56 protein-coding genes (1 of these 56 only partly in view) are annotated in these 56,042 nt (G+C 75.2%); 30 read left to right on the top strand and 26 right to left on the bottom strand.

Going from position 1 to position 56,042, the window contains the following annotated elements:
- The 4 genes in view from PHK61_RS22725 to PHK61_RS22710 are tightly spaced (at most 46 nt apart) and all read left to right on the top strand, a layout consistent with a single transcriptional unit that may run on beyond the window.
- A protein-coding gene (locus tag PHK61_RS22725) for a 2Fe-2S iron-sulfur cluster-binding protein (RefSeq protein WP_274283288.1) crosses the window boundary here: on the top strand, window positions 1-1,921 show its 3' portion. Its footprint begins 836 nt before the window's first position; the window shows 1,921 of its 2,757 coding nt (coding positions 837-2,757); the start codon falls outside the window, past its left edge; its stop codon occupies window positions 1,919-1,921.
- A 4-nt stretch (window positions 1,922-1,925) separates the two neighbouring features.
- A complete protein-coding gene (locus PHK61_RS22720) occupies window positions 1,926-2,519 on the top strand; it encodes a sarcosine oxidase subunit gamma (RefSeq protein WP_274283287.1) in 594 nt (197 codons plus the stop codon).
- Window positions 2,520-2,544: 25 nt separating this feature from the next.
- Window positions 2,545-5,013, top strand: coding sequence for a GcvT family protein (locus tag PHK61_RS22715; RefSeq protein WP_274283286.1), 2,469 nt, complete (start codon window positions 2,545-2,547; stop codon window positions 5,011-5,013).
- Between the two features lie 46 nt (window positions 5,014-5,059).
- Window positions 5,060-5,569: a hypothetical protein gene (locus PHK61_RS22710; protein WP_274283285.1), complete on the top strand. Its 510-nt coding sequence runs from the start codon at window positions 5,060-5,062 to the stop codon at window positions 5,567-5,569.
- Between the two features lie 54 nt (window positions 5,570-5,623).
- On the opposite strand, the gene PHK61_RS22705 is transcribed toward PHK61_RS22710, so the two are convergent.
- A complete protein-coding gene (locus tag PHK61_RS22705; protein ID WP_274283284.1) occupies window positions 5,624-6,292 on the bottom strand; it encodes a GntR family transcriptional regulator in 669 nt (222 codons plus the stop codon).
- A 103-nt stretch (window positions 6,293-6,395) separates the two neighbouring features.
- Here PHK61_RS22705 and PHK61_RS22700 point away from each other — a divergent pair, with 103 nt between their 5' ends.
- Together PHK61_RS22700 and purU are read left to right on the top strand one after the other, a co-directional pair.
- Window positions 6,396-7,760 (top strand): L-serine ammonia-lyase, encoded by a 1,365-nt coding sequence (locus PHK61_RS22700; protein WP_274283283.1) that lies wholly within the window; start codon window positions 6,396-6,398, stop codon window positions 7,758-7,760.
- A 13-nt stretch (window positions 7,761-7,773) separates the two neighbouring features.
- Window positions 7,774-8,622, top strand: coding sequence for a formyltetrahydrofolate deformylase (purU, locus tag PHK61_RS22695; protein ID WP_274283282.1), 849 nt, complete (start codon window positions 7,774-7,776; stop codon window positions 8,620-8,622).
- A 114-nt stretch (window positions 8,623-8,736) separates the two neighbouring features.
- Here the strand turns inward: purU and PHK61_RS22690 are convergent, their stop codons facing one another.
- From PHK61_RS22690 to PHK61_RS22680, 3 genes are read right to left on the bottom strand one after another with little or no spacing between them, the layout of a single operon-like run.
- On the bottom strand, window positions 8,737-9,507 hold the full coding sequence (locus PHK61_RS22690) for an IclR family transcriptional regulator (RefSeq protein ID WP_274283281.1): 771 nt from the start codon (window positions 9,505-9,507) through the stop codon (window positions 8,737-8,739).
- 10 nt (window positions 9,508-9,517) lie between these two features.
- Entirely contained in the window at window positions 9,518-9,709 is a 192-nt protein-coding gene (locus PHK61_RS22685; protein WP_274283280.1) for a hypothetical protein, read from the bottom strand.
- Between the two features lie 27 nt (window positions 9,710-9,736).
- Window positions 9,737-10,882 (bottom strand): aromatic ring-hydroxylating oxygenase subunit alpha, encoded by a 1,146-nt coding sequence (locus tag PHK61_RS22680; RefSeq protein ID WP_274283279.1) that lies wholly within the window; start codon window positions 10,880-10,882, stop codon window positions 9,737-9,739.
- A gap of 378 nt (window positions 10,883-11,260) precedes the next feature.
- Between PHK61_RS22680 and PHK61_RS22675 the strand changes: the two genes are divergently transcribed.
- Window positions 11,261-12,466 carry an NAD(P)/FAD-dependent oxidoreductase gene (locus PHK61_RS22675; RefSeq protein ID WP_274283278.1) on the top strand — a complete coding sequence of 402 codons (1,206 nt, stop codon included), beginning with the start codon at window positions 11,261-11,263 and terminating at the stop codon, window positions 12,464-12,466.
- Window positions 12,467-12,473: 7 nt separating this feature from the next.
- Here PHK61_RS22675 and PHK61_RS22670 read toward each other — a convergent pair whose 3' ends face one another.
- Window positions 12,474-13,850, bottom strand: coding sequence for an MFS transporter (locus PHK61_RS22670; protein WP_420791433.1), 1,377 nt, complete (start codon window positions 13,848-13,850; stop codon window positions 12,474-12,476).
- A gap of 302 nt (window positions 13,851-14,152) precedes the next feature.
- Here PHK61_RS22670 and PHK61_RS22665 point away from each other — a divergent pair, with 302 nt between their 5' ends.
- Complete coding sequence (locus PHK61_RS22665; protein ID WP_274283276.1) at window positions 14,153-14,488, top strand: bifunctional 3-phenylpropionate/cinnamic acid dioxygenase ferredoxin subunit; 336 nt, start codon at window positions 14,153-14,155, stop codon at window positions 14,486-14,488.
- 164 nt (window positions 14,489-14,652) lie between these two features.
- On the opposite strand, the gene PHK61_RS22660 is transcribed toward PHK61_RS22665, so the two are convergent.
- Both PHK61_RS22660 and PHK61_RS22655 read right to left on the bottom strand, forming a co-directional pair.
- Window positions 14,653-16,023, bottom strand: a complete 1,371-nt coding sequence (locus PHK61_RS22660; protein WP_274283275.1) for an MFS transporter — start codon at window positions 16,021-16,023, stop codon at window positions 14,653-14,655.
- The gene (locus PHK61_RS22655; RefSeq protein ID WP_274283274.1) at window positions 16,020-16,958 is read right to left on the bottom strand and encodes an amidohydrolase family protein; all 939 of its coding nucleotides are present in this window, start codon (window positions 16,956-16,958) and stop codon (window positions 16,020-16,022) included. The genes PHK61_RS22660 and PHK61_RS22655 overlap by 4 nt, the downstream gene beginning before the upstream one ends.
- A 115-nt stretch (window positions 16,959-17,073) precedes the next feature.
- Here PHK61_RS22655 and PHK61_RS22650 point away from each other — a divergent pair, with 115 nt between their 5' ends.
- The 6 genes from PHK61_RS22650 (at window position 17,074) to PHK61_RS22625 (ending at window position 22,523) form a co-directional block, all read left to right on the top strand.
- A complete protein-coding gene (locus tag PHK61_RS22650; RefSeq protein WP_274283273.1) occupies window positions 17,074-17,736 on the top strand; it encodes a GntR family transcriptional regulator in 663 nt (220 codons plus the stop codon).
- A 74-nt stretch (window positions 17,737-17,810) separates the two neighbouring features.
- Window positions 17,811-18,506 carry a 4-carboxy-4-hydroxy-2-oxoadipate aldolase/oxaloacetate decarboxylase gene (locus tag PHK61_RS22645; RefSeq protein WP_274283272.1) on the top strand — a complete coding sequence of 232 codons (696 nt, stop codon included), beginning with the start codon at window positions 17,811-17,813 and terminating at the stop codon, window positions 18,504-18,506.
- Window positions 18,503-19,594, top strand: a complete 1,092-nt coding sequence (locus tag PHK61_RS22640; protein WP_274283271.1) for a 4-oxalomesaconate tautomerase — start codon at window positions 18,503-18,505, stop codon at window positions 19,592-19,594. Before PHK61_RS22645 ends, PHK61_RS22640 begins: the two co-directional genes overlap by 4 nt.
- Window positions 19,591-20,352: an NAD(P)-dependent oxidoreductase gene (locus tag PHK61_RS22635; RefSeq protein WP_274283270.1), complete on the top strand. Its 762-nt coding sequence runs from the start codon at window positions 19,591-19,593 to the stop codon at window positions 20,350-20,352. Before PHK61_RS22640 ends, PHK61_RS22635 begins: the two co-directional genes overlap by 4 nt.
- The gene (locus tag PHK61_RS22630; RefSeq protein WP_274283269.1) at window positions 20,349-21,368 is read left to right on the top strand and encodes an amidohydrolase family protein; all 1,020 of its coding nucleotides are present in this window, start codon (window positions 20,349-20,351) and stop codon (window positions 21,366-21,368) included. The genes PHK61_RS22635 and PHK61_RS22630 overlap by 4 nt, the downstream gene beginning before the upstream one ends.
- 60 nt (window positions 21,369-21,428) lie before the next feature.
- Window positions 21,429-22,523 carry a winged helix DNA-binding domain-containing protein gene (locus PHK61_RS22625; protein WP_274283268.1) on the top strand — a complete coding sequence of 365 codons (1,095 nt, stop codon included), beginning with the start codon at window positions 21,429-21,431 and terminating at the stop codon, window positions 22,521-22,523.
- Here PHK61_RS22625 and PHK61_RS22620 read toward each other — a convergent pair.
- Entirely contained in the window at window positions 22,512-23,495 is a 984-nt protein-coding gene (locus PHK61_RS22620; RefSeq protein WP_274283267.1) for a hypothetical protein, read from the bottom strand. The two genes, PHK61_RS22625 and PHK61_RS22620, sit on opposite strands and share 12 nt — an antisense overlap.
- Window positions 23,496-23,687: 192 nt before the next feature.
- On the opposite strand from PHK61_RS22620, the gene PHK61_RS22615 reads away from it, so the two are divergent.
- Complete coding sequence (locus PHK61_RS22615) at window positions 23,688-25,181, top strand: ferredoxin reductase family protein (protein WP_274283266.1); 1,494 nt, start codon at window positions 23,688-23,690, stop codon at window positions 25,179-25,181.
- Here PHK61_RS22615 and PHK61_RS22610 read toward each other — a convergent pair.
- A complete protein-coding gene (locus PHK61_RS22610) occupies window positions 25,171-25,866 on the bottom strand; it encodes a hypothetical protein (protein WP_274283265.1) in 696 nt (231 codons plus the stop codon). The genes PHK61_RS22615 and PHK61_RS22610 overlap by 11 nt on opposite strands.
- Window positions 25,867-25,896: 30 nt before the next feature.
- The gene (locus PHK61_RS22605; protein ID WP_274283264.1) at window positions 25,897-26,076 is read right to left on the bottom strand and encodes a hypothetical protein; all 180 of its coding nucleotides are present in this window, start codon (window positions 26,074-26,076) and stop codon (window positions 25,897-25,899) included.
- Between the two features lie 360 nt (window positions 26,077-26,436).
- Between PHK61_RS22605 and PHK61_RS22600 the strand changes: the two genes are divergently transcribed.
- The gene (locus PHK61_RS22600) at window positions 26,437-26,727 is read left to right on the top strand and encodes a DUF3040 domain-containing protein (protein ID WP_274283263.1); all 291 of its coding nucleotides are present in this window, start codon (window positions 26,437-26,439) and stop codon (window positions 26,725-26,727) included.
- Between the two features lie 4 nt (window positions 26,728-26,731).
- On the opposite strand, the gene PHK61_RS22595 is transcribed toward PHK61_RS22600, so the two are convergent.
- Entirely contained in the window at window positions 26,732-27,424 is a 693-nt protein-coding gene (locus tag PHK61_RS22595) for an IclR family transcriptional regulator (RefSeq protein WP_274283262.1), read from the bottom strand.
- Between the two features lie 43 nt (window positions 27,425-27,467).
- Between PHK61_RS22595 and leuC the strand changes: the two genes are divergently transcribed.
- The gene (gene leuC / locus PHK61_RS22590; protein WP_274283261.1) at window positions 27,468-28,907 is read left to right on the top strand and encodes a 3-isopropylmalate dehydratase large subunit; all 1,440 of its coding nucleotides are present in this window, start codon (window positions 27,468-27,470) and stop codon (window positions 28,905-28,907) included.
- A gap of 11 nt (window positions 28,908-28,918) precedes the next feature.
- Window positions 28,919-29,506 (top strand): 3-isopropylmalate dehydratase small subunit, encoded by a 588-nt coding sequence (gene leuD / locus PHK61_RS22585; RefSeq protein WP_274283260.1) that lies wholly within the window; start codon window positions 28,919-28,921, stop codon window positions 29,504-29,506.
- A 4-nt stretch (window positions 29,507-29,510) separates the two neighbouring features.
- On the opposite strand, the gene PHK61_RS22580 is transcribed toward leuD, so the two are convergent.
- Entirely contained in the window at window positions 29,511-30,224 is a 714-nt protein-coding gene (locus PHK61_RS22580) for an SDR family oxidoreductase (RefSeq protein ID WP_274283259.1), read from the bottom strand.
- 97 nt (window positions 30,225-30,321) lie between these two features.
- On the opposite strand from PHK61_RS22580, the gene PHK61_RS22575 reads away from it, so the two are divergent.
- Together PHK61_RS22575 and PHK61_RS22570 are read left to right on the top strand one after the other, a co-directional pair.
- Window positions 30,322-31,149, top strand: coding sequence for a LysR family transcriptional regulator (locus PHK61_RS22575; protein WP_274283258.1), 828 nt, complete (start codon window positions 30,322-30,324; stop codon window positions 31,147-31,149).
- 23 nt (window positions 31,150-31,172) lie between these two features.
- The gene (locus PHK61_RS22570; RefSeq protein WP_274283257.1) at window positions 31,173-31,307 is read left to right on the top strand and encodes an SIP domain-containing protein; all 135 of its coding nucleotides are present in this window, start codon (window positions 31,173-31,175) and stop codon (window positions 31,305-31,307) included.
- A gap of 46 nt (window positions 31,308-31,353) precedes the next feature.
- Here the strand turns inward: PHK61_RS22570 and glxA are convergent, their stop codons facing one another.
- From glxA to PHK61_RS22555, 3 genes are all read right to left on the bottom strand, one after another.
- Window positions 31,354-33,306: a radical copper oxidase GlxA gene (gene glxA / locus PHK61_RS22565; protein WP_274283256.1), complete on the bottom strand. Its 1,953-nt coding sequence runs from the start codon at window positions 33,304-33,306 to the stop codon at window positions 31,354-31,356.
- Between the two features lie 178 nt (window positions 33,307-33,484).
- The gene (locus tag PHK61_RS22560; RefSeq protein WP_274283255.1) at window positions 33,485-34,408 is read right to left on the bottom strand and encodes an NUDIX hydrolase; all 924 of its coding nucleotides are present in this window, start codon (window positions 34,406-34,408) and stop codon (window positions 33,485-33,487) included.
- A 108-nt stretch (window positions 34,409-34,516) separates the two neighbouring features.
- Complete coding sequence (locus tag PHK61_RS22555; RefSeq protein ID WP_420791430.1) at window positions 34,517-36,823, bottom strand: RNA degradosome polyphosphate kinase; 2,307 nt, start codon at window positions 36,821-36,823, stop codon at window positions 34,517-34,519.
- A gap of 244 nt (window positions 36,824-37,067) precedes the next feature.
- Between PHK61_RS22555 and PHK61_RS22550 the strand changes: the two genes are divergently transcribed.
- A complete protein-coding gene (locus PHK61_RS22550; RefSeq protein WP_274283254.1) occupies window positions 37,068-38,732 on the top strand; it encodes a DUF6777 domain-containing protein in 1,665 nt (554 codons plus the stop codon).
- A 53-nt stretch (window positions 38,733-38,785) separates the two neighbouring features.
- Here PHK61_RS22550 and cofC read toward each other — a convergent pair whose 3' ends face one another.
- Complete coding sequence (cofC, locus tag PHK61_RS22545; RefSeq protein WP_274283253.1) at window positions 38,786-39,496, bottom strand: 2-phospho-L-lactate guanylyltransferase; 711 nt, start codon at window positions 39,494-39,496, stop codon at window positions 38,786-38,788.
- Window positions 39,497-39,640: 144 nt separating this feature from the next.
- Between cofC and PHK61_RS22540 the strand changes: the two genes are divergently transcribed.
- From PHK61_RS22540 to PHK61_RS22530, 3 genes are all read left to right on the top strand, one after another.
- The gene (locus tag PHK61_RS22540) at window positions 39,641-40,363 is read left to right on the top strand and encodes a lysophospholipid acyltransferase family protein (RefSeq protein ID WP_274283252.1); all 723 of its coding nucleotides are present in this window, start codon (window positions 39,641-39,643) and stop codon (window positions 40,361-40,363) included.
- Window positions 40,360-41,391: an NAD(P)H-dependent glycerol-3-phosphate dehydrogenase gene (locus PHK61_RS22535; RefSeq protein WP_420791429.1), complete on the top strand. Its 1,032-nt coding sequence runs from the start codon at window positions 40,360-40,362 to the stop codon at window positions 41,389-41,391. The genes PHK61_RS22540 and PHK61_RS22535 overlap by 4 nt, the downstream gene beginning before the upstream one ends.
- An 84-nt stretch (window positions 41,392-41,475) precedes the next feature.
- Window positions 41,476-41,946 carry an ATP-binding protein gene (locus PHK61_RS22530; RefSeq protein ID WP_274283251.1) on the top strand — a complete coding sequence of 157 codons (471 nt, stop codon included), beginning with the start codon at window positions 41,476-41,478 and terminating at the stop codon, window positions 41,944-41,946.
- Here the strand turns inward: PHK61_RS22530 and PHK61_RS22525 are convergent.
- Window positions 41,943-42,602, bottom strand: coding sequence for a pyridoxamine 5'-phosphate oxidase family protein (locus PHK61_RS22525; protein ID WP_274283250.1), 660 nt, complete (start codon window positions 42,600-42,602; stop codon window positions 41,943-41,945). The genes PHK61_RS22530 and PHK61_RS22525 overlap by 4 nt on opposite strands.
- Window positions 42,603-42,671: 69 nt before the next feature.
- On the opposite strand from PHK61_RS22525, the gene pdxR reads away from it, so the two are divergent.
- The 3 genes from pdxR (at window position 42,672) to PHK61_RS22510 (ending at window position 46,019) form a co-directional block, all read left to right on the top strand.
- Window positions 42,672-44,066 (top strand): MocR-like pyridoxine biosynthesis transcription factor PdxR, encoded by a 1,395-nt coding sequence (pdxR, locus tag PHK61_RS22520; RefSeq protein ID WP_274283249.1) that lies wholly within the window; start codon window positions 42,672-42,674, stop codon window positions 44,064-44,066.
- Window positions 44,063-44,860 (top strand): tryptophan 2,3-dioxygenase, encoded by a 798-nt coding sequence (locus PHK61_RS22515; protein ID WP_274283248.1) that lies wholly within the window; start codon window positions 44,063-44,065, stop codon window positions 44,858-44,860. The genes pdxR and PHK61_RS22515 overlap by 4 nt, the downstream gene beginning before the upstream one ends.
- 91 nt (window positions 44,861-44,951) lie before the next feature.
- The gene (locus PHK61_RS22510) at window positions 44,952-46,019 is read left to right on the top strand and encodes a D-alanine--D-alanine ligase family protein (protein ID WP_420791428.1); all 1,068 of its coding nucleotides are present in this window, start codon (window positions 44,952-44,954) and stop codon (window positions 46,017-46,019) included.
- Window positions 46,020-46,021: 2 nt separating this feature from the next.
- On the opposite strand, the gene PHK61_RS22505 is transcribed toward PHK61_RS22510, so the two are convergent.
- A complete protein-coding gene (locus PHK61_RS22505; protein WP_274283246.1) occupies window positions 46,022-46,579 on the bottom strand; it encodes a DUF3515 domain-containing protein in 558 nt (185 codons plus the stop codon).
- 5 nt (window positions 46,580-46,584) lie between these two features.
- A complete protein-coding gene (locus PHK61_RS22500) occupies window positions 46,585-46,821 on the bottom strand; it encodes an Lrp/AsnC ligand binding domain-containing protein (protein WP_274283245.1) in 237 nt (78 codons plus the stop codon).
- Window positions 46,822-46,899: 78 nt separating this feature from the next.
- Between PHK61_RS22500 and PHK61_RS22495 the strand changes: the two genes are divergently transcribed.
- Window positions 46,900-47,958: a thiamine-phosphate kinase gene (locus tag PHK61_RS22495; protein ID WP_274283244.1), complete on the top strand. Its 1,059-nt coding sequence runs from the start codon at window positions 46,900-46,902 to the stop codon at window positions 47,956-47,958.
- A 40-nt stretch (window positions 47,959-47,998) separates the two neighbouring features.
- On the opposite strand, the gene PHK61_RS22490 is transcribed toward PHK61_RS22495, so the two are convergent.
- The 6 genes from PHK61_RS22490 to PHK61_RS22465 form a co-directional block, all read right to left on the bottom strand.
- Window positions 47,999-48,124: a hypothetical protein gene (locus tag PHK61_RS22490; protein ID WP_274283243.1), complete on the bottom strand. Its 126-nt coding sequence runs from the start codon at window positions 48,122-48,124 to the stop codon at window positions 47,999-48,001.
- 282 nt (window positions 48,125-48,406) lie between these two features.
- On the bottom strand, window positions 48,407-49,825 hold the full coding sequence (locus tag PHK61_RS22485) for a (Fe-S)-binding protein (RefSeq protein ID WP_274283242.1): 1,419 nt from the start codon (window positions 49,823-49,825) through the stop codon (window positions 48,407-48,409).
- The gene (locus PHK61_RS22480) at window positions 49,822-50,964 is read right to left on the bottom strand and encodes an FAD-binding oxidoreductase (RefSeq protein WP_274283241.1); all 1,143 of its coding nucleotides are present in this window, start codon (window positions 50,962-50,964) and stop codon (window positions 49,822-49,824) included. Before PHK61_RS22480 ends, PHK61_RS22485 begins: the two co-directional genes overlap by 4 nt.
- Window positions 50,961-52,412: an FAD-binding oxidoreductase gene (locus tag PHK61_RS22475; RefSeq protein WP_274283240.1), complete on the bottom strand. Its 1,452-nt coding sequence runs from the start codon at window positions 52,410-52,412 to the stop codon at window positions 50,961-50,963. The genes PHK61_RS22480 and PHK61_RS22475 overlap by 4 nt, the downstream gene beginning before the upstream one ends.
- A gap of 2 nt (window positions 52,413-52,414) precedes the next feature.
- Window positions 52,415-53,167 (bottom strand): HAD family hydrolase, encoded by a 753-nt coding sequence (locus PHK61_RS22470; protein WP_274283239.1) that lies wholly within the window; start codon window positions 53,165-53,167, stop codon window positions 52,415-52,417.
- Entirely contained in the window at window positions 53,164-53,922 is a 759-nt protein-coding gene (locus PHK61_RS22465; RefSeq protein ID WP_274283238.1) for an IclR family transcriptional regulator, read from the bottom strand. The genes PHK61_RS22470 and PHK61_RS22465 overlap by 4 nt, the downstream gene beginning before the upstream one ends.
- Window positions 53,923-54,156: 234 nt before the next feature.
- On the opposite strand from PHK61_RS22465, the gene PHK61_RS22460 reads away from it, so the two are divergent.
- Complete coding sequence (locus PHK61_RS22460; RefSeq protein ID WP_274283237.1) at window positions 54,157-54,771, top strand: GNAT family N-acetyltransferase; 615 nt, start codon at window positions 54,157-54,159, stop codon at window positions 54,769-54,771.
- 43 nt (window positions 54,772-54,814) lie between these two features.
- A complete protein-coding gene (locus PHK61_RS22455; protein WP_274283236.1) occupies window positions 54,815-55,495 on the top strand; it encodes a uracil-DNA glycosylase in 681 nt (226 codons plus the stop codon).
- 6 nt (window positions 55,496-55,501) lie between these two features.
- Here PHK61_RS22455 and PHK61_RS22450 read toward each other — a convergent pair whose 3' ends face one another.
- Complete coding sequence (locus tag PHK61_RS22450) at window positions 55,502-55,714, bottom strand: hypothetical protein (RefSeq protein WP_274283235.1); 213 nt, start codon at window positions 55,712-55,714, stop codon at window positions 55,502-55,504.
- Between the last annotated feature and the right edge of the window lie 328 nt (window positions 55,715-56,042).

The raw sequence follows: 56,042 nt of genomic DNA, 5'->3' as shown, positions 1-56,042 counted from the left end.
CGCGGTCGACCTGGCCGACGCGGGCGCGTCGGTGCGGGTCCTCGACGCCCGCGAGCGGGCGCCGCAGGCCTGGCGGCGGCGCTGCGACGAGCGCGGCATCCCGGTCGAGACCGGCACGCTCGTCCACGGCACCCGCGGCGACGGGCGCCTCACGGCCGCGGTCGTGGGCCCGGAGCGCCGGGAGGTCCCCTGCGACCTGCTGCTGGTCAGCGGCGGCTGGAACCCCACCGCGCACCTGGTCAGCCACGTCGGCGGATCCCTCGCCCACGACGCCGCGATCGGCGCGTTCCGTCCGGCCACACCGTTGCCGGAGGGCATCACCGCCGTCGGCGCCGCCAACGGCACGTTCGCCCTCGCCGACGTCCTGCGGGAGGCCGGCGGCCCGGACGCGCCGGTCGCCCCGGCGCAGGAGTGGCCGGAGCCGACGCTCGTGCTCTGGCACACGCCGGGGGAGGCGAGCCGGCAGTTCGTCGACATCGCGCGCGACGCCACCGTCGCCGACGTGGCCCGCGCGGTCGGCGCCGGGATGACCCACCCCGAGCACGTCAAGCGGTACACGACCATCGGCACCGCGCACGACCAGGGCAAGACCTCCGGCATCCTCGCCCTGGGCATCCTCGCCGAGCTCACCGGCCGCCCCGTCCAGGACGTCGGCACCACGACGTTCCGGCCGCCGTACACGCCGGTCGCGTTCGCCGCGCTGGCCGGGCGCGAGCGCGGCGACCTGTTCGACCCGGTGCGCACCACCGCGCTGCACGGCTGGCACGTGGCCGCCGGCGCGCAGTTCGAGGACATCGGGCAGTGGAAGCGCGCCCGGTACTACCCGCAGGCGGGTGAGGACATGACCGCCGCCGTGCTGCGCGAGTGCGCCGCGGTGCGCACGTCGGTCGGGATCATGGACGCCTCGACGCTCGGCAAGATCGACGTCCGCGGGCCCGACGCGCCGGTGCTGCTCGACCGGCTCTACACGAACATGATGTCGAGCCTGAAGGTCGGACGCGTCCGCTACGGCGTGATGTGCGGCAACGACGGCATGGTCTTCGACGACGGCACGGTGCTGCGCCTCGCCGAGGACCGCTTCCTCGTCACGACCACCACCGGCAACGCCGCGCACGTCCTCGACTGGATGGAGGAGTGGCTGCAGACCGAGTGGCCCGAGCTGCGGGTGCGGCTCACCTCGGTCACCGAGCAGTGGTCGATCGCCGCCGTCGCGGGCCCGCGCTCGCGCGACGTCATCGGGGCCGTGTTCCCGGACGTGGACGTCTCGGGAGACGCCTTCGGCTTCATGACCTGGCAGGACACGACGCTCGACGGCGTGCCGGTGCGCCTCGCGCGTATCTCGTTCTCCGGCGAGCTGGCCTACGAGGTGACGGTCAGCTCCTGGTACGCGACGGCGGTGTGGGCGCGGCTGGTCGAGGCCGGGCAGCCCCACGGCATCACGCCCTACGGCACCGAGACGATGCACGTCCTGCGCGCCGAGAAGGGCTACCCGATCATCGGGCAGGACACCGACGGCACCGTCTCGCCGCACGACCTGGGCATGGGCTGGGCCGTGTCGAAGAAGAAGGACGACTTCGTCGGCAAGCGCTCCTACGCCCGCGCGGAGAACCGCAACCCGCTGCGCAAGCAGCTGGTCTCGCTGCTCCCGACCGACGCCGCCACCAAGCTGCCCGAGGGCTCGCAGATCGTGCGCTTCTGCGACGACGGCGCGCTGCCCCCGGCGCCCGTGCCGATGCTCGGGCATGTCACCTCCAGCTACCACAGCGCCGAGCTCGCCCGGCCCTTCGCGCTCGCCCTGGTCAAGGGCGGCCGTGAGCGCCTCGGCGAGGTCGTCCACGTGCCCGTCGGCGACGAGCTCGTCGCCGCCCGTACCGGCGAGTCCGTGCTCGTCGACCCGGAAGGAGCCCGCAGAGATGGCTGATCGGATGGCTGACCGGACCCTGACCCCCGTCCACCCGCTCGCCGACCGGTGGGCCCGCCTCGCCGCCGTCGAGGACGGGACCGCGGGTGCGCTGCGCCTCGAGCTCGAGGCGCCCGTCGCCGCCGTCGACCTGCGCGTCGACCCGCGCGGCACCGGACCGGACGCCGTGGCCGCGGCCGTCGGCGGACCGCTCCCGTCCGCGCCGGACACGTGGACCGCCCACCCCACCGGCATCGCCGTGCGCCTCGGCCCCGACGAGTGGCTGCTCACCAGCACCACCGCCGACCCCGAGGAGTGGGAGTTCCACGTCGACGAGACCGCCGCCGCCCACGGCGGCATGGCCGTCGACGTGTCCGCCCAGCGCACGAGCGTGCGCGTCCTCGGCGCCGCCGCACGCGACCTGCTCGCGTTCGGCTGCGCGCTCGACCTGCGGCCCGCGGCGTTCCCGCGCGGCCGGTGCGCCCAGACCCTGCTCGGCCAGGCCGCCGTCCTGCTCGTCGCCCACGCGGTCGACGACCTGCAGATCGTCGTCCGCAGCTCCTTCGCCGGCTACGTCGCCGACTGGCTCGTCGACGCCGCCGCCGACTCCCGTTCCTGAACCACCGTCCTTGCGTGGAGACGCCATGAGCACCACACCCCGCGTCGTCGTCATCGGAGCCGGGATCGTCGGCGCCAACCTGGCCGACGAGCTCACCGCCCGCGGCTGGACCGACGTCACCGTCCTCGACCAGGGACCCCTGCCGCTCACCGGCGGGTCGACCTCGCACGCGCCCGGCCTGGTGTTCCAGACCAACGCGTCGAAGACGATGAGCGAGTTCGCCTCCTACACCGTCGAGAAGTTCCTGGCGCTCGAGGTCGACGGGGCCTGGTGCTTCAACCAGGTCGGCGGGCTCGAGGTCGCCACCACCCCCGAGCGGCTCGCCGACCTGCACCGCAAGCAGGGCTGGGCCGCCGCCCGGGGCATCCCGGCCGAGGTCGTCGACGTCGACGAGTGCGCCCGCCGGCACCCGCTGATGGACCCGTCGTGGATCCTCGGCGGCCTGCACACCCCCACCGACGGGCTCGCCAAGGCCGCCCGCGCGGTGACGGCGCTGATCCGCCGGGCGGAGTCCCGCGGCGCGGTGTTCCGCGGCTCGACCCGGGTGACCGGGGTGGCCCAGCAGGGCGGTCGCGTGACCGGGGTCGAGACCGACCACGGGCTCGTGCCGGCGGACATCGTGGTGTCCTGCGCCGGGTTCTGGGGTCGCGAGCTCGGCGAGATGGTCGGGATGCGGGTGCCGCTGCTGCCGCTGGCCCACCAGTACGTGGTCACCGGCCAGGTGCCCGACCTCGTCGGCCGCAACGACGAGCTCGTCGAGGCCCGCCTGCCGATCCTGCGCCACCAGGACCAGGACCTGTACTACCGCGAGCACCACGACCGCATCGGCATCGGCTCCTACGCCCACCGGCCGATGCCGGTCTCGCTGGCCGAGCTGCCCGAGGTGTCCGACGTCAGCGAGAGCCGCCAGCCCTCGATGCTGCCGTTCACCGAGGACGACTTCGCGCCGCAGTGGGAGGAGAGCCGCCTGCTGCTGCCCTCGCTGAACGACACGAAGATCGACACGGGCTTCAACGGCATCTTCTCGTTCACGCCCGATGGCGGGCCGCTGGTGGGGGAGTCGGCGGACGTCGCCGGGTTCTGGATCGCCGAGGCCGTCTGGGTCACCCACTCCGCCGGCGTCGCGCGCAGCGTGGCGCAGCTGCTGGTCGACGGCCGCAGCGAGATCGAGCTGCACGGCTGCTCGGTGCACCGCTTCGAGGAGTTCCAGCTCGCCGACGACTACGTCGCCGAGACCTCGCAGCAGAACTTCGTCGAGATCTACGACGTCGTGCACCCGCTGCAGCCGAAGCTCTCGCCGCGCGACGTGCGGACGAGCCCGTTCCACGCGCGCCAGACCGAGCTGGGCGCGGTGTTCCTCGAGGCCCGCGGCTGGGAGCGGCCCCAGTGGTACGAGGCGAACGCGCCGCTGGTCGCGGAGCTGCCGCCGGAGTGGCAGCCGCCGGCGCGCGACGCGTGGTCGGCGCGGTTCCACTCGCCGATCGCCGCGGTGGAGGCGTGGAGGACCCGGACCGCGGTCGCGATGTACGACATGACGTCGCTGACCCGGATCGAGGTGGCCGGGCCCGGCGCGTGCGCGATGCTCGACCGCCTGACCACCGGGAAGATGGACAAGTCGGTCGGCTCGGTGACCTACACCCTCGCGCTCGACGAGGCCGGCGGCATCCGCAGCGACCTCACCGTGGCCCGGCTCGGCGCGGAGCTCTTCCAGGTCGGCGCCAACGGCCCGCTCGACCTCGACCTGCTGCGCCGCGCGGCCGCGCGGACGGGCGACGTCACGGTGCGCGACGTCTCCGGGGGCACCTGCTGCATCGGGGTCTGGGGCCCGCTGGCCCGCGACCTCGTGGCGCCGCTGACCTCGGCCGACCTCTCCCACGAGGGCCTGAAGTTCTTCCGCTGCGTGCAGACCGAGATCGGCGGCGTCCCGGTCACCGCGATGCGGCTGTCCTACGTCGGGGAGCTCGGCTGGGAGATCTACACGACGGCCGGGTACGGGCAGCGGCTCTGGGACGTGCTGTGGCGCGCCGGGCAGCCGCTCGGTGTGGTCGCCGCGGGGCGGGCGGCCTTCAACAGCCTGCGCCTGGAGAAGGGCTACCGCAGCTGGGGCGCCGACATGACGACCGAGCACTCGCCGTACGAGGCCGGTCTGGGCTTCGCGGTGCGCCCGTCCACCAAGGGCGACTTCGTGGGCCGCGACGCCGTCACCGCGCCCGGCGCGCAGGACGTGACGCGGTCGCTGACCTGCCTGACCGTGGACGACGGGCGCAGCGTCGTGCTCGGCCACGAGCCGGTGCTGGTCGACGGCGAGCCCGCGGGCTACGTGACGTCGGCGGCGTTCGGCCACACCATCGGCCGGCCGATCGCCTACGCGTGGCTGCCCGCCGGACTCGCGCCGGGGACACCCGTGGAGATTCGCTGGTTCGGGCACCCCGTGCGTGCGACGGTGGCGAGCGAGCCGCTCGTCGACCCCGAGATGGCGCGGATCCGACGCTGAAGACACCGGCGGTCGAAGACGCAAGGGCGTCCCCCTGGGAGGCGTGATGCGCAGCGAGACGGTCGATCAGGTCCTGGAGTCCCTCGCGTCCACCGGCCCGGGCGGCCGGGGTCCGGCCGCGCTGCACGCCGCGGTGGGGGTCGCCCTGCTCGCGCGGGCGGCGCCGCCGGGCGGTGGCCCGGTGACGGACGCCGTCGACGCGCTGCGCGCGACCGCCCAGCGGCTCGCGACCGAGGGCCCGGGACCCGATCCGGTGGACGGGGCCCGGGCCGCGGTGCGCGTCATCGAGGTGGCCGAGCGGGCCCTGGACCTCGCCGAGGCGCTGCGGACCGGTCCCGGCGCGCGGCAGCGGACGGTGGCCGTCGACGTCGCCGCGGCGTCCGAGGCGCTGCGCGCGGCGGTCGGGACGGCGCGCGTCGAGGTCGAGGTCGACCTGGCCGACATCCACGACCCCGCCGTGCGCGAGGAGCTCCTGGTCGCGATCGACCCCGTCGACGACGTCGTCCTGCGCGCCGCGAAGATCACCGCGGTCGTCCGCGAGCAGCTCCTGCGCTGACCGACCCACGTGAGCGACATTCCCGGCTATCGCCGGGAATTTCGCTCACAGGGGTCAGATGACCGAGCGGATCGCCTTCTCGAAGCCCTGCACGTGCTGGCGGGCCTTGCGGGCGGCGAGGTCGGCCTCGCCGTCGGCGATCGTGCGCAGCAGGCCGGCGTGCTCCTCGACGTGGGACACGAAGTCGTGCATGCGGTCGAGGAACAGGCAGAAGATCCGCGTCGCGAGGTTGTCGTAGCGCACGAGGGTGTCCTCGAGGTGCGGGTTGCCCGCCGCGTGGTAGATCGCCCGGTGCACGCGCATGTCCCAGCGCATCAGCTCGTCGCGCGTCAGCTCGGGCACGTCGAGGCGCTCGGTGGCGTCGGCCAGCGCGGCGAGCTCCTCGCGCGTCGCGGCCGAGGCGTCCTCGGCCGCCCGGCGCGCGGCCAGGGGCTCGAGCTGGACGCGGATGTCGGAGATGTAGGCGAGGTCGGTGATGTCGACGGCCGTCGCGAAGGTGCCGCGCCGGGCGTAGGACACGACCAGCCGGTCGACCTCGAGCCGCTTGAGCGCCTCGCGGACGGGCGTGCGCCCCACCCCCAGGGACTCCACCAGCGCGACCTCGTCGATCGGCGCCATCGGCGGGATGTCCAGCATGATCAGCTTGTCCTGGATGGCCAGGTAGGCGCGCTCGGACAGCGACAGCGGGGGACTCGACTCCTGCTCGTCCGGGAGAACGGTCATGCACGGAGCGTACAACAAGGCACGCACTCCTTCTCTCTGTCGACCGATACTGATATACTAACTCAACATCAAACGCCCGACACGGCCTCCTGGGGGGTGTCCCGTGGCCATCTCGGTGTTCGACCTCTTCAAGGTCGGGATCGGTCCGTCCAGCTCGCACACGGTGGGCCCGATGCGCGCCGCGTTCCTGTTCGTCGCGCGCCTCCACGAGTCCGAGCGCCTGCACGACGTCGCGTCGGTGCGGTGCGAGCTGTTCGGCTCGCTCGGCGCGACGGGCCACGGCCACGGCAGCGTCGCGGCGGTCGTCCTCGGCCTGTGCGGCGAGCAGCCCCACCTGGTCGACCCGGTGGAGGCCGGCCCGCTGGTCGCCGCGGCCCGGACCGAGCGCCGCATCGCGCTGGCCGGCAAGCAGGTGGTCGACTTCTCGGTCGACGACGACGTCGTGCTCCACCGGACCAAGCGCCTGCCCTTCCACAGCAACGGCATGGTCTTCACCGCGCACGACGCGGCGGGCCGCCGGCTGGAGCGCCGCGAGTACTACTCGGTGGGCGGCGGCTTCGTCCTCGACGAGGACGAGACCGGCGAGCCCGTGCTGCGCGAGGACGCGACGCCCGAGCGCCACCCGTTCGGCACCGGCGACGAGCTCGTCGCGATCGCGCGCACCCACGGGCTGCGGATCAGCGACGTGGTGCTCGCCAACGAGCGGGCCTGGCGCCCCGAGGCGGAGACCCGCGCCGGGCTGCTGCACCTCTGGTCGGTGATGCGCGCGTGCGTCGAGCGCGGCTGCTCCACCGGGGGCGTGCTCCCCGGCGGCCTGAAGGTCCGCCGGCGCGCGCCCGACCTGCGCCGTCGCCTCGACGCCGAGGGCGCGGGCTGCACCGACATGGACCGCGTGACGCTCGACGCGCTCGCGGTCAACGAGGAGAACGCCGCCGGCGGGCGCGTCGTCACCGCGCCCACCAACGGCGCGGCGGGGATCGTGCCGGCGGTGCTGCACCACGCGGCGCGGTCGCTCCCGGCGTTCGACGACGACGCCGCCGTGCGCTTCCTGCTCACCGCGGGCGCGGTCGGGCTGCTGTTCAAGCGCAACGCGTCCATCTCGGGCGCCGAGGTCGGCTGCCAGGGCGAGGTCGGCTCGGCGTGCTCGATGGCCGCCGCCGGCTTCGCGGAGCTGCTCGGGGGCTCGCCCGAGCAGGTCGAGAACGCCGCCGAGATCGGCATCGAGCACAACCTCGGCCTGACCTGCGACCCCGTCGGCGGGCTCGTGCAGATCCCCTGCATCGAGCGCAACGCCGTCGCGTCGGTCAAGGCGATCACCGCCGCGCGGATGGCGGTGCGCGGGGACGGCATCCACCACGTCTCGCTCGACAAGGCCATCAAGACGATGCGCGAGACGGGTGCCGACATGAAGGTCAAGTACAAGGAGACGGCCCGCGGCGGGCTCGCTCTCAACGTCGTCGAGTGCTGACGGGAACCGCATCGTGAGCCAGTCCTTCGTCCTGACCCTGAGCTGCCCCAACCGCAGCGGCATCGTCCGGGCCGTCAGCAGCCACCTCGCCGCGCACGGCGGTGACATCGTCGAGCACCAGCAGTTCGACGACCCCGTGAGCGGGCGCCTGTTCCTGCGCACGCGCGTCGCCGCGCCCGCGGGCACCGACCTCGAGGCGCTCTCGGCGGGCTTCGCGCCGGTGGCCGAGGCGTTCGCGATGGAGCACGCGTTCCACCGGCTGGACGAGCCCCGCGTGCTCGTCATGGTCTCCACGTCGGGGCACTGCCTCAACGACCTGCTCTTCCGCTGGCGCTCGGGCAGCCTCGGCGCGCAGCTCGTGGGCGTCGTGAGCAACCACGAGACCCTGCGCCCGATGGCCGAGTCCGCCGGCCTGCCGTACTTCCACGTGCCGGTCACGCCGTCGACGAAGCCCGACGCCGAGGCCGCGATGCTGCGGATCGTCGACGAGCTCGACGCCGAGCTGGTGGTGCTCGCCCGCTACATGCAGGTCCTCTCCGACCGCACCTGCGCGGCCCTGCGCGGCCGGGCGATCAACATCCACCACTCGTTCCTGCCCGGCTTCGCCGGCGCCAAGCCCTACCACCAGGCCTACGACCGCGGCGTCAAGTTCGTCGGCGCCACCGCGCACTACGTCACCGCCGACCTCGACGAGGGCCCGATCATCGAGCAGGAGGTCGTGCGCATCGACCACTCCTACGACCCGCGCGCCCTGCAGACCGTGGGCCGCGACGCCGAGGCGCTGGCCCTCTCGCGGGCGGTGCGCTGGCACTGCGAGCGCCGGGTGCTGGTCGACGGCCACCGCACGGTGGTCTTCCGCTGACGCCCGGCCCGGTGTCCTGAGCGAAGGGCACCGTTCGTCGGGTAGACGGGCGAGGGGTGCCCTCCGCCGGGACGCGCGCCGACGGTCGCGGCGCGCCGGTGGCGACGCGCGCGCCTACTCCCCGCGGAAGCCGAGCTTCGCCGACAGCTCCGCCGCGCCGTCGCGCAGGTCGGTGACGATGGCCCGGGCGCGCCGGCGGGGCAGCCGGTAGGCGGGGCCGGTGGCCGACAGCGCCGAGCCGACGCTGCCGTCGGCGGAGAACACCGGCACGGCGACGGCGTGCATGCCGACCTCGAGCTCCTCGAACGAGCGGGCGTGCCCCTCGTCGAGGACGCGCGCCAGCTCGTTGCGCAGCACCGCGGTCTCGACGATGGTGTCGTCGGTGTAGCGGGTCAGGCGCCGCCGCAGGACCGGGCGGCGCTCGTCCTCGGGCATCCACGCGAGCAGGACCTTGCCCGCCCCGGTGGCGTGCAGGGGGCTGCGTCGCCCGACCCAGTTCTGCGAGGTGATCGCCGCCGTCCCGTACTCCTGGGCGACGGTGATGCCGGCCTCGCCGTCGGTGACGGCGATGTTGACGGTCTCGCCCAGGCTCTCGGCCAGCTGCTGGCAGATGGGCTGCCCGAGGCGCGCGACGTCGAGACGGGCCGTGGTGGCCGCCGCCAGGCGCACGACGCCGAAGCTCAGCGCGTACTTCCCGCGCTCGCCGAGCTGCTCGAGCAGGTGGCGCTGCTGGAGCGCGGCCACGAGCCGGCACGCCGTGGACTTGTGCACGTCGAGCTCCTCGGCGATCTCGGTGATCCCGAGCTCGCCGCGCGCCGCGACCATCTCCAGGATCGTGATCGCGCGGTCGACCGACTGGACGGCGGAACCCTCGGTGGCTGCCATGGCGGCGACGTCAGTCCGAGGAGTCCCGGCGGATGGCCTCGGCGAGCTCGGCGAGGAGTCCGGGGAGGCGCGCGGCGCAGGTCGGGCAGACGCAGTCGCTGCCGTGCACCGCCAGCTCGTCGGCCACGCGGAAGGCGTCGCGGTACCGCTCGGTGGAGACGCCGTCGCCGGACGGGCCGCGGTTCTCGGGGGTGATGGACATGGTGGTCTCCTGGGGACTCGGGGTGGGTCAGCCGACGCGCCGGGCGACCCAGTCGTGGAACTCGCCGATGTGGTGCTCGCTGGGCACGAGGACGCCGCCGCGGGCGTAGGAGCGCGAGTCCATCGAGACCTGGCAGCGCTCGCAGGCGTCGAAGTCCTGCTGGTTGACGCGGTGGAACAGCTCGACGGAGCGGTCGATGTCCGCCCCGGAGTCGACGACCTCGGGCAGGTACAGCCAGTCGCAGAGCACCAGCGTGCGCTCCGCAGTGAGCGGGAACATGCGGTGGAACACCACGTGGTCGGGCACGAGGTTGATGAACACCTGCGGGCGCACGGTGATGGCGTAGTAGCGCCGGTCCTGGTCCTCGGCCACCCCGGGGATGCGCTCGAGGCCCTCGGAGCCGTCGACGGTGAACCCGGCGACCTCCTCGCCGAACTCGGCGCCGTGCCCGACGAAGTACTGCGCCGCGAGACCGTTCGCGAACTCCGGCAGCACCTCGGTGAGCTCCGGGTGGATCGTCCCGCAGTGGTAGCACTCCATGAAGTTCTCGACGATCTGCTTCCAGTTCGCCCGGACGTCGTACGAGATGCGCCGGCCCAGCTTCAGGTCGGCGACCTGGTAGCCGACGATCGCGTCCGGCGACCCGAGCCGGGCCGCGACGTCGCCGATCACCGTGTCCTCGAACGGGGGCGGCTCCTCGGCCAGGCAGAGCCACACGTAGCCGAGCCACTCGCGCACGTGCACGCGGTTCAGCCCGTACTCGACCCGGTCGATGTCGGGCATCTCCCCGATGTTCGGGGCGGAGATCAGCTTGCCGTCGAGGCCGTAGGTCCACGCGTGGTACGGGCACTGGAAGGAGCGCCGCACGCTGCCCTTGTCCTCGGTGCAGATCCGCGCCCCGCGGTGGCGGCAGACGTTGAGGTAGGCGTTGACGGCGCCGTCGCGGCCGCGCGCGACGATCACGCTCTCGCGCCCGATCTGCACGGTCTCGAAGTCGCCGGCCGCGGCCAGGTCGGCGGCGAGCACCGCGCAGAACCAGCCGGTCTCGAAGATGAGGGCCTGCTCGGCCGCGAAGATCGTGGGGTCGGTGTAGTAGCGGCCCGGCAGCGTGCCGCGCAGGCTCGCCGGCAGGCCCGGCGTCGCGATCTCCGGTGCGATCTCTCCGGTGGTCATGAATCCGTGCTCCTCGAGGTACGCCGGCGGGGGAGGGGCGTCGTCCGACCGGCGGAGCGGCCGCGACCCGATGTGGGAGCGAACCGGCGGCCTGACGCCGACTCGCCGTTGAGTTGCGCTATGAGGAACACGATCCGTCATGCGCAACACCACGGTCGACGACCGCGAGGTCCCGTGTCAAGAGAGCGCGCGGGCGACTTCGCGCGGGTGTGCGTCACAGGCGCTGTCCGGACCCCTCTTGACAAGGCCGTTCACTTCTCCCACGGTCTTGAGTTGCGCAGTGAGCATCGTGTCTCGCAGTGCGCAACTCATCGCTCCAGATCGTGGGGTGTCCCCATCGCCGGTCCGTCCCCCTCGTCGAGGCCCACGGGAGGCCCCATGCACACCATCACGATCGTCGGCGGTTCGGTCGCCGGCGTCCGCTCCGCCGAGGCGCTGCGCGCCGCCGGGTACGACGGCCGGCTCGTCCTGCTCGGCGACGACGCCCACCGGCCCTACGACCGGCCCCCGCTGTCGAAGGCGTTCCTCGACGGCAGCGCCGACCTCGACGCGATCGGCCTGCTCGACGACGAGGACGAGGCCGAGCTGGACCTCGACCTGCGGCTCGGGGTCAGCGCCGCCCGCCTCGACCCGGCGGGCGGCCGGGTCGTGCTCGCCGACGGCACCGACGTGGCCACCGACGGCGTCGTCGTCGCCACCGGGGGCAGCGCCCGCCGGCTCCCCGGCAGCGCGGGCGTCGAGGGCGTGCACACGCTCCGCACGCTGGACGACGCGCTCGCGCTCCGCCGCGCGCTGCGGGACGGCGCGCCGCGCGTCGCGATCGTCGGCGGCGGATTCATCGGGGCCGAGGTCGCGTCCACCTGCCGCGCGATGGGCCTCGAGGTCACCGTCCTCGACGGGCTGCCGCTGCCGCTGGCGCCGGTCCTGGGGCCGCGCATCGCGCGCAGCTGCGTCGACCTGCACGCCGAGCACGGCACCGACCTGCGCCCGAGCACCGCGGTGGCGGGCCTCGCGACGGTGCCGGCCGGGGACGCGCGCCGCGTGGTCGGCGTCGAGCTCGGCGACGGCACGACCGTCAAGGCGGACGTCGTGGTCGTCGGCATCGGCATCACGCCGAACACCGGATGGCTCGACGGTTCCGGGCTGCGTGTCGACAACGGGGTGTGCACCGACGCCGGGATGGTCACCGACCTGCCGAACGTGGTCGCCGTCGGCGACGTCGCCCGCTGGGGCGGCACGGGCGGGCCGGGGCGGGGACACCGCCACGAGCACTGGACGAGCGCCGGCGAGCAGGCCGCCGTCGCCGCCGCCAACCTGCTCGCGGGCCGCACAGGTCGTCCAGGGGCGGTCTTCCGCCCCAGCGGCTATGTGTGGTCGGAGCAGTACGGGCGCATGCTCCAGCTCGCCGGTCACCCCTCGCCCGACGACCGCGTCGAGGTGGTCGACGGCGAACCGGCCGACGGGCGCTTCGTCGCGCGCTGGGTCGACGCCGAGGGCGTCACGACCGGCGTGTTCGGGATGGGCGACCCGCGCCGGTTCGGCCGCGTGCGCCGCACCGAACTGCGCCGCCCGACGGCCGCCTGAGCGTCCCTCAGTCCCGCGGGTCCCGCGGCTGCTCGAGCGGGACCCCGTCGGGCGAGAGCGTCGGGGGCGGCAGGTCGGCGCTGGAGGACAGCGGCGCGGCGCCGGGCAGCGGACGCCCCGCGGACTCGGTCAGGAACACGACGCTGACCACGCCGATGACGCCCGCGGCGACGAGGTAGTAGCCGGGCCAGTCGAGGTTCCCGGTGGCCGTCGTCGCCGCGGCGATGACGGTCGGCGCCGTGCCCGCGAACAGCGAGACCGCCACGTTGAACGTCAGCGCGAGCCCGCCGTAGCGCACGAGCGTGGGGAACAGGGCGGGCAGCGTGGACGGGGCGACCGCCGCGAAGCAGACCAGGCACGCGCCGATGAGGGCGAGTCCGCCGAGCTGTCCGAGCAGGCCCTGGCGCAGCAGCCACACCGCCGGCAGCCCGCCGACGACCAGCGCGAGGCTGCCCGCGAGCAGCACCGGGCGGCGCCCGATGCGGTCGGAGAGCCGTCCCAGCGAGGTGACCACCAGCAGCATCGCCACCATGACCACCACCTGCAGTGCCGTCGACGTCGCCTTCTCCGTGCCCGCCTCGCCGTGCTCGCCGAGCGTGCTCGTCAGGTAGACCGGGATGTAGTTGGTCAGGACGTAGTTGGTGATGTTCCAGGCGACGACCAGGCCGCCGGCGACGGCGAGCGCGCGCCGGTAGCGGACCCACAGGATCTGCAGGGCGCGGCGCAGCGGCATCGTCGCCAGGGCGGGCGAGCGCGCCATGAGCTGGCGGAACGCAGGCGTGTCCTCGAGGCGCAGCCGCAGGTAGATGCCCACGACGCCCAGCGGCAGGGCGAGCATGAACGGCAGGCGCCAACCCCAGGTGAGCAGGTCCTCGTCGGGGAGCACGGCGATCAGTGCGGCGCTGATCCCCGCACCGAGCGTGTAGCCGGTGAGGGTGCCGAACTCGAGCCAGCTGCCGAAGAACCCACGTCGGCGGTCCGGGGCGTACTCGGCGATCATCGTGAGCGCGCCGGTGTACTCCCCGCCCGCCGAGAAGCCCTGCAACATGCGCATGACGAGCACGAGGGTCGGGGCGGCCGCGCCGATCGCGCCGTGGCCCGGGATGAGGCCGAGCAGCACGGTGGCCACGGCCATCAGCACCACGGTCACCGAGAGCACCTTCGTGCGCCCGATGCGGTCGCCCAGCGGGCCGAAGAACAGGCCGCCGAGGGGGCGCACCAGGAACGCCGCCGCGAAGGCGCCGAGCGCGTACACGGCCGCCCACGGGCCCGCGTCGGGGAAGAACACCCTGGTCAGGACCGCACCCGCCAGGTACGAGTAGATCCCGAAGTCGTACCACTCGGCGACGTTGCCGATGGCCGCCGCGGCGGTCGCCCGGCGCATCGTGTGCTCGCCCTCGATCGCCGGTGGCACGCCGCCGCGTCGTCGCGGCTGCGCGTGCTCGGCCATGTGATCACTCCCCGGGCCGGCGGCGGTGGCTGGCTCGATCCCGCCGGGCAGTGTGGCACTCCGGCAGCGGGCCAACCCTACGCTTCTGACATATCAGAGACGTATCAGTCTCCCGACTGTTGCCGCAAGGTAAAACCTCGGATCGTCGCCCGGAGTCCTTGACGACGAACCTCCGAAGCCTCACGCTCGTGTTGCGGATGACAGGACTCGATGCGTATAGCGCAACAGGAGCCGGAATGATCTACGTGGGCGAACTGTCCGACATCCCCGTCGGGGAGTCGGTGCGGGTGCAGGGCTCGGTGGCCATCGCGGTGTTCAACGCCGACGGCGAGCTCTATGCGATCGACGACACCTGCACGCACCAGGACGCGTCGTTGTCCGACGGGTGGCTCGAGGGGTGTGCGGTCGAGTGCCCGCTGCACGCCGCGTGCTTCGACCTGCGCACCGGGCAGCCGAGCGGCCCGCCGGCGAAGAAGCCCGTGCGCACCCACGCCGTGACCGTCGCCGACGGCCTCGTCTACGTCGAGGAGACCGTGCGCGTCGAGACGCGGGAGCTCGCCCGGGCGGAGTGAGCGCGGTTCCCGGCCGGCCCGACGACACACGGGTCGGGCGTGCCGACGGCCTCGCGCCGGCGGGTGGGCGGTGCTCGCGATCGTCACCGCCATCCTGGTGGTGCTGAGCGAAGGGCCCCTTCGGTCGCCTCGACGGGCCGAGGGCGCCCTTCGCCGGCGGGGGGTCAGGCGCCGACCGACGCCGTCGCCGCGGCGGCCGGCCTGCGCAGCTTGGTGCGCGGGCCGAACAGGGCCACGACGATCGCGCCGACGACCCACATCGCGGCGATGAACACGAACACCGCCTGGTAGCCGCTGCCGTTGTACAGCGCCGCGATGATCAGCGGGCCGGCGGCGTTGGACAGGCGCCCGACGCCGTAGGAGATGCCGGTGCCGAGCGAGCGCGTGCGCGTGTCGAACAGCTCGGGGGAGTAGGCGTAGGCCAGCGCGGTGTAGCCGCGCTCGACGAGGTTGACGAGGAACCCGAAGACGACGATCAGCATCGGGTCGAAGGTCAGCCCGTAGAGCAGGCCGCAGAGCCCGATCACGGCGCCGAAGACGGCCAGGCACCACTTGCGCTCGAAGCGGTCGGTCACCGCGGCGGCGAGCAGGCAGCCCAGCGGGGCGCCGATCGTGGTCAGGGCGACGTAGAAGATCGAGTTCTCGACGCTGAAGCCCTGCTTGGCGAGCAGGGTCGGCGCCCAGCTCGAGTAGCCGAAGAAGCCGATGGTCTGCGTGACCCACAGGACGCAGAGCAGCAGGGTCGGCAGCAGGACGCGGCGCCGCAGCAGCACGCGCCACCACGGGGTGCCCGCCTCGACCGGGGCGGCGGCGACCACCGCGGGTGCCGGCTCGGGCAGCGGGCCCTTCTCGGCGGCGACCGAGTCCTCGATCTCGCGCAGGACGGCCTCGGCGCGGGCGTGGTCGCCGCGGCTCTCCAGCCAGCGCGGCGACTCCTTGAGCCGGCCGAGGAAGAAGAGGAAGAACAGGCCGAGCGCGCCCCACAGGTAGACCAGCCGCCACGACCAGTCCGAGAGCGGCACGACGAAGCTCGCGATGAGGCTGGTCGCGGGCGTGCCGCAGATGCCGATCGCGATCGCGTACGCCTGGTACTTCCCGCGGCGGGCGGCCGGGAAGAGCTCGCTGACGTAGATGACCGCGACCACCGTCATGGCCGAGAGCCCGGCCGAGGTGAGGAAGCGGAAGACGCCGAGCGACACCACGTCCCACGAGAACACCGAGACCAGCGAGAAGACGCCGAAGAAGACGACGGTGGCGGTGAGGGCGGGCTTGCGCCCGACACGGTCGGCGAGCGCGCCGGCGCCGATCGACCCGAGGAACATGCCGACGAAGGACGTCGACGTCACGTAGGCGACCTGGTCGACCGTCACGCCCCACAGCTTGAGCAGGCGTGGCGCGGTGACGGCGAAGGTGTTGATGTCGGCGAACTCGAAGAAGTACGCGAACGACACCGCGACGAGCGTGACGATGTGGAACCGCCCGATGGGCAGCCGGTCGAGGCGTTGCTGGGCGTTCGGTGCCGTGGCTGCGGTCACGGTGTCCTGCCTTTCTGGGCCGCCTGCGTCTCCTCGGGCCAGTACAGGCGCATGGGGTTGTCGACGAGGAGCCGCTGCCGGTCCTCGGGGGTGGGCGCGACGTGGCGGACGTGGTCGACGAGCAGCCCGTCGTCGGGCATGTGGTCGGTGAGGTTCGGGTGCGGCCAGTCGGTGCCCCACAGCACGCGGTCGCCGACCTCGGCGACGACGCGGCGGGCGAAGGGCACTACGTCGGCGTAGGCGTGCTGCTCGCCGTCGACCGCGGGGGGCCCGGTGACGCTCAGGCGCTCCGGGCAGCTGACCTTGACCCACAGGTCGTGGCGCTCGACGAAGCGCAGGAACCGGTCGAACTCCGGTCCCGCGGGGTCGCGGGTGACGTCCGGGCGGCCCATGTGGTCGACCACCACGGGCACCGGCAGGCGCCCGAAGAAGTCCTCGAGGTCGGGCAGGTCGGCGGCCTCGAAGTAGACGACGACGTGCCAGCCCAGCGGGGCGATCCGCTCGGTCACCGCCGCGAGCTCGTCGGTCGGCACGGCGTCGACGAGGCGCTTGACGAAGTTGAAGCGCACGCCGCGGACGCCGACGCGGTCGAGGTCGGCCAGCTCGCGGTCGGTGACGTCGCCGCGCACGGTGGCGACCCCGCGGGCGCGCCCGTCGGCGGCGTCCAGCGCGTCGACGAGCGCGCGGTTGTCGCTGCCGTGGCAGGTGGCCTGCACGATCACCTGACGCGCGAGGCCGAGGTGGTCGCGCAGCGCGGCGAGCTGCTCGCGGCCGGCGTCGGTCGGGGTGTACTTGCGCTCCGGGGCGAAGGGGAAGCGCTCGGCGGGCCCGAAGACGTGGCAGTGCGCGTCGACCGCGCCGGGGGGCAGCGCGAGCGTCGGCGACGAGGGCGCCGGGTCCCAGGTCAGCCACCCGGCGGTGGGGGCTGGTGACACGGTGTCCTCCCGTCGTCGGTGCCGGTCCGTCGGGAGGTGAGCTTCCACGGTCACCAGGATCGGCGCAAGGATTGTCAACAATTCTGTTTGCGTTCTTGGTGCTAAGGTCGCCCCTGTGAGCACCGTGGCCGAGTCCGTCGGTGGGGCGGGCGACGTGGTCGACCTCGTCCGCCGCGCGATCCACGAGGGCGAGTTCGTGCCCAACCAGCGGCTGGTCGAGGCCGACCTGTCGGTGCAGTTCGGCGCCAGCCGGGCGGCCGTGCGCACCGCGCTGGTGCAGCTCGCGGCCGAGGGGCTCGTCGAGCGGGTGCAGAACCGCGGGGCGCGGGTGCGGGCGGTCTCGCTCGCCGAGGCGATCGAGATCTCCGAGGTGCGCATGGTGGTCGAGGGCCTGTGCGCGGCCAAGGCGGCCGAGCGTGCCACCGACGACGACCTCGCCACGTTGCGGGCGATCGCCGCCGACATGCGCGACGCGGTGGAGCGCGGCGACGTCTTCGGCTACTCCGAGCTCAACCGCCGGCTGCACGCGACCGTGCGCGCCGTCGCCGGGCAGAGCGTCGCCGCCGGGGTGCTCGACCGCCTGCGCGGCCAGAACGTGCGCCACCAGTTCCGCCTGGCCCTGCTGCCGGGGCGGGCATCGGTGTCGCTGCCCCAGCACCTCGAGATCGTCGAGGCCATCTGCGCGCGCGACCCCGGCCGCGCCGAGGCCGCCATGCGCGCGCACCTCGCGAGCGTCATCGAGACGCTGCCGTCGGTCGGGGGCCCGTCCGGCGCCTGAGGTATGTCGCCCAGATTGTTGACAATCTTGGCGACACCTCCGATGCTCGGGGCAGACCGAGCGAGGAGGCAGGCATGAGGACGGTGGTGGTGACCGACCCGCCGCGCGCCGACGTCGACGACGCGGCGGCGCTGGGCGGGTACGGGGTCGCGACGGTCCACGAGGCGCTCGGGCGCACGGGCTACCTCGGGCCCGAGTTCCGGCCCGCGTGGGCCGGCGCGCGCACCGGGGGCACCGCGGTCACGGCCCTGTGCTGGCCGGGCGACAACCTGATGATCCACGTCGCGGTGGAGCAGTGCCGGCCCGGCGACGTGCTCGTCGTGGCGACCGCGTCCCCGTCCACCGACGGCCTGTTCGGTGAGCTGCTGGCGACGTCGCTGGCGCAGCGCGGGGTGCGCGGGGTGGTGCTCGCCTGCGGCCTGCGCGACGTCGCCGACCTGCGCGAGATGGGCTTCCCCGCCTGGTCGCGGGCGGTCTCGGCGCAGGGCTCGGTGAAGGCCACGGCCGGCGCGGTGAACGTCCCGGTGACCCTCGGCAACCAGATCGTGCACCCCGGCGACGTGGTGCTCGGCGACGACGACGGCGTCATGGTCGTGCCGCGCGACGACGTGGCGCGGGCGCTGACCGCGGCGCAGGTCCGCCTCGAGAAGGAGGCGGCGAGCCGCGAGGCGTTCCGGGCCGGCGAGCTCGGGCTCGACCGCTACGGGCTGCGCGACCGGTTGAAGGAGTTCGGCGTCGAGTACGTGCCGCACGCCCAGGAGCGCGGATGAGCGAGGACGGCGTCCCCGTCACGATCCTGCGCGGTGGCACCTCCCGCGGGCTCTACTTCTGCGCCGCGGACCTGCCGGCCGACCCGGACGCCCGCGACGACCTGCTGCTGCGCCTGATGGGCACGCCCGACCCGCGCCAGATCGACGGGCTCGGCGGGGCGACGTCCCTGACGAGCAAGGTCGCGGTGATCAGCCCCTCGGAGCACCCCGACGCCGACGTCGACTACCTCTTCCTCCAGCTCGGCGTGGAGGAGGCCACCGTCTCCGCCCGGCAGAACTGCGGCAACATCCTCGCCGGCGTCGGGCCGTTCGCCCTCGAGCGCGGCCTGGTCGCTGCCGCCGACGGCACCACCGACGTCCGCATCCGCATGGTCAACTCCGACAGCGTCGCCGTCGCCACCGTGGCCACCCCGGGCGGGCGGGTGACCTACCGCGGCGACGTGGCGATCGCGGGCGTCCCGGGCACGGCGGCGCCGATCACGCTCGCGTTCGCCGACACCGAGGGGTCGGCGACCGGCGCGCTGCTGCCGACCGGGCGCGTGCGCGACACCGTCGACGGCCCGTTCGGGAACACGGAGGTCACCTGCGTCGACAACGGGATGCCCGTGGTGCTGGTCCTCGCGTCCTCGGTGGGCCTGACCGGGCACGAGACCCACGAGGAGCTGGCCGCCGACGCCGCACTCGGCGCGCGGATCGACGCCCTGCGGACCACGGCCGGCGCGCTGATGGGCCTCGGGGACGTCGCCGACTCCTCGGTGCCGAAGACCGTGCTGCTCGCCGCGCCCGGCGACGGCGGCCACGTCGCCACCCGCTCGTTCATCCCGGTCCGCCCGCACACGGCCGTCGGTGTGCTGGCCGCGGTCAGCGTCGTCACCGGGATGCTGCTGCCGGGCGCGGTCGGCCACGAGATCGCCGAGGGGTGGCCGGACGGCACGACCCGGATCGACGTCGAGCACCCGACCGGTCACTTCCTCGTCGACGTCGCGGTCGACGCGTCGGCGGATCCGCCGCGCGTGCTGCGCTCGGGGGTCGTGCGCACGGCCCGCAAGCTCGCCGACGGCGTCGCGTTCCCGCGGGCGGCGTCGTGAGGATCGCCCTGCTCGGGCTCGGTGAGGCCGGGGCCGCGATCGCCCGCGACCTCGTCGCCGCCGGCGCCGACGTGCGCGGCCACGACCCGGCCGTGCCCGGGGTCGACGGGGTCGAGCACCGCGTCGACGAGGCCGACGCGGTGCGCGACGCCGAGCTGGTGCTGTCGGCCAACAGCTCGCACGACGCGGTGGCGGCCCTGACCAACGCCCGTCCCGGCCTGCGCCCCGGCACGCTCTGGGCCGACCTCAACACCGCGTCGCCCGGCACCAAGCAGGCGCTGGTGGCCGCGACCGACGTGCCCGTCGTCGACGTCGCCCTCATGTCGCCGGTGCCGGGCAAGGGCCTGCGCACGCCGATGCTGGTCTCCGGCGACGGGGCGGAGCGCTACGCCGAGGTGATGGGCGCGCTCGGGGCGGCGGTCACCGTGCTGCCCGGGCCGGCCGGCGCGGCGATCTCCCGCAAGCTCCTGCGCAGCGTCTTCTACAAGGGGCTCGCGGCGGCCGTCGTCGAGGCGCTCGCCGGGGCCGAGGCCGCGGGCTGCGCCGACTGGCTCGCCGCCGACGTCTCCGCCGAGCTCGCCGGGTTCGACGAGCACGCGATCGACCGGCTCGTCGACGGCACCCACCGCCACGCCCGGCGGCGCGCCGACGAGATGGCCGCCGCGGCCGAGCAGCTGCGCGAGCTCGGCGTCGAGCCCCGCACGGCCACCGCCGCCCACGACCTGCTCGCCGCGCTGCGGGACGGAGACGAGAAATGATCATCGACTGCCACGGCCACTACACGACCGCGCCGGCCGCGCACACGGCGTGGCGCGAGGCGCAGACCGCCGCGTTCGACGCCGGCGGCGGCGCCCCGGCCTACCCCGCCGTCACCGACGACGAGATCCGCGCGTCGGTGCAGGACAGCCAGCTGCGGCTCATGGCCGAGCGCGGCATCGACCTGACGATCTTCTCGCCGCGCGCGTCGGCGATGGGCCACCACCGCGGCGACGAGGCCGTGAGCGCGGCGTGGGCGCGGGCGTGCAACGACCTCGTCGCCCGCGTCGTCGACCTCTTCCCGCAGCACTTCGCCGGCGTCGGGCAGCTGCCCCAGTCGCCCGGGGTGCCGATCGAGCGGTCGGTCGCCGAGCTGCGCCGCTGCGTCGAGGAGCTGGGCTTCGTCGGCGTCAACCTCAACCCCGACCCCTCGGGCGGGCACTGGACCGCGCCGCCGCTGACCGACCGGCACTGGTACCCGTTCTACGAGGCCATGGTCGAGCTCGAGGTGCCTGCGATGGTGCACGTGTCCGCGGTGACCAACCCGAACTTCCACGCCACCGGCTCGCACTACCTCAACGCCGACACCACGGCGTTCATGCAGCTGCTGCAGGCCGACCTGTTCCGCGACCTCCCGGAGCTGCGGCTCGTGATCCCGCACGGCGGCGGCGCGGTGCCCTACCACTGGGGACGCTTCCGCGGGCTCGCCGACATGCTCGACCGGCCCGCGGTCGAGGACGCGCTGATGGGCAACGTCGTCTTCGACACCTGCGTCTACCACCAGCCCGGGATCGACCTGCTCGTGGACGTCGTCGAGCCCGAGAACATCCTCTTCGGCTCGGAGATGGTCGGCGCGGTGCGGGGGACCGACCCGCGCACCGGGCACGCCTTCGACGACACCCGCCGCTACGTCGAGGCGTCGGCGCTGAAGCCCGACGAGCGGGAGAAGGTCTACGAGCACAATTCCCGCCGGGTGTACCCGCGCCTCGATCGGCGGTTGCGCGAGCAGGGACGGTGAGCGTCCTCCGATGGGTCGAGCTCCGCTGCGCTCCGTCTCCCGCGTGCCAGGCTGCCGGACGTGACCGTCCTCGACCGGCGCGCCCTCAACCGGGCGACGCTGGCCCGCCAGCACCTCCTCGAGCGCGCGCCGCTCCCGGCGCTGGACGCCGTCGCGCACCTCGGTGGCCTGCAGGCCCAGGAGCCGCAGGAGCCCTACACCGGGCTGTGGTCACGGCTCGCCGGGTTCGACCCCGCCGAGCTGTCGGGCCACCTCGTCGCGCGCCGCGTGGTGCGCACCCACCTCATGCGCCGCACGGTCCACCTCGTGACGGCCGCCGACGCGCTCGCGTGGCGCTCGCGGCACGACGCGATGCTGCGCCAGCGGATGCTCGGCGTGTACCGCCGGGAGCTCGCCGACGTGGACCTCGACGAGCTCGCGGAGATCGGCGGCCGGCTCCTCGCCGAGGAGGCGCGCACGCTGCCCGACGCCGGGCGCGCGCTCACGCAGCGCTGGCCGGGGGTGGCGCCGCGGGTGCTCGGCGAGGCCCTCGGCACGGTCGTGCCGGTGGTGCAGGTGCCGCCGCGCGGGCTGTGGGGCGAGGCCGGGCCGGCGGCGTGCCTGCTCGTCGCGTCGTGGCTCGGGCGCCCCGTCGACCCGCCCGCGCCCGACGGCACCGATCCGGTGGGGGAGGCGCTGGTGCTGCGCTACCTCGCCGCGTACGGACCGGCGGCCTTGGCCGACCTGCGCGCCTGGTCGGGCCTCGCCGGGCTGCCGGCGGCGGTGGCCGCGGTGCGCGACCGGCTGGTGGGCTTCCGCGACGAGCGCGGCCGCGAGCTGCTCGACCTGCCCGACGCGCCCCGCCCCGACCCCGACACCCCGGCCCCGGTGCGCTTCCTGCCCGCGTTCGACAACGCGGTCCTCGGCTACGACGACCGCAGCCGGATCATCGACGACGCCGACCGCGGGCTCTCGGTCGCCGGCGAGCGCGTGGTGCTCGTCGACGGCCGGGTCGCGGGGACGTGGACGACGCGGGAGGGCACGGTCGAGGTCACCCCGCGGACGCGCTTCACCCGGGCCGACCGCGCCGCGGTGGCCGAGGAGGGCCGCGCCCTGGCCGGTTTCCTGTCCGGCGGGGTGCACGAGAAGGTCACCGTGGCGGCGTCACCCCGCTGAGCGGCGCCCCGCCCCCCACCAGGCGAGCAGCGCCGCGACGGCGTCCTCGGCGAACGCCCCGGGGAGGTCGGCGCCGAAGCGCTCCTGGGCGCGGGCGCGCAGGTACTGCCCGCCGAACGCCGCGCCGGCCGCGGCGGCGGTCGCCACGACGACGCCCGGCCCGCCCTCGTACCCGTCACGCCGGGCGGCGGTGTCCGCCCCGACGGCGGCGAGGCCGAGGCGCGGGGCGAGACCGGGCGCGGCCGTGCGCGGCGGCACCGCCGGGTGCTTGTCGCCGGCGGCCTCGCCGAGGGCGCCGAGGGTCGCGGCGCCCCGCCCGAACCGGCCCGCGAGCAGGCTGCTCGGTCCGCGGTCGCCGGAACGGGCGCGCCAGGCGAGCGCGGCGGCGCCGAACGTGCTGCGGGAGCCGGTGGCCGCGCCGAGGGCGGCGGCGCGGGCGAGCGTGCCCGTCGTCGCCGTGCGGGGGGAGCGCTCCGGGTGCTCGGCGCGCTCGCGGTCGTCGGCGCGGAAGGTCGCGGTGAGCGTGGCGTGGGTGGCGGCGCCGTAGGCGAGGTGCGGGACGACGTCGGCGGCCCAGTCCAGCGAGCCCCACTGTCGGGGGTCGGTGAGCCCCAGCCGGGCGGTGGGCAGGTCCGACGCGAGCATGGCGGCCGCGCCCAGCACGGGGACGCCGAGGACGGCCGGGAGGCGCACGCCCGCGCTGCGCAGGACGCCGGCCACGCCGCCGACCGCGACCCCCGTCGCGGACCCGGCGAGGCCGCCGAGGCCCTCGAGCCGGTGACGGCGCTCGCGGCGCCGGCCGGGGATCGCCACGTCGGCCCGGTCGGCGAGCGCCGAGACGGTCTCGACCGGGGTGTCGCTCGCGGGCCGGGCCCGCAGGGCCATGTCGGTCTGGGTCGCGACGTTCAGCGCGGTGGTGCCCGCGGCGCCGGCGGCGGTGCCGCGCAGGAGTCCGGTCAGCAGGGAGGTCACGCTCCGGGGACTACCCGGCGCCGGGCCCTGAGAGTCGGGGCGGCATCCGGCCCGGTCGGATCGCCCGCTCGGACTAGTTTCGCGGCGTCCGACCGGCGCTCATCGTGCGCAGACGGCCGCCCGTCTCGCGCGTGGATCCGTCACTCTCAGGGGCCGACGATCGGCCGCCGGACCTCCCCTAGCGTCTCCGGCGTGTCGAAGCGCGCGAAGCGGACGCTGTGGTCGTCGGTCTTCGTCCTCCTGCTGGTGGGGCCGCCGGCGGTGTACCTGGGCCGGGAGGGCCTCGAGGCCGACGCCCTGATGGGGCTCGGCCTCGTCGTGTCGGGGCTGGTCGCCGTGGTCGCGATGGTGCTCACGACCGTCGGCGCCTCCCGCATCCGGGCGCTCACCACGTCCCTCGGGATCGACCGGGTCATGGGCGGCCACCGGGCGCTCGGCGTCGCCGCCCTGGGGCTCGCCGCCGCGCACACGGTGCTCGCCGTCGTCCGCAGCCCGACGCTGATCGACCCCCTCGCCGCCCCGCTCGGCATCCAGCTCGGGTACGCCGCGTTCGCCGGGATGATCGTGCTCTCGGGGGCCGCGGCCTGGGGGCGCCGCCGCGGGACGCGGTACGAGTGGTGGGCGCGCCTGCACGTGGCCGCGGCCGGGCTCGCGCTCCTGCTCGCCGGGCTGCACGTGGTCTGGATGGGCGACCTGCTCGCCGACCCGGTGATGCGCGTCGTGGTCTCCGCGCTCGCCCTGCTGCTGATCGTCGTCCTCGCCCGCCGGTGGGTGTGGCAGCCGCTGTTCTCGTCGCGCGGCGCGTACGTCGTGTACGGCGTGCGGCACGAGGGCCCGGAGGTCGCGACCCTCGCGCTGACCCCGGTGTTCCGGCGTCGGGGGCTGCCGGGATTCGCGCCCGGCCAGTTCGTGTGGCTGCGCCGGCACCGGCGCGCCGTCGGCGTGCAGGAGCACCCGTTCACGATCGCCTCCAGCGCCGAACTGACCGACCGCCTCGAGCTCACCGTGCGCGCCACCGGCGACTTCACCCGCGCGCTGGCGACGATGGGGCCGGGCACCAAGGTCTGGCTCGACGGCCCGCACGGCAGCTTCACGCCCGACACCCCCGAGCGTGTGGACGGCCTGGTGCTCATCGCGGGCGGCGTCGGCATCACGCCGATGATGAGCATGCTGCGCACGCTCGCCGAGCGCGGCGACCGCCGCCGGCACCGCCTCGTGCTCGCCGAGCGGGCCGAGCAGCCGCTCTTCGGCCCCGAGCTCGAGGTCCTGGCGCGCCGGCTCGACCTCGAGGTCCTGCGCACCGCGGGCCGGCGCATCGACGCCGACCTCCTCACCGAGATCCTCCCGCGGGCCCGCGGGCGGCTCGAGTACTACGTGTGCGGGCCGCCGTCGCTGCTGTCCGGGGCCCTCGCCGCGCTCGAGGCGCTGGGCGTGCCCCCGGCGACGGTGCACAGCGAGCAGTTCGGCTGGACCGGGTCGATGCCGGCCGTCACCCCGGCCGTCACCCCGGCCGTCACCCCGGCCGTCACCCCGGCCGCCGTGCCCGCGGTCCCGGCGCCGCGGACGCCGCGCCCTCGGCAGGCCGCCGGCTCGCCCGCGGACCGGCTCCCCACCCACCCCTCGGTCCCGATCCCACGGGTCGAGGCGGGCCGGGAGGCGCCGGGGACCGGCTCGCTCAGGCGCTGAGCGGCGGCGGCTCCGGGTCCGACCACCCCTCGAACGCGGCGACGAGCTCCTCGATCGCCCGGGTGAAGCGGTGCCGGGCGTGGCCGTCGCCGAGACGGCGGTGGGGCAGACCCCTCGCGGCCTCGTCGCGCAGCGCGGCGGCGCGGTGCGCGAGGTCGTCGTCGGGGATGCGCGGCAGGAGACCGGCGACGACGTGCACGGGGACCCCGTAGCGCTCGCCGAGCGCGGCCAGGGTCCCCTCGTCGGGCGGCTCGGCGCGTCCGCCGCGCGCGAGCCACCGCGCGCGCCGCATCCGGGCCAGGCCGGGGGAGAGGTACTGCTCGAGCGCCCGGTCCAGCGGCCGGCGCCGCGGGACGAGCAGCGCGAGCGGGTAGGCGTACTCGGCGCGCCACCCCTGGTCCGCCTCGACGACGCGCCCCCACAGGGCGACGCAGCCGAGGAGCACGCCGTCACCGACCGCGGGCACCAGGAGGCGGTCGAGCACCGAGGTCGCGTAGAGCCCGCACCCGCAGTCCCACCCCGGCGGCCGGGCGCAGCCGCGCGGGCAGGCCGCCACCATCGCCGTGCGGGGCGCCCAGGTGGCCGCGACCGCGGGCGAGCGGAGGTCGGGCGCGGTCCGAGCGCCGCCCAGGAGCCACAGCCGGAAGCCGACCACCGGGATCGCGGCGTCGGGGGCCTCGGTCACGGCGGCGGGGAGGGGTGTCGGGCGCGGGTGTCAGGACCCGGCGTCGCTCGCCGGTCGCGGGCGCCGCGGGACCGGCACCGCCCCGGAGCGCGGCGTCGGCCGGGGGAGCAGGGGGCGCACCTCCGCCGGCCGCTCGGGGAAGTCACGGTCGGGGACGGGGTCGACGATCGGCTCGACCTGCAGGACCCGCCGTTGTGCTCCGATGTTCACGGACGCCACCTCTCCCGAGTCCCGCCGACGCCGTGTCGTAGGTCTCACTCGAACGGATGAAGCGAACTGTACGGCATGGGCGCGCGGTCGCGGCCGCCGTCGCCCGTCCGGTCGCCGCAGGCGCCGGGCCGTCGGTTGGCGGTCGGGGTCCCGGGACGAGCGGGGACGGTCGGCACCCCGGCGTACACGACGCCCCGTGTCCCGGTCGCCGCCGCGTGCCGCCGCTTCGTCGTGACGTGCCTGTCCCCGGCGTTTCGCCTGCTCGTCGGGGGGAATTCGCTCTGTGATCCGGCGACAGCGGCCCGCGACCCTCCTCGGTGCTCGGCGTCGTCGACAGCACGACGCCGAGGGAGTCTCCTGGTGCTCGACGAACGTGAGCAGCGCATCCTGGCCGACATCGAGCGCGAGATCGAGGGCAGCGATCCCGCGCTGGCCCGCCTCGCCCGTCCCAAGGACGATCGGCGCACCTACTGGTGGTCGATCACGGCCCTCGTGGTCGGCGTCCTGCTGGGCGTCGGCCTCGCCGCCATCGGACCCGTCGGGCACGGGCTGCTGCTGATGGTGATGTCCGCGGTCCCGATGATCGTGTGGCACTGGCGCCGGCCGGGCTCGGCGCACCCGTGGCCGACGGTGTTCCGCGGCAAGGGCTGAGGACTCACCCCACCTCGGCGAGCCGACCCTCCAGGCGGCGCGCGGCGGTGAGCAGGGCGTCCGCCCAGCGCGCCCCGGGCCGCCGTCCGATCCGGTCGACGGGGCCCGACACCGACACCGCGGCCACGACCGTGCCGTCGGCGTCCCGCACGGGGGCCGAGACGCTGGCCACGCCGGCCTCGCGCTCGGCGACGCTCTGGGCCCAGCCCCGCCGGCGGACCTCCTCGAGCACCGCCTCGGAGAACGCCGCGGCGGGTCCGCGGGACCACGCCGCCAGCACCTTGGCCCCGGACCCGGCGGCCATCGACACCCGCACCCCGACGGGCACCGTGTCGCGCAGCCCGCTCGAGGGCTCCGCCGCGGCCACGCAGACCCGGGCGTCCCCGTCGCGGCGGTAGAGCTGGATGCTCTCGCCGGTCAGGTCGCGGAGCTCGGGGAGCACCTCGTCGGCCGCCGCCAGCAACGGGTCGCCGTGCCCGTGCGCGAGCTCTCCCAGCGCGGGCCCCGGGCGCCAGCGGCCGTCGGCGTCGCGCGCCAGGAGCCGGTGCGTCTCGAGCCCGACCGCCAACCGGTGCGCGGTCGCGCGCGGCAGCCCGGTGCGCTCGCAGAGCTCGCCCAGCGCGCACGGCGTGGCCGCGGCCGCCCGCAGCACGACCACCGCCTTGTCGAGCACGCCGATACCGCTACCCTGTCCCACAGGACGACATCGTAGTCCCAGGATGTGAGAAAGAGGCAACGACGTGGGACGCACGCTCGCGGAGAAGGTCTGGGACCAGCACGTGGTCCGAGCGGGGGGAGAGGGCCAAGGAGGGGGTACGGAGCCCGACCTGCTCTACATCGACCTCCACCTCGTGCACGAGGTCACCAGCCCGCAGGCCTTCGACGGCCTGCGCATGGCCGGCAGGCCCGTGCGGCGCACCGACCTCACGGTGGCGACCGAGGACCACAACGTCCCCACCAAGGACCTCCACCTGCCCATCGCCGACGAGACCTCCGCGACGCAGGTGTCGACGCTGCGGAAGAACTGCGAGGAGTTCGGCGTCCGCCTGTTCCCCATGGGCACCGAGAACCAGGGGATCGTGCACATGATCGGTCCGGAGCAGGGGCTGACCCAGCCGGGCACGACGGTGGTCTGCGGCGACTCCCACACCTCCACCCACGGGGCGTTCGGCGCGCTCGCGTTCGGCATCGGCACGTCCGAGGTCGAGCACGTGCTGGCCACCCAGACGCTGCCGCTGCGCCCGTTCAAGACGATGGCGATCGAGATCTCCGGGTCGCTGCGCCCGGGCGTGACCAGCAAGGACGTCATCCTCGCGGTCATCGCGCAGATCGGCACCGGCGGCGGGGCGGGCTACGTGCTCGAGTACCGCGGCCAGGCCGTGCGGGAGATGACGATGGAAGCCCGCATGACCATGTGCAACATGTCGATCGAGGCCGGCGGGCGCGCCGGCATGGTCGCCCCGGACGAGACGACGTTCGCGTACCTGGAGGGCCGCCCGCACGCCCCGAAGGGCGAGCAGTGGGACGCCGCCGTCGCGGCCTGGCGCGAGCTGCGCACCGACGACGACGCCGAGTTCGACACGGTCGTGCACGTCGACGCCGACGCGCTGACGCCGTTCGTCACCTGGGGTACCAACCCCGGCCAGGGCCTGCCGCTCGCCGAGAGCGTCCCGGACCCCGCGACGATGAACGACGACGACGCGGCGGCGACGCGCAAGGCGCTGCACTACATGGCGCTCGAGCCCGGCACGAGGCTGCGCGACATCGCGGTGGACGTGGTGTTCCTCGGGTCGTGCACCAACGCGCGCATCGAGGACCTGCGCGCGGCCGCCGACGTGCTGCGGGGCCACCGCGTCGCCGACGACGTGCAGATGCTCGTGGTCCCCGGCTCCATGCACGTCAAGGCGCAGGCCGAGGCCGAGGGGCTCGACGCGGTGTTCACCGACGCGGGCGCCGAGTGGCGCTCGGCGGGCTGCTCGATGTGCCTCGGCATGAATCCCGACCAGCTCGAGCCCGGACAGCGGTGCGCGTCGACGTCGAACCGCAACTTCGAGGGCCGCCAGGGCAAGGGCGGGCGCACGCACCTCGTGTCGCCGCTCGTCGCCGCCGCGACCGCCGTCCGCGGCACGCTGTCCTCGCCCGAGGACCTCGCCGGGTCCGCCACGCCGCAGTTCGCCTGAGGGGACCCGTCATGGACAAGTTCTCGACCCACACCGGCATCGGCACGCCCCTGCGCGTGTCGAACGTCGACACCGACCAGATCATCCCGGCGGTCTACCTCAAGCGCGTCACGCGCACGGGCTTCGAGGACGGGCTGTTCGCGTCCTGGCGCGCCGACCCGCAGTTCGTGCTCAACGTCGAGCCCTTCTCGCGCGGCAGCGTCCTCGTCGCGGGCTCCGACTTCGGCACCGGCTCGTCCCGCGAGCACGCCGTCTGGGCGCTCATGGACTTCGGCTTCCGCGTCGTCATCTCGTCGCGCTTCGGCGAGATCTTCAAGGGCAACTCGTCGAAGGCCGGCCTGCTCGCCGCCACCGTCGACCAGTCCGACGTCGAGCTGCTGTGGAAGAAGATCGAGGAGCGCCCGGGCCTCGAGCTGACCGTCGACCTCGAGGCGAGGACGGTGACCGCCGACGACCTCACCGTGCGGTTCACCGTCGACGACTACACGCGTTGGCGGCTCATGGAAGGCCTCGACGACATCGGCCTGACCCTGCGCCACGCCGACGACATCGACGCCTTCGAGGCGACACGACCGGCGCACAAGCCGGTCACGATGTGAGGAGCTACCAGGGGATCGACCCGGCGTCCTCGACGTAGCCGCCGGTCGGCCCGTCGTCGGGCAGCGTCGCGAGCCGGATCGGGGTCGCCGCGCCCTGCTGCGGGGTGCGGTGGCCGCGGAACCCGTTGAGGTCGGTCGCGACGTAGCCCGGGCAGGCCAGATTGATCTTGATGTTCGTGTCGGCCAGCTCCTTGACGTACTGGACCGTGACGGCGTTGAGGAAGGTCTTCGAGGGGGAGTACGCGGCCGAGATCGGGCCGGTCTCCCCGTCGGAGGTCTGGCGGGTCAGCGAGCCGACGCCCGACGACACGTTGACGATCCGCGGGTGCGCCGAGCGGCGCAGCAGCGGCAGGAACGCGTTGGTGACCCGCACGACGCCGTAGACGTTCACCTCGACCGCCGCGCGCATCGTGTCGATGCTGACCTGCGTCGGCTCCTGCGGCCGGTCGCCGGTGATGCCGGCGTTGTTGACCAGCACGTCGAGCCGGTCGAACGACGCGGCCGCCGCGGCGACGCTCGCGTCGTCGGTGACGTCGAGCGGGACCCCGAACGCGTCGATGCCCGAGGCCTGCAGCTTCTCGACGGCCTCCTCGCGGCGGGCGTCGTCGCGCGCCCCCACGCCGACCCGCCGGCCCAGGGCGCCCAGGCCCGCGGCGATCTCGAAGCCGATGCCCTTGTTCGCCCCGGTGACCAGGGCCGTGGTCTTGTCCTCGCTCATGACGTCGATCCTGTGCCCGCGGCGGCGGGGCGGTCCAAGACCGCCTCGGTGCCCGCCCATACCCCAGAGGTATCACCGGAGCGGTATCAAGGAGGGCGTGGAGACACGCGAGCTGAGGTACTTCGTCGCGGTCGCCGAGGAACGGCACTTCGGGCGGGCCGCCGAGCGCCTCGGCATCGCCCAGCCGCCGCTCTCGCGGGCCATCCAGCAACTGGAGCGCCGTGTCGGGGCCCGGCTGCTCGACCGCACCACCCGCGGGGTCGCCCTCACCGAGGCCGGGGCGGTCCTGCTGGCCGAGGGCCGGGCGGCGCTCGACGCGGTGGACGCCGCCGAGCGCCGGGCCCGCCGCACCCACGACGGCGCGGGACTCGTCCTCGTCTCCAAGGCGGGCGCCTCGGAGGAGCTGCTCGCGAAGCTGCTCGACGCCTACGCGGCGGAGGCGTCGGCGGTCGAGGTCGACGTGCAGCTGTGCGGGCCGGGGCAGCAGGAGCGGCTCCTGCGCGACGGGCGCGCCGACGTCGCCCTGCTGCACCGCCCCTTCGACGCGACGGCCGGCTTCGACACCGAGGACCTGACGACCGAGGGGCAGGCGGTGTTCCTCCCCGCCGGGCACCCGCTCGCCGCCCGCGGCCCGCTGCGGATGGCCGACGTCGCGCAGGAGCCGCTGCCCCGGTGGCCCCTCCCCGACGGGTCGTACCCCGACGGCCCGGGCCCGCGGGTCCGGGACACCGCGCAGCTGCGCCAGCTCGTCTCGCTCGGGCGCGCGATCGCCGTGCTGCCCGAGTCCGCCCGCCACGGGCTCGCCGACGACGTCGTCGCGGTGCCCCTGGTCGACGCGCCGCCGGTCACCACCGTCATCGCGTGGCCCGCGCACAGCCGCTCGCGGGCCCTGGCCGACCTGGTCCGGGTCGCCGGCCGACTGTGAACTTCGGCTGTCCTGAGTATCGGGTGAAGGCGCTGCGCGGGCACGTGCTCGAGGAGCGGGGGGTCGCGCGGGAGATGCTCTCGATCTCGGGCTACTGGCGCCGGGGCGCCGACGAGGACACGTTCCAGGAGGAGAAGAGGGCTGCCGCCACGTCGTGATCCGGGTCGCCACGAGGACCCGGACCACTCCCGTGGCCGGAGGCCCTCAGTCCGTGAGCGCCCGCGGGCCCGGGCCGACCGAGACCATCCGCCCCACCGAGGGCACGCCGCGGTCGTCGACGAGGAAGAGCATGTACGGGCCCGGCGGGGTCAGGGCCGGGTTCTCCGGCACGTGCACCGAGACGCCGTTCGCGGCCGGGCCGACGTCGAGCGCGACCGAGCGCATGTCGGTCGTCGTCACGTGGGTGGCGGTCGACGCCTTGATCAGGCGGGCGGTGCGGACGTGGCCCGCGTCGGGCGTCGGGATCGTCGCCGTCTGGTCGCGGGCCAGCGTGGGCGGCGCGTCGGCGATCGTGGGCCGCGCGCCCCGGTAGAGGTAGGGCGGGCTGTAGATCTCGATGCGCTGCTCGAAGGTGCCCGGGACGAGGTTCTGCTCGTCGTCGAACAGCGGGTCCGAGCCTGCCGTGAGCACGCGGCCGTCGGGCAGCAGGATCGCCTCGGTGTGGTAGTCGCGCCCGACGGCCGGGTCGGCGGCGGGGGAGAGCTCGCCGGTGTCGGGGTGCAGCAGGCGCGCGATGTGGTTGTTCGTCCCGCCCTTGCCCCGGTAGTCCCGCGACCCGCCGGAGATCAGCGTCGTGTCGTCGGGCAGGTTGACGAGGTTCGGGTAGCGCACGCCCTCGGGCAGTGACGGGCCCGGCGTGAAGTGCGGCGCCGGGTCGCGCATGTCGAGGTAGTCGATCCGGCCGGTCGCCCGCGGGCTCTCGCCGACGCCGCCCCCGCCGACGACGGCCATGCGCTGGTCGTTCACCGGGCCGACGAACGACGAGCCGGCCGTCTCGAGCAGGTCGGGGTCGCGCAGGCCGGGGATGGCCGTGAAGGCCCCGGTGTCGGTGTCCCAGAAGCCGGGCTCGCGGCCCCGGTCGGCGGGCCCGTAGCCCGCGTTCGCGCCGGTGTAGACCATCCGCCCGACCCGGTCGGTCTCGAAGATCGCCGGGTAGGTCGGGAAGTAGTGGGTGAGGTCCTTGCGCTCGACGAACGCGTCGGTCCGCGGGTCGAAGAGCTCCGTCTGCCCGTTGAGGACCTCGCCGGTGCCGTCGAGGCCGGCCGTCGTCAGCACCCGGCCGTCCGACATCGGCGTGAGCGTGGCGTACCAGCGGTGGAACGCCATGTCGGAGACCCGCGACCACGTCTCCTGCACCGGGTCGAACGTGTAGGCCTGGTTGGTGCCCTGGTAGTCCTGCTTGCGCAGGGTCATCTGCTGGCCCTGGCCGTAGACGTTGCGCGCGACCGCCGGCGGCAGGCCCTCGACCTGGTACTGCGCGGGGTTCTCGTTGCTCGCGGCCGGTCCGGGGTCGACGGCCTCGACGAAGACCGGCTCCTCCGAGGCCGTCACCTGCGTGCGGCGGCCCTGGCCCGTCTTGGCCGCGGGCGGGAGCGCGGTCTCGGCGTCGGCGCGGTAGCGCACGCCGGTGGGGGAGACGAACACGGTGCCCGCCGGCAGCACCATCGGGTTGTTCGGGTCCTCGTTCTTGACCGTCATCGTGCCGGCGGCGTTGGTGACCGCGCCGTCGAGCTTCTCGTAGCGCTGCGTGCCGCCTGCGACGAGCAGGCGCCCGTCGGGCAGCGTCGTCTGGCCGCCGCAGAACATGTCGTCGGGCACCGGGATCATCCGCGACTGCCCGGTCGACGGGTCGTAGAGCAGGCTCTTGAGCGCCCGCGTCGCGAACATGTCCTCCTTGTTGCCCGACCCGGCGATGAGCAGGACCTTGCCGGTGGACAGGAGCGCCGCGTGGATCGCGTTGACGCGGTTCGGGTCCGGGACGTCGATCGTGTCCCAGTGCCCGAACTGCCGCACGTAGTCGGGGCTGTTGATCAGTTCCTCGTGGCGCCACTCGCTGATGTACGACCACGCCGGGGGGACGTTGACGCCCAGCAGGACGGCCGCGGCGACGACGACGAGGACGACCTGGCGGACGCGTCGGGTGTTCGACGGACGCACCGGGGCAAGCTCCTGCGGGGTGGACGACGGAGGCAGCGACGCCGGTGGGGAGCCCGGCGGGGAGGGAGCGGGGGCTGGGGGCGGCCCGACGCTAGCCCAATCGGAGCGGCCGTCCGCGCCCGCCCTGATTGCTCCCCGCGCGTCCCGGCACGGGCGATTCGTCCCGTGGTGCGGATCTCTAGAAGATCGCGTCGCGGTGGTAGTCCGCGGCCACGAGCTCGCCGTCGGGGCCGAACGAGAGGACCCAGACGCTGCCCTTGCGGCACGGCGGGTCGGTGAGGTCGCGCTCGGACTCCGGGGGCACGGGGGCGGCCGCGGCGAGGGCGCGCACGAGGCGCGGGATGCCCTCGCCCTGGGCGCACGCCGCGACGGTGGTACCGGCGGCGTCGGCACCGGAGGCCAGCCGGGCGAGCGTGGCGAGCGCCGCGGCCTCGTCCGCCTCGACCGCGCCGTCGCCCAGCTCCGGGGTGTCGTGCACGGCGAGCCCGGTGAGCGCGGCGTACGGCTCGAGGGTCTGCCGGCAGCGCACGATCGGGACCGCGTGCAGCGCTCCCACCCCGAACCCCGCGAGCAGCCCGGCGAGCTGCTGGGCCTGCTCGCGGCCCTCGGCGTCGAGCGGGCGCTCGGCGTCGGGCCGCGACCACTCCGTGCGCTTGCCCGCGAGGGCGTGGCGCACGAGCAGGACGGTGCGCAGGCCCGCCGGGCGCGCGGCGAAGGCGTCGAGCACGTCGCGGTCGGAGGCGTAGGTCAGCAGCGGCGCGGCGTCGGCCGGGGCCAGCCAGCGCAGCTCGTCGGTCTCGTCTCCGGGGACGAACGCGCCCTCGCGGGCCCGCGCGGCCCAGAACTCGACGACCTTCTCCTCGCCGTTCACCGGGTAGCGCACCGTCTGCAGGTGCCGGCCCAGCACGGTCGCGAAGCCGGTCTCCTCGACGATCTCGCGCACCGCGGCGTCGACGCGCGTCTCGCCCGGGTCGACCTTGCCCTTGGGCAGGCTCCAGTCGCCGCGGTGCGGACGGTGGACGACGGCGACCTCGACCTTCTCGTCGGTGCCGTCGTCCCCGGCCGGACGCCACAGCACCGCCCCCGCTGCGACCACCGTCATCGGGTCGAGCTCCGCTCCGCTGCGTCTCCCACCGGCATCGGGTCGAGCTCCGCTCCGCTGCGTCTCCCACCGGTCGGGTCGAGCTCCGCTCCGCTGCGTCTCCCACGGTCACTTCCCCGCCTGCCGCAGCAGCTGCACCTGGTGGTCGTCGACGGCCATGCCCTCGTGGTCCTCCCCGGCCGCGACGGGCCACGGATCCCAGGAGCCGTCGGGTCGCAGGATCCAGCAGCGCGTCGACGGCGACACCGCCGAGTCCATGATGTCGTCGAGCTGCGCGACGAGGCGGGGGTCGGACACCGGCACGAGCGCCTCCACGCGTCGATCGAGGTTCCGGTGCATCATGTCCGCGCTGCCGATCCAGCGCTCCTCGGCCCCGACGAAGTGGAAGATCCGGGAGTGCTCCAGGAAGCGCCCGAGGATCGAGCGCACCCGGATGTTCTCGGAGAGCCCGGGGACGCCCGCCCGCAGCGAGCACAGGCCGCGCACCACGAGGTCGACCGGGACGCCGGCCGCCGAGGCCCGGTAGAGCGCGTCGATGATCTGCTCGTCGACCAGCCCGTTGACCTTGACCCGGATGCCCGCGGTCTCGCCGCGCTCGGCGCGCTCGCGCTCCCCGTCGATCCGCTCGAGGATGCCGCGCCGCAGCCCGTACGGGGCGACCAGCAGGCGGCGGTACGACGTGCGCCGGGCGTAGCCGGTGAGCACGTTGAACAGGTCGGTGAGGTCGGCGGCGATCGTCTCGTCGGCGGTGAACAGGCCGATGTCCTCGTAGAGGCGTGCGGTCTTGGGGTTGTAGTTGCCGGTGCCGAGGTGGCAGTACCGCTTGATCGTCGAGCCCTCCTGGCGCACGACCAGCACGGCCTTGCAGTGGGTCTTGAGCCCGACGAGCCCGTAGACGACGTGCACGCCCGCGCGCTCCAGCGCCCGCGCCCAGCCGATGTTGGCGCGCTCGTCGAAGCGGGCCTTGATCTCCACCACGGCCACGACCTGCTTGCCCGCCTCGGCCGCGTCGATCAGCGACTCGACGATCGGCGAGTCGCCCGACGTGCGGTAGAGCGTCTGCTTGATCGCCAGCACCTTGGGGTCCGCCGCGGCCTGCTCGATGAAGCGGTGCACGCTCGTGGAGAACGAGTCGTAGGGGTGGTGGACGAGGACGTCCCCCTCGCGCAGGGTCGCGAACACGCTCTTGGGCGTCTCGCCCTCGCTGAACGCGGGGTGGGTCGCCGGCACGAACACCGGGTCCTTGAGCTCGGGGCGGTTCAGCCCCATGAGCTCCATGAGCGCCGAGAGGTCGAGCAGGCCGGGCACCTGCACCACGTCGTGCGGGTCGACGTCGAGCTCGCGCAGCAGCAGCTCGAGCATGTGCTCGCTCATCGTGTCGGTGATCTCGAGGCGCACCGGCGGGCCGAAGCGCCGACGCGCGAGCTCGCGCTCGAGGGCCTGCAGCAGGTCCTCGTCGCGGTCCTCCTCGACCTCGAGGTCGGCGTTGCGGGTCACCCGGAAGACGTGGTGCTCGACCACGTCCATGCCCTCGAACAGCTGGTCGAGGTTCTCGGCGATCAGGTCCTCGATCGGCAGGAACCACGCCTGCCGGTCGTGGGTCGCGGCGCCGTCGGTGTCCGGGCGGGGCTCGGGCTCGGGCCCGACCCGCACCAGGCGCGGCACGTTGTTGGGGACCTTGACGCGGGCGAAGTGCTCGGTGCCGGTCTGCGGGTCGTGCACCGCGACCGCGAGGTTGAGCGACTGGTTCGAGATGTAGGGGAACGGGTGGGCCGGGTCCACCGCGAGCGGCGTGAGCACCGGGAACACCTGGCGGGCGAACCAGTCCGAGAGCCGCGGGCGGGCCGACTCGGCGACCTGCGACCAGTCGATGATGTGGATGCCGGCCTCGTCGAGCCCCGGACGGACCTCGTCGAGGAACACCCGGGCGTGCTTGTGGGAGAGCTCCTGGGTACGGGCGGCGATGCGGACGAGCTGCTCGCGGGGCGTCAGGCCATCGGCCCCGCGCACCGCGAGACCGGCCTCGTCGCGGCGCTTCAGGCCGGCCACGCGGACCATGTAGAACTCGTCGAGGTTCGACGCGAAGATCGACAGGAACTTCGCCCGCTCGAGCAGCGGCTGGCTCGTGTCCTCGGCCAGCGCGAGCACGCGCGCGTTGAACTCCAGCCACGACAGCTCCCGGCTGTCGTAGCGGTCGGAGGGCAGGTCCGCGGCGACGGCGGGGCCCGAGGTCGGGGCCGCCGGCGCGGAGGGGGTGCGGCGCACCGACCGGGCCGTCTCGTCGGGCGCGGCCGGCGGGTGGGGGCCGGTGAGGACCGAGGGGTCGGTCGCCTCGCGGGCCCCGTCGGCTCCGTGCGCCTGCTCGATCGATCCGGTCGACGTCGCGGAGGACGCGGAGGACGCGGAAGGGCTCACGCGCCGATCGTGCCGTAGGTGTTCCGGTGTCGCGAGGGTCCGCGACGTGTGCCACCCCCGCCAGGTCCGCGCCACCGGCTCGGGTCAGGCGGCGGCGCCGACCCCGCGAGCACCGGCGGCTCGGGCGGCCGACACCGCAACGCTCCGCGCATGGGCCCCGACCTGCGGATTTCATCGACGGCGAGCAGCGCCCGAACCCCCGCGGCGCACCGTGCCCCACCACGACCTCCAGGAAGGCACCACCATGAGCCACACCCTCGACACCCCCACCGACCGCCTCCCCGCGATCGCGGGTGGCGGGCGGAGACGATCCGTCCCGCCGCCCGGTGCACCACCGCCCCGTCGCCCGGTCGGGACCCGGATCGCCGTCGGGGCGCTCGCCCTGGCCGCGGTCGCCGGCGTCGCCGGGGTGGTCGGCGGGCTGGACCCGTTCGGCACGCGGACCGCGTACGAGACGGTCTCCTTCGCCGGCGACGACCCGTTCACAGCACCGGTGGGCACGGACCGGGCGGGGCTCACGTCGACCGGTCCCGGCGGCGAGCAGGCCGGCGACACCCGCGAGATGTACGCCGCCGACCCCGCCGACCCGTCCTGTGACGCGCAGGCGCTCCTCGGTGCCCTGCAGACGGACCCGGCGCGCGCGGCCGTGTGGGCGCAGGTCCAGCGCACCACGCCCGCCGAGCTGCCCGCGTTCGTCGGGAGCCTGACGCCGGTGGTGCTGCGGGCCGACACCGCCGTGGTCGACCACGGCTACCGCGCCGGCGCGGACGTCCCCCGGTCCGCCGTGCTCGCGGCCGGCACCGCGGTGTTCGTCGACAGCTACGGCCAGCCCACGGTGAAGTGCTTCTCGGGCAACCCGCTCACACCCCGGCGCAGCAGCGAGGCCGGCGTGACGAGCGTCGTCTCCACCGCGAGCCCGATCGCGACCCACACCTTCCACCACCCCGACACGGGCGGGCCCGTCACGCGGGCCGGCACCCCCGACGTGACCGACCGCGGCCCGACCCCCGCCACCGACGGCACCCCCGACCCCGTCACGCAGGGCCCGGCGTCGCCCGACCCCGTCACCCCGGGGCCCGCGACCCCGCCGGCGCCCCCGCTGACCGGGACCTTCAACTGGGACGGGTCGATCACGCTGTCCGACGGGCGCATCCAGACCGTCGACGGCCGGATCCTCACCCTGCCGCCGCTGCCCGCCGGGGCCGTCCCGCTGCCCGACGGCGGCTACCGCGACTCCGCCGGCACCTACCGCAACCGCGACGGCTCGGCGCGCGAGTACGTGCGCCTCTCCGAGCAGGGCGGCGAGCTCGTCGTCCTGGCCCCGGACGGGACGCTCCTCGACGGCAGCGGCTCGCCGATCGGGGACCGGCGGGTCGAGGGCGTGACGATCGTGCGTGGCCACGACGGGTTCGTCACGGTGATCACCGACAACCGGGGCGACGACGACTCCGTCGTCGTGTACCACCCCCACGGCAAGCCGGTGAACATCCTCACCGGCACCGTCCGGGACGGCGTGATCCGTGACGCGGGCGGTCAGGTGCGCAACCCGGACGGCAGCATCCGCAAGGAGACCACGCTGCCCGACGGCGGCACGGTCCGTCCCGACGGCACGAACGTGCCCGCTCCCACCACCGGGCACGGCGGACCCGCGCACCCGCCGGGCGGCGGCACCCCCACGCCCACCGTGCCGATCGACCCGCCCTTCGAGCCGCGCCCGACCGGCGGCACCACGGTCCCGCCGATCGACCCGCCCGTCGAGCCCCGGGAGGACCGCGGCGAGCGCGACGGCGGCGGCACCAGCTCCGACGGCGCCGCGGGCTCCGGGGGCACGACCGCCACGGACGGCGCCGGCGGCACGGGCGGCACGGACAGCACGGGCGGCACGAACAGCACGGGCGGCGCGGGCTGACCGTCGACCGGCAGCGGGGCCCGGGGGCCGAGGTGTCCCCGGGTCCTGTCGCGTCAGGACGGCCCGGACGGGGCGCCGACCGGGCGGTGGGCCCGGTCGTCCGACCAGGCGCGGGTGGCGGGGCCGGTGCCGAGGGCGCGGGCGCGGCCCAGGTCGGCGACGGTGTCGACGTCGCTGCGCAGGCCCGGCCAGTGGCCGTCGAGGGCGACCGCGCCGCCACGCACGTGGGCCCGCGCGGAGCCCGGACCGAAGCGGGGACGCAGCGCCCGACCGGGCGCGGCGATCAGCAGCGTCGTGCCGGTGCCGTCGTGGTCGGCGACGACGGCCGCGTCGGCCCCGCCCGCGAACAGCGCCGCCGCCCGCGCCAGGGCGTCGTCGAGCTCCTCGGGGCGCAGGGACGGCAGGTCGGCCTGCAGCGCGGCGACGGCCCGAGCCTCCCGGTCGTGACGGCCGCGCCGCAGGTGCGCCTCGCCGGCGCGGACGGCGGCGTTGAGGCCCCCGCCCTCGTCGTGCACGACCTCGCGGGGCTCGCCGGCCCCGCCGAGGCGCTCGGCGGACTCGGTGGTGACGACCACGAGGCGCCCGACCCGCCGGGCGGACCGCGCGGCCGCGAGCGTGTCGCGGGCCAGCGCGAGGGCCAGCGCGTGGTGGGCCTGCTCGCGGTCGGCGTCGTCGCCGGGGAGGTCGGCCACGGCGGGGGCCAGCCGCGACTTCGCGCGGCGCAGCTCCTTGACCGGCACCACGAGGTCGACCGCGACGTCCACCTCCCCAGTCTGCCCCCGTCCGGCCCAGCGAGGTGACGGTGGCGGGTCTCGCTGGACCGCTCGCCGGGCGCGGGAGAGACTGCGCGCGTCGGGACGGTTCCCCTCCGTGCCCGAACGGACTGACGAGGCGGAGGTGGCGAGCCGGTGGCACGGGCGCGCGAGAAGGGCGGGCCGGCGGTGGCCCTGGCCGCCGCCGTGTTCTACCCGCTGACCCTGGTGCTGGCGAAGCGCCGCATGGAGGGTCTCGAGCACATCCCCGCGCAGGGGCCGGCGCTGCTGGTGTGCAACCACGTCTCCTACCTCGACCCCGTCTACACGGCGGTGTTCGTGCACAAGGCGCGGCGGGTGCCGCGCTTCCTCGCCAAGGCCTCGCTGTGGAAGCTCCCGCTGTTCGGGCGGGTGCTGCAGGGCAGCCGCCAGATCCCGGTCAGCCGCGGCTCGGCGGAGGCGGGCGCGAGCCTCGAGGCGGCGCGCACGTCGTTCGCGGACGACGGCGTCGTCGTGATCTACCCCGAGGGCACGATCACCCGCGACGAGGCCGGGTGGCCGATGGCGGCGCGCTCGGGCGCCGCGCGCCTCGCGCTCGACGCCGACGTGCCCGTCATCCCCGTCGTGCACTGGGGGACGAAGTCGGTCTACGACCACTACCGCCGCCGCTTCCGGCCCTCCTGGCGCACGACGATCACGGTGAAGGCGGGCCCGCCGATCCCGCTGGACGACCTGCGCGCCCGCCTCGCCGACCGCGGCCCGCGCCCCCTGCTGCGCGAGACCACGGAGCGGATGATGACGGCGGTGCGCGAGCTGCTCGGGGAGGTCCGCGGCGAGGCGGCGCCCGAGCCCACCCGCGGCGCGCGGGGCGAGCGGTGAGCGCGGTCCTCCCGGACGGCGTGCCTCCGCTGGACCGGGTCGCCGTGCTCGGCGCGGGCTCGTGGGGCACGACCTTCGCCAAGGTCCTCGCCGACGCGGGCACGCCGGTGATCCTGTGGGCGCGCCGGGCCGAGGTCGCCGCGACCGTGACCCGCGAGCACCGCAACCCCGAGTACCTGCCCGACATCTGGCTGCCGGCCGAGCTCGCCGCGACCGCCGACGCCGACGAGGCCCTCGAGGGCGCCCAGGCCGTCGTGCTCGCGCTCCCGGCGCAGAAGCTGCGCGAGAACCTCGAGCACTGGCGCCCGCACCTGCCCGACGGCGTGACCCTGGTCAGCCTGGCCAAGGGTGTCGAGCGCGGCACGCTGCTGCGCATGAGCGAGGTGATCTGCGAGGTCACCGGCGCCGCCCCCGACCGCGTCGCCGTCGTCTCCGGGCCCAACCTCGCGGGCGAGATCGCCGCCGAGCAGCCGACCGCGACCGTGGTGGCGTGTCGCGACCACGAGCGCGCGATCGCGGTGCAGCACGCGTGCTCCACCGGCTACTTCAAGCCCTACACGAACACCGACGTCGTCGGCTGCGAGCTGGGCGGGGCCTGCAAGAACGTCATCGCGCTCGCGTGCGGCACGGCCGCGGGGCTCGGGTACGGCGACAACACGATGGCCTCGCTGATCACGCGGGGGCTCGCCGAGATCTCGCGGCTCGCGGTGGCGCTGGGTGCCGAGCCGCTGACGCTCGCCGGGCTGGCCGGCATGGGCGACCTGGTGGCCACGTGCGCCTCGCCGCTGTCGCGCAACCGGCGCTTCGGCGAGGCGCTGGGCCGCGGGCTGTCGGTCGCCGAGGCCGAGGAGGCGAACCACGGCCAGGTCGCCGAGGGCGTGAAGTCCTGCGACGCGATCAGCGAGCTGGCCCGGCGCCACGGCGTCGACACCCCGATCGTCGACGCCGTCCGGCGGGTGTGCGACGGGGAGGTGTCGGCCAAGGAGGTCGGCGACGAACTGATCAACCGCGAGCTGAAGGTGGAGTGAGCTCTCACACGGGTCGAGCTCCGCTCCGCTTCGTCTCCCGCCCCACCGCGTTTCGTCCGGACGGCCCCGGGAACACTGATCGCGATGGACGTGCTGCAGCGGATGGGCCCGAGGACGGCGCCGGCGACGGCCGTGGCGCCGCTCGAGCTCTGCGCGCTCGCGACCACCGAGAACGCCGCCACGCTGCGCCGCCGCTTCCGGTACTGGGTCGGCACGATCACCGACCAGGACACCGCCGACGACCTCGCGCTCGCCGTGTACGAGGCGCTGGCCAACGTCGTCGACCACGCCTACGCCGAGCGCGGCGCGCCCGGCCTCATGACGCTGTGGGCCGCGGTGTCGTGCCCGCTGCTGACCGGCCGCGACCTCGTCGTCACCGTGGTCGACGAGGGTGCCTGGCGCCCGAGCAGCGGGCCGGGCTGGCGCGGCCGCGGGCTGCCGCTGATGCGCGAGCTCATGCACGCCACCGCCGTGCTGCCCGGCGCCACGGGCACCACGGTGCAGCTGCGTCGCCGGGTGCCCGTCACCGCGCGGCGCGAGCCGGCCCTGGTCTAGATCCTCGGCACGTGCGCCGGGACCGGCGTGTCCGCGGGCAGCGCCGGGCACGTCGTGACCTCGGCCACGCGCGTCTCGAGCCGCACCACGCCGGCCCAGCGGCCGTCGCCCCCGGCGACCGCGTCGCCGTCGCCCGGGGGACCCGTGCGCGCCTTGACGCTCGCCTCGGTCAGGTCGATCGCGATCACCGAGGTCGCGCCCATCTCCTTGCGGCTCGGCGCTGCGGCGTGGTCCTCCTGGCCGGGCGCGACGTGGGCGACGAGCGCGCGGAGGGCGGCGAGCGCCTCGTCGGGGTCGGTGACCGTGCGGGCGTGACCGCGGACGACCGCGCTGCGGTAGTTCGCGGAGTGGCTGAACCAGCGGCGCGCGTAGACCAGGCCGTCGATCAGCGTGACCGTGACGCAGACCTGCTCGCCGCCCCGCAGGCTCGCCGCGCCGCTCGACCCGTGCAGGTAGAGCACGTCGCCGAGGCGCGCGTGCATGGTCGGCAGCACCACGGGCTCGCCGTCGACGACGCGGCCCAGGTGCGCGACGAGCGCCTCGTCGAGCACGGCGTGCAGCTCGGCCCGGTCCTCGCGCTGGCGGTCGCGGTGGCGGCGGACGCGGGAGCGGTCGGTGGGGGAGAGCGTGCCCGGAGTCGTGGTCGTGGCGGCCATGGCCACCATGGTGGGCGCCGGAGTGGCATGCTCGAACGGCCACTTGCCGGCGAGTCCAGGAGGCCACTCGTGCGCGGTGTGTCCCCGGAGCTCGCACTCCCGCTGGACCGTGCGGCGGCGACACCGCTCGCGGTGCAGCTCGCCGAGGGGCTGCGGGCCGCCGTCGCCCGGGGCGCGCTGCGGGTCGGGGAGCGGGTGCCCTCGACCCGCGCGCTCGCCGACGAGCTCGGCGTGAGCCGCACGGTCACCGCCGCCGCCTACGACCAGCTCGTCGCCGAGGGCTGGCTCGGCCCCCGCCGCGGCGCCGGCACCTACGTGCTGGCCACCGCCCACGTGAGCGAACTTCGGGGCCATAGCCCCGAAGTTCGCTCACATGGTGGCGGAGTCGACCTGCGGCCCGGGTCGCCGTGCGTCGCGGTGCTCGACCGGCAGGCATGGCGGCGGGCCTGGCGCCGCGCCGGCGACCGGGAGCCCGCCGCCCGCCCCGAGCCCGCCGGGGTGCCCGCCTACCGCGAGGCCGTCGCGCGCCTGCTGCTGCACCACCGCGGGCTCGCCGCGACGCCCGACGACGTCCTCGCCACGTCCGGCACCACCGACGGCTTCGCCGAGATCGTGGCGGTCCTGCGCACCCACCTCGGGCGCGCACCGCGGGTCGTGGTCGAGGACCCGGGCTACGGGCGGGCCACCGCGCTGCTGCAGGACGCCGGCGCGGTCGTGGTCGGGGTGGGTGTCGACGACGAGGGCCTGCGCGTCGCGGACGTGCCGGCCGGCGTCGACGCCGTCTACCTCACCCCCGCCCACCAGTACCCGCTCGGCGCGCGCCTGCCCGTCGCCCGGCGCGCGGAGCTCGTCGCCCGCGCCCGCGCCGAGGGGCTGCTGCTCGTCGAGGACGACTACGACGGCGAGCTGCGCTACGACGTCGCCCCGCTGCCCCTGCTCGCCGGGCTGGCCCCGGACGTCACCGTGCACCTCGGCACCACGAGCAAGATCCTGACCCAGACGTTGGGCGCGGGCTGGATGGTCGCGCCGCCGCCCTGGCGCGAGGCGGTGCTGGCGCGCCGGCAGGCCACGAGCGTGCGCCCCGCGCCGGCCGGCCAGCAGGTGGTCGCCGCCCTGCACGCCGACGGCGCGCTGGCCCGCCACCTCGCCCGCCTGCGCCGCGAGCTCGCCGCCCGGCGCACCCGGGTCGTCGACGCCGTCGCCGCGGCCGGGCACACCGTGCGCGGCGACCGCGCGGGCGCGCACCTCGTCGTCCCGCTGCCCGACCGCGCCGCCGAGGACGCCCTCGTCGCCGCCGCGGCGCGGGCGGGCGTGCGCGTCGGCGGGCTCGCCGAGTACCACCTGGGTCCCGGCACCGTGTCCGGCGTGCTCGTCGGCTGGGCGGGCCCGACGGCCGCCGAGCTCGACGGGGCCCTCGCGACGCTGGCGGAGGTGCTCGGCTCCTCGCGAGGATCGGGGGCATGAGCGAGCCCCTGACCTACGGTCGCTACCTGCACCTCGACGCGCTGCTCACCGCGCAGGCGCCGCTCTCGCGCCCCGAGGCGCACGACGAGCTGCTGTTCATCATCCAGCACCAGACCTCGGAGCTCTGGCTCAAGCTCGCCCTCCACGAGCTCACCGGGGCGTGCGACGACCTCGCCGAGGACGACCTCCCGCTCGCGCTCAAGCGCCTGGCGCGGGTCAAGCACGTGCAGAAGCAGCTGATCGAGCAGTGGACGGTGCTCGCGACCCTCACGCCCACCGAGTACCAGCGCTTCCGCGGCTTCCTCGGCTCGTCCTCGGGGTTCCAGAGCTACCAGTACCGCGCCGTGGAGTTCGTCCTCGGCGCCAAGGACCCGGCGATGCTGGAGGTGCACGCCGACGACCCGGCCGCGCACGCCCTGCTCACGTCCGCGCTGGAGCGCCCGAGCCTCTACGACGAGTTCCTGCGCCTGCTGGCCCGCCGCGGCCACGCCGTGCCCGAGGACCTCCTGCGCCGCGACGTCCGCGCGCCCCACCACGAGGACGCGCGCCTCGTCGAGGTGTTCCGCGCGATCTACGACGCCCCCGAGCAGCACTGGGACGTCTACGAGACCTGCGAGGAGCTCGTCGACATCGAGGACAACCTGCAGCTCTGGCGCTTCCGCCACCTCAAGACCGTCGAGCGGACCATCGGGCTGCGCACCGGTACCGGCGGGACGAGCGGGGCGTCGTTCCTGCGCCGCGTGCTCGACCTCTCGTTCTTCCCCGAGCTCTACGCGGTCCGCACCGCCCTGTGACGGCCGCGTAGGCTCCGCCGCCATGACGGGCCGGGGAGACGGAGCGCAGCGGAGCTCGACCCGTGCGGATGAGACGGGGCGACGCCCCCGGGTGGTCGTCCTGTTCGGCGGACGCAGCAGCGAGCACAAGATCTCCTGTCTGTCCGCCGGCAGCGTGCTCGCCCACCTCGACCCGCAGCGCTACGACGTGCTCGCGGTCGGCATCACGCCCGCGGGCGAGTGGGTGCTCGGTCCCGCCGACCCGTCCGAGCTGCGCCTGCGGGGCCGCGAGCTGCCCGAGGTCACCTCCGGGCGCCCGGTCGCGCTGCCCGCCGACCCGACGCGCCGCGAGCTGGTCGCCCTCGACGACGGGGCCTCGCTCGGGCCCGTCGACGTCGTCGTGCCCGTCCTGCACGGGCCCGGCGGCGAGGACGGCACCGTGCAGGGGCTGCTCGAGATGGCCGGTGTGCCCTACGTCGGCGCCGGGGTGCTCGCGAGCGCCGCGTCGATGGACAAGGACGCCACCAAGCGCCTGCTGCGCGACGCGGGCCTCGCGGTGGGCGACGTCGTGGTGCTGGGCCGCGACCGCGCCACGCTCGGCGCGGACGAGCGCGACCGCCTCGGCCTGCCCGTGTTCGTCAAGCCCGCGCGCGCCGGGTCGTCGGTGGGCATCACCCGGGTTGCCGACTGGGCCGATCTCGAGGCGGCGGTCGCCACCGCCCGCAAGGAGGACCCGAAGGTGCTCGTCGAGGCCGCGATCGTGGGCCGCGAGATCGAGTGCGGCGTGCTCGAGCACCCCGACGGGCGCGTCGAGGCGAGCGTGCCGGCCGAGGTCCGCGTCGTCGGCGGCGACGCCGGGTGGTACGACTTCGACACCAAGTACCTCGACGACGCCTGCGAGCTCGACGTGCCCGCCAAGCTCGACGACGACGTCGCCGAGGCGGTGCGCGCCACGGCGGTCGCGGTGTTCCGGACCATGGACGTCGAGGGCCTGGCGCGCGTGGACTTCTTCCTCACCGCCGAGGGCCGGCTGGTCGTCAACGAGCTCAACACGATGCCCGGGTTCACGGCGACGTCGCTCTACCCGCGGATGTGGGCCACGGCGGGCGTCGACTACCCGACCCTGCTCACCACGCTGGTCGAGACCGCGCTCGCCCGCCGCGGGTCGTCCGGCGGCTGAGCTCACCTGCTGACGAGGGCGATCTTGACCCCGCGCGAGATGTCCTGCAGGGGCCCGGTGCCGATGTCGTCGGGCACGGTCAGGCCCACGTAGACCGCGCGGTCGGCGGTGACCCAGGTGCTGCTGCCGGGGATGCCGTCGTCGATCTCGATATAGTCCACGCCGTTGACCACCGTCGTCGTGCCGCCGCCCGCGAGCTCCGCGGGCCGGGGCAGCCCGCAGCGCATGACCACCGGCGTCGCGCCGTGCTCGCCGCCCCACGCGACGGTGGCGGGCGGCGCCGGGTCGGCGAGCACGCGGCGCGCGACCATCCCGCGCTCGGTGGCCATCTCGCCGGGCAGGCCGGAGAGCAGCCGCGAGCAGTCGGCGCTCGCCGCGGCCGGCGTCGGCACGGCCGCCACCTGCAGGCGCACGGTGTCGACGTCGGGCACCGGCTCGCGGACCAGCACGAGCGAGGCGACCATCACGCCGGCCACGAGCAGCACGGGCACGGTCAGCGCGAGGCCCACGAGCACGCGTGGGAGCCGGCGCACCACCTGTGGTGCGCGGAAGAGGACCACCGGGTCTACTCGGTGGACACGACGGGGCAGGTGAGCGTCCGGGTGATGCCCGGGACCTTCTGCACGGCGCCGACGACATCCCGCCCGAGCGTGTCGACGTCATCGGCCTCGGCGCAGACGATGACGTCGTAGGGTCCCGTGACGTCCTGGGAGCGGGTCACACCGCTGATGCCGGCCACGTCCGAGGCGACCGCGGCGGCACGACCGACCTCGGTCTGGATCAGGATGTAGGCCTGGACCACGGACGTGCCTCCTCGGGGGGACGGGCCGACGGTGACGTCGGCCAGGGTGGCAGGGAAGGTACCGCAGCGAGTCGAGGGGTGAGCCGGACGGCGAACGGGCGCGGGGGACGCGGACGATCCGAGGGGTCCTCCCGACGGAGCGCGGGCGCGCCGGCCGGGGGCGGACCCGCCCGGGCGCAGGCGCCTGCCGCCGGGACGGCGGCCGAGCTCGGGGAGTTCGGCGTCATCGACCGGCTCACCGGCGAGCGCTTCCAGCCCGAGCCCACGCTGCTCGGACCCGGCGACGACGCGGCGGTCGTCGCGGCGCCCGACGGGCGGGTCGTCACGACCGTGGACACGCTGGTCGAGGGCGTGCACTTCCGTCTCGACTGGTCGGCGCCCGAGCACGTCGGACGCAAGGCGGTGGCCGCGAACCTCGCCGACATCGCGGCGATGGGGGCCGTCCCGACCGCCCTGTTGCTCTCGCTCGCGTGCCCCGGGTCGACGAGCACCGAGGTGCTCGACGGCCTCGCGTCGGGCATCTGGGACGCCGCCGCGGACGCGGGCATCGGCGTCGTCGGCGGCGACACCGTGTCCTCGGACACCATCGTGGTCTCGATCACGGCGCTGGGCTCGCTGGAGGGCCGGGCGCCGGTCACCCGATCGGGGGCGCGGCCCGGGGACGTCGTCGCGGTGCGCGGCGTGCTGGGGTGGTCGGCGGCCGGGATGGCCGTGCTGCGCCGGGGGTTCCGCTCGCCGGTGGCGATGGTCGCCGCGCACCGCACCCCGCGCCCGCCGTGGCGCGAGGGCCCCGTCGCCGCACGGGCGGGGGCGACCTCGATGATCGACACCTCGGACGGCCTGCTCGCCGACCTCGGGCACGTCGCCGCCGCCTCGCGGGTGCACATCAACCTGTCCTCGACGCTCGTGCCGGTCGCCGACAAGCTGCGCGACGTCGCCTCGGCCCTCGGCGGCGACCCGCTGTCCTGGGCGCTCACCGGCGGCGAGGACCACTCGCTCGTGGCGACCTTCGCCTCCGAGGACGCCGTGCCCCCGGGGTGGGTCGTGTGCGGCGAGGTCCGCGCCGGCACCGGCGTCACCGTCGACGCCGACCGCTGGGGCGGCGCCGGCGACCCGGGCTACCTCCACTGGCGCTGAGGGGTACGTGAGCGGACGTCGGGGCCATCCCGACGTCCGCTCACCGGGGCCGTTCGGCCGCGCGGGCGCAGCGGGCGGCGAGGGTCGCGCAGGCGGTGCGCAGTTCCTCGGGCTCGACGTCCTCGAGGTCGGCGTCGAGCTGGCCGAAGCGCGCCGCGAGGGCCACCCACGACCACGCCCCGGCAGCGGCCCGGGTCGATCGCCTCGACCATCTCGTCGCGCACGTAGGGGGCGAGCCCCGCGGCGGGCCGGGCGACGATCGCCGCGCCGCGGCACGGCCAGCCGCCGGCGCCCTCGTTGCCTCGGTCCGGCGCCGTGGTCGCCGCTCTACGGCATGCTCACCGACCGCTTCGGCGTCACCTGGGTGATGGACGTGGCCGTCCGGTACTGACGCCCCATGTGAGCGAACTTCGGGGCTATGGCCCCGAAGTTCGCTCACATATGCAGGTCAGCCCATCTCCGGCGGCCGGACGCCGCGGATGGAGGCGTCGACGAGCTGGATCGGGTGGAGCATCGGCAGCTCGCCCTCCAGGTACTTCCGGATCTGCAGCAGGCAGCCCGGGTTCGCCGTGACCAGCACGTCGGCGCCGGTCCCGCGGATGTTGCCCGCCTTGCGCCGGCCGAGCTCGCCCGCGGCCTCGGGCTGGAGCATGTTGTAGATCCCCGCCGACCCGCAGCAGATCTCCGCCTCGGGCAGCTCGACGAGCTCGACGCCCGGGATCGACCGCAGCACCCGCCGCGGCTCCGACCGGATCTTCTGGGCGTGCCCGAGGTGGCAGGCGTCGTGGTAGACCACCTTCGCCTCGAGCGGGTGCCGCCTCGCCCGCGGGTCGGCGAGCGTCTCGTCGACGACCTCGGAGATGTCGCGCACCTTCGCGGCGAACGCCGTCGCCCGCTCGGCCCACTCGGGATCGTCGGCGAGCAGCTCGCCGTACTCCTTCATCGACGACCCGCAGCCGGCGACGTTCGTGGCGATCGTGTCCACCCGCGCGCGCTCGAACGTCGCGATGAGCTTCTTCGCCCGCGCGATCGCCTCGGTCTCGCGCCCCGCGTGCAGCCCGAGCGCCCCGCAGCACGTCTGCTCGCGCGGCGCGATGACGTCCCAGCCCTCGGCGGCGAGCACCCGCACGGTGGCCTCGTTGACCGGGTGGAAGAACACGTCCTGCACGCACCCGGTCAGCAGGCCGACCCGCCCGCGCCGTTCGGGGTGGGCGGGGTCGAACACCGCCGGCGTCCGCGCGGGGATGCGGGCGAACGCGTCGCGGACCCGCACCGGCGGCAGGAGCGACTCCATGGCGGCCAGCCGCGAGGGCAGCTTCGCCACGAGCCTGTCCATGCTGCGCGGGCGCAGCTTCTGGTAGAGCGCGCCGCCGATCGAGGCCGCGCGCAGTCGGCGCTTGTAGGGGAACAGCGCGAAGATCGCCTCGCGGAAGAGCCGGTCGCCGCGCGAGCGCGGCACGTTCCGCTCGATCTGGGGTCGCGTCGCCTCCAGCAGGCGGTCGTACTGCACGCCCGAGGGGCAGGCCGTCACGCACGCCATGCAGCCCAGGCACCGGTCGATGTGCGTGGTGAACGCGCCCTCGAGCGGGATCTCGCCCTTCTCCGCCATCTCCATGAGGTAGATGCGCCCGCGCGGCGAGTCCATCTCCTCGCCCCAGAGCGCGTAGGTGGGGCACGTCGGCAGGCAGAAGCCGCAGTGCACGCAGTCGTCGAGCAGCTCCTGCGCCGGCGGGTGGTGGTCGTCGAACGAGCCGTGGTCACCGGAGAGCAGGTCGGCCCGCTCCGGTGCGGGCTTCTCGCCGCGCTCGGAGGAGAAGTCGGGCGGCCCGGAGTAGTCGTGGGGGCCGGCGGTGGGGTGGGTGGTCATGCGCTCACTCCGGTCGGCTGAGGGATCCAGGGGGCCAGGCGGCCGCGGCCGAGGCGCTGGTCGGGATCGAGGGACGCGGCGACGGCGCGCAGCACGGTCGCCGCGGCGGGCGCGGGCCCCAACGCGGGCAGCTCGGCGCCCGCGGGGCGCTGGCGCAGCGTCGAGGTGCCGCCGGCCTCGGCGATGCGGCGGTGCGCGGCGGCGACGACGTCGGCGTCGGCGGGCACCGACACCGTCGCGACGCCCGTGCGCGGCGACGTGGTGACCTCGTCCAGGCCGCCGGTGTCGGCGTCGAGGCCGTCGAGCACCCCGGTCAGCGCCGAGGGGATGACGCCGAACCGGAGCACGGCGCGCTCCCCGCGGTGGCGGACAGAGGCCGCGTGTGCGTCCCACGCCGCGGTCGCGTCGTCCGGGGCGAGCAGCTCGCCGCCCACGGACTCGGCGAGCCGCCGCGCGCGGGCCTCGGCGCCGCTCTCCGAGCCCTCGACGACCGCGAGCAGGCGGCCCGCGTGCCACTGCACGGCCACCGCCTCGGCCGGGCTGTCGGCGATCCGGCGCGCCAGGTCCGCCGACGCGCCCCGGTCGCAGGCCACGGCCACGGTGGCGGTGGCCTGCGGGGTCGGGTGCAGGCGCAGCACGAGCCCGGCGACCACGCCGAGCGTGCCGTGGGCGCCGTGCAGCACCTTGGTGAGGTCGTAACCGGCGACGTTCTTGATCACGTGCCCGCCGGAACGGGCGACGGTGCCGTCGGCGAGCACGATCGTCGCGCCGATGACCAGGTCGCGCAGCGAGCCGTACTGCAGCGCGCGCGGCCCGGAGTCGGCGGTGGCGAACAGCCCGCCCAGCGTGGCCCCCTCGGCGGCCCGCGCCGGGTCGACGGCGACCCGCTGGTGGTGCTCGCCCAGCTCGGACTGCAGCTGCGCGAACGGCGTGCCGGCGCGGACCTCGACGGTCATGTCGCCGGGGTTGTGGGTGACGATGCCGCTCAGACCGGTCAGGTCGAGGACGGAGTCGGCGGGCGCGGGCGTGCCCGCCCAGTCGGCGGCGGTGCCGGCACCGGCGACGCGGATCGTGCCGGGACGGTCGAGGACGGCGTCGCGCAGGTCGTCAACGGTGGTGGGCGTGACGGTCTCACTCACAGGCGCTCGATCACTCCGGCTTCCTCGAGGGGATGGGGCTGGTACTTCCCCGGCCGCTCGCCGCAGAGCCGCGGCGTCGGGAAGAGCTTCCCGGGGTTGCACCGCGAGTCCGGGTCGAAGGCGAGCCGGACGCGGTGCATGACGCCCAGGTCGTCCTCGGAGAACATCGCCGGCATCGAGCAGGCCTTGTCGGTGCCGATGCCGTGCTCGCCCGAGAGCGACCCGCCGAGCTCGACGCAGAGCTCGGCGATGTCGGTGGACAGCTTCTCGGCGACGTCGTGCTCGCCGGCGGCCTCCGAGTAGAGCACCAGCGGGTGCAGGTTGCCGTCGCCCGCGTGGAAGACGTTCGCGACGCGCAGCCCGGCGTCGCGCCCCATCTCGGCGATGCGGGTGAGCACCTCGGCCAGCCGGGTCCGCGGGACGACGCCGTCCTGGACGATGTAGTCGGGGCTGATCCGCCCGACCGCGGCGAACGCCGCCTTGCGGCCCTTCCAGACCTTCTGGCGCTCCTCGGCCTCGGTCGGCACGTGCAGGCGGGTGGCGCCGTGGCGCTCGCAGATCGCGGTGAGGTGCTCGAACTCCGCCTCGACCTCGTCGGCCGGGCCGTCCAGCTCGATGATCAGTGCCGCGGGGGACTCGACGGTGAGGCCCGCGCCGGTGGCGGCCTCGGAGGCCTCCATCGCCAGCGAGTCCATCATCTCCACCGCCGCCGGGATGATCGCCGCGTCGACGATGTCGCCGACGGTGTCGCCCGCGGCCTCGATCGACGGGAAGTCGGCGAGCACCGTCCGCACGGTCTCGGGGGTCTGCAGCAGCCGGACGGTGACCTTCGTGCAGACGCCGAGCGTGCCCTCGGAGCCGATGAACAGCCCGCGCAGGTCGGGTCCGGCCTGCTCGCCGGTCGGGCCGCCGAGGGTGACCACCGAGCCGTCGGCGAGCACGACCTCCATCTCCAGCACGTGGTTGGTGGTGAAGCCGTACTTCAGGCAGTGCGCCCCGCCGGAGTTCTCGGCGACGTTGCCGCCGATCGTGCAGACCTGCTGGCTCGACGGGTCCGGGGCGTAGTACAGCCCGTACGGTGCGGCGGCCTTGGAGATCTCGAGGTTGTAGACGCCCGGCTCGAGCACCGCGCGCCGGTTCTCGACGTCGATCTCGAGGATGCGGCGCAGCTTCTGCAGCGAGATCACCACGCCGTCGGCGACGGGCATCGCGCCGCCCGACAGGCCGGTGCCCGCACCCCGCGCGACGAACGGCATCCCGTACTTCGCACACAGCCGGACCGCCCCGGCGACCTCCTGCGCGTCGCGCGGCAGCACGACCAGCGCGGGGACCTGCCGGAAGCCGGTCAGCCCGTCGCACTCGTAGCTGCGCAGGCCGACCTCGTCGGTGATGACCCCGTTCTCCGAGAGGAGATCGGTGAACTCCCGGACCATCGCGGCATCGACCATGGTTACCTCCCCGGTTCCGCGTGACGATCCTCGCGCGCCGACCGCACCACCGCCACCAGACGGCCGGGGTCGGCGAGGTCGTCGAAGACGTGCTCGGCCCCCGCGGCGTGCAGATCCCCCACGGACGAGCGCCCCGTGGCGACGCCGACCGCGAGCGCGCCGGCCCGGTGCGCGGCCTCGACGTCGAGCGGGGTGTCGCCGACGACCACCATGACCGGCACCTCGCCGTAGCGCGCGGCGAGCGCGTCGCGGGCCTGCTCGACGACCCGCACCCGCTGCCCCGGACCCTCGCCGTAGCCGCCGAGCCCGAGGTCGATCGGGCCGTCGGCGAGCCCGACCGCGCCGAGCTTCGCCCGCGCCCCGACGCGCACGTTGCCCGTGGTCAGCGTCTGGATCACCGCGGGGTCGGCGGCGAGCGCGGCGACGGTCTCGGGGACACCGGGCAGGGTGCGGGCCACCGCGGCGAGCTCCCCGGCCCGCCGGCCCCAGCCGTCGGTGACCGCGGCGATGACGGCGTGGCCAAAGTCGTCGCCGCGGGCCACGAACGGCGCGGCGTGGTGCGCGGGCAGCGCGTCGCGCAGCGCCTCGCCGATGAGCCAGTCGGTGCGCCCGCCCATCGCGACCGCCTCGATCGGCGCGCGGTGCCCGGTGACGGTGGTGAACGCGTCACACAGCACGTCGCGCCCGACGGTGCCGCCCCACAGCAGGGTCCCGTCGATGTCCCAGCAGACCGCCACCCGTGGTGTCGGGCTCACGTCACGTCCTCCTCGGGTTGGCCGGCGAGCTCCACGCCGAGCCGGGCGGCGGCCGCGACGACCGTCGGCCCGGCGAGCTCGGCGTCGTCGGGGGAGAAGCGCGCCGCGGGGCCGGACACCGACACCGCGCACGGGGTGGGCGCGCCGGGCACGGGCGCGGCCACGCAGCGCACGCCGACCTCCTGCTCGCCCTCGTCGAGCACCCACCCGCGCGTGCGGGCGGCGGCGAGCTCGTCGCGCAGGCGGGCCGCGTCGGTGATGGTCGCCGGGGTGCGGGCGGGCATGCCGGTGCGCGCGACCACCGCGTCGACGTCGCCCGGCGTCATCGCGGCCAGCAGCGCCTTGCCGACGCCGGTGGCGTGCAGCGGCACCCGGCGTCCCACCTCGGTGAACATGCGCATCGGGTGCGGCGACGCCGCCTGGGCGAGGTAGACCGCCGCGTCGCCGTCGAGGCCCGCGAGGTTGGCCGTCTCGCCGGTCGCCGCGACGAGCTCGCGCAGCAGCGGGCCCACGCCCTCGCCCAGCACGTGGCCCGCGACGTCGCCCAGGCGCACGAGCCGGGGGCCGAGCGCGTAGCGCCGGCCGGCCTCGCGGCGGACGTGGCCCTGCGCGACGAGCGTCGCGAGCAGCCGGTGGACGCTCGCGGCCGGCAGGCCCGAGGCGGCGGCGAGCTGCGAGAGCGTCGCGCGCCCGCCCGCGTCGGCCAGGTGGTCGAGCAGGTCGAGCGCCCGGGTCAGGGACTGCACCGACGGCATCGGGGCCCACCTCCTCGGGTACGCCTGCCGCGGCACGGCGCCGCAGGGAGCTGCCGCGCCGGCGGCCGAACACGGTGGAGCGCAGTCACTCCAGCATTCCGCATGGCGGAAGTCAACTTCCGTGATGGAGAAGACGCGGGGGCATCGACGCGGGCTCGCGACGATCGCGCAGGCCCTGGGCGAGCAGCCCTCGTCGAGTTCCCACGCCCATCGACGAGATGGTCGACCGGCCGCGTGGCGGACCCGGATGGAGGAGCGAGGGCGTCCCTCGCTGCGTCCCACGCAGCGAAGGACGCCCTCGCTGCCACGCCGACGCCCACCTTCCGCGTCGCCGCGTACGACGACCCGGAGAGCGTGCGGTTCGTCGACGCCGTGCAGGCGTTCTCCCTGGAGCGCTACGGCGGCGCCGACCGCACGCCCGTCGACCCCGCCGAGTTCGCGCCGCCGCGCGGGATCTTCCTGCTCGGCAGCCTGCCGGGCACCGGTCCCGTGTGCTGCGGCGGCTGGCGGCGCCACGACGCGGCCTCGATCGAGGCCCGCGACGACCGCGTGCTGCGCCCCGGTGACGCCGAGATCAAGCGCATGTGGGTGGACCCCGCCCACCGACGGCGCGGGCTCGCGACGGCCGTGCTCGCCGCGCTCGAGGACGCCGCGCGCGACGCGGGGTGCCGGCGCACCGTCCTGGAGACCGGCACCGAGCAGCCCGAGGCGCTCGACTTCTACCGCGCGCGGGGCTACGTCGCCATCCCGCGGTTCGGGACCTACCGCGACGAGCCGTCGAGCATCTGCTTCGCCCGCGAGCTCGCCGGGGCGCCGGGTGGGTGCGGAGCGGCCGCGGGCGAGGGCTAGCGTCGGAGGCCCCGACATCGCCGTCCGTGCGGAGGCTCCCACCGTGGCCCGTCCCCTCAGCGAGTCCGTCGAGGCCGGTTGGGCCGAGGCGCTCGAGCCGGTCGCGGACACGATCGCGGCGATGGGCGACTTCCTGCGCAGCGAGGTGGCCGAGGGCCGCACCTACCTGCCGGCGGGCGCCAACGTCCTGCGGGCCTTCCAGCAGCCGTTCGCCGACGTGCGTGTGCTGATCATGGGCCAGGACCCGTACCCGACGCCGGGGCACGCGGTCGGGCTGTCGTTCTCGGTGGCGCCGGACGTGCGCCCGCTGCCGAAGAGCCTGCAGAACATCTTCCGCGAGTACGGCAGCGACCTCGGCCACCCGCCGCCCACCAGCGGGGACCTCTCGCCCTGGGCGGCGAACGGCGTGCTGCTGCTCAACAGGGTGCTGACGGTCGGGCCCGGCGCGCCGGGCTCCCACCGCAACAAGGGCTGGGAGAAGGTCACCGAGGCCGCCGTCGCCGCGCTCGTCGCGCGCCTCGACCAGCCGCTCGTCGCGGTGCTGTGGGGGCGTGACGCGCAGACGGTCAAGCCGCTGCTCGGCGAGGACGTGCCGACCGTGGAGTCGGCGCATCCCAGCCCGATGTCGGCCGACCGCGGGTTCTTCGGCTCGCGCCCGTTCAGCCGGGTCGACGAGCACCTGACCGAGCTCGGTGACGAGCCGGTCGACTGGCGCCTGCCCTAGCAGGGCTCAGCGGCGTCCCCACCGCCGGCGGCGACGGCGCTGCGGCGAGATCATGCTCCAGCTGTGGGGCGGGGTGGTCTCCGGACGGTGGCGCCCGGCGCGGCGGCGGGAGAACACGAGCCGCCAGAGGTCGACGAACCGGCGGCGCGGGCGCGGGGCCACGACGGGCAGCGGGGCCCGCGGCGCGACGACCGGCGCGGCCGAGGATGCCGCGGTCATCACCGAGTTCCTGCCCGCCGTCGCGGTGGACGCGGGGCCCCAGCCGTCGCCCCGCGGGGACACCGGGAGCGGACCGGTCGGCGCGGCGGGCGCGACGTCCGGCGGGGGAGGGGTAGGGGGAGGGGCGGCCGGGGGAGCAGAGGCCGCCGAACGGGCCTCGTCCTCGGTGAGACGCTCGGAGGTCACCCGGATCGGCGCAGGCGTGCGCCCCCGAGCCCCTGGGCGTCCCGGCTGGCTCACGCGAACCTCCGTTCGTCGCACTCCCCGACGTCGGCGACGACGTCGATCCTGACCGACGTACTGTGCAGATGCAAGAACATCTGCACCG

Origin of the sequence: Actinomycetospora lutea, assembly GCF_028737205.1 — a bacterium.
Classification (GTDB): Bacteria; Actinomycetota; Actinomycetes; order Mycobacteriales; family Pseudonocardiaceae; genus Actinomycetospora; species Actinomycetospora lutea.
This window is presented reverse-complemented; position numbering and strand designations above follow the sequence as displayed.

Excerpts from the sequence above, each read along its gene's own strand:
- PHK61_RS22720 (WP_274283287.1), top strand. The coding sequence starts at position 1,926 with ATGGCTGACCGGACCCTGACCCCCGTCCACCCGCTCGCCGACCGGTGG.
- PHK61_RS22715 (WP_274283286.1), top strand. The coding sequence starts at position 2,545 with ATGAGCACCACACCCCGCGTCGTCGTCATCGGAGCCGGGATCGTCGGC.
- PHK61_RS22710 (WP_274283285.1), top strand. The coding sequence starts at position 5,060 with ATGCGCAGCGAGACGGTCGATCAGGTCCTGGAGTCCCTCGCGTCCACC.
- PHK61_RS22705 (WP_274283284.1), bottom strand. The coding sequence starts at position 6,292 with ATGACCGTTCTCCCGGACGAGCAGGAGTCGAGTCCCCCGCTGTCGCTG.
- PHK61_RS22690 (WP_274283281.1), bottom strand. The coding sequence starts at position 9,507 with ATGGCAGCCACCGAGGGTTCCGCCGTCCAGTCGGTCGACCGCGCGATC.
- PHK61_RS22685 (WP_274283280.1), bottom strand. The coding sequence starts at position 9,709 with ATGTCCATCACCCCCGAGAACCGCGGCCCGTCCGGCGACGGCGTCTCC.
- PHK61_RS22680 (WP_274283279.1), bottom strand. The coding sequence starts at position 10,882 with ATGACCACCGGAGAGATCGCACCGGAGATCGCGACGCCGGGCCTGCCG.
- PHK61_RS22675 (WP_274283278.1), top strand. The coding sequence starts at position 11,261 with ATGCACACCATCACGATCGTCGGCGGTTCGGTCGCCGGCGTCCGCTCC.
- PHK61_RS22670 (WP_420791433.1), bottom strand. The coding sequence starts at position 13,850 with ATGCGCCGGGCGACCGCCGCGGCGGCCATCGGCAACGTCGCCGAGTGG.
- PHK61_RS22665 (WP_274283276.1), top strand. The coding sequence starts at position 14,153 with ATGATCTACGTGGGCGAACTGTCCGACATCCCCGTCGGGGAGTCGGTG.
- PHK61_RS22645 (WP_274283272.1), top strand. The coding sequence starts at position 17,811 with ATGAGGACGGTGGTGGTGACCGACCCGCCGCGCGCCGACGTCGACGAC.
- PHK61_RS22640 (WP_274283271.1), top strand. The coding sequence starts at position 18,503 with ATGAGCGAGGACGGCGTCCCCGTCACGATCCTGCGCGGTGGCACCTCC.
- PHK61_RS22630 (WP_274283269.1), top strand. The coding sequence starts at position 20,349 with ATGATCATCGACTGCCACGGCCACTACACGACCGCGCCGGCCGCGCAC.
- leuD (WP_274283260.1), top strand. The coding sequence starts at position 28,919 with ATGGACAAGTTCTCGACCCACACCGGCATCGGCACGCCCCTGCGCGTG.
- PHK61_RS22580 (WP_274283259.1), bottom strand. The coding sequence starts at position 30,224 with ATGAGCGAGGACAAGACCACGGCCCTGGTCACCGGGGCGAACAAGGGC.
- PHK61_RS22560 (WP_274283255.1), bottom strand. The coding sequence starts at position 34,408 with ATGACGGTGGTCGCAGCGGGGGCGGTGCTGTGGCGTCCGGCCGGGGAC.
- PHK61_RS22550 (WP_274283254.1), top strand. The coding sequence starts at position 37,068 with ATGAGCCACACCCTCGACACCCCCACCGACCGCCTCCCCGCGATCGCG.
- PHK61_RS22530 (WP_274283251.1), top strand. The coding sequence starts at position 41,476 with ATGGACGTGCTGCAGCGGATGGGCCCGAGGACGGCGCCGGCGACGGCC.
- PHK61_RS22525 (WP_274283250.1), bottom strand. The coding sequence starts at position 42,602 with ATGGCCGCCACGACCACGACTCCGGGCACGCTCTCCCCCACCGACCGC.
- PHK61_RS22515 (WP_274283248.1), top strand. The coding sequence starts at position 44,063 with ATGAGCGAGCCCCTGACCTACGGTCGCTACCTGCACCTCGACGCGCTG.
- PHK61_RS22485 (WP_274283242.1), bottom strand. The coding sequence starts at position 49,825 with ATGACCACCCACCCCACCGCCGGCCCCCACGACTACTCCGGGCCGCCC.
- PHK61_RS22475 (WP_274283240.1), bottom strand. The coding sequence starts at position 52,412 with ATGGTCGATGCCGCGATGGTCCGGGAGTTCACCGATCTCCTCTCGGAG.
- PHK61_RS22465 (WP_274283238.1), bottom strand. The coding sequence starts at position 53,922 with ATGCCGTCGGTGCAGTCCCTGACCCGGGCGCTCGACCTGCTCGACCAC.
- PHK61_RS22450 (WP_274283235.1), bottom strand. The coding sequence starts at position 55,714 with ATGACCGCGGCATCCTCGGCCGCGCCGGTCGTCGCGCCGCGGGCCCCG.